Source organism: Streptomyces carpinensis, from assembly GCF_002154505.1.
GTDB lineage: Bacteria > Actinomycetota > Actinomycetes > Streptomycetales > Streptomycetaceae > Streptomyces > Streptomyces carpinensis.
The window spans coordinates 1-57671 of the sequence record NZ_MUBM01000102.1; the positions used below are offsets into that span (position 1 = coordinate 1).

The 57671-nt window shown below is 69.0% G+C and carries 50 protein-coding genes and 5 pseudogenes (1 of these 55 running past the window's edge); 31 read left to right on the top strand and 24 right to left on the bottom strand.

The features are described 5' to 3' along the window. Positions 1–160: 160 nt before the first annotated feature. Complete coding sequence (locus BZY54_RS15295; RefSeq protein WP_086725783.1) at positions 161–1399, top strand: IS701 family transposase; 1239 nt, start codon at positions 161–163, stop codon at positions 1397–1399. Between the two features lie 24 nt (positions 1400–1423). Next, positions 1424–1858 (top strand): annotated as a pseudogene (locus BZY54_RS15300) (CGNR zinc finger domain-containing protein); the annotation flags it as partial. Positions 1859–2190: 332 nt separating this feature from the next. Here the strand turns inward: BZY54_RS15300 and BZY54_RS15305 are convergent. Continuing rightward, entirely contained in the window at positions 2191–3783 is a 1593-nt protein-coding gene (locus BZY54_RS15305; protein WP_107419723.1) for an ISL3 family transposase, read from the bottom strand. A gap of 645 nt (positions 3784–4428) precedes the next feature. Between BZY54_RS15305 and BZY54_RS15310 the strand changes: the two genes are divergently transcribed. The 11 genes and pseudogenes from BZY54_RS15310 to BZY54_RS53225 form a co-directional block, all read left to right on the top strand. Next, entirely contained in the window at positions 4429–5142 is a 714-nt protein-coding gene (locus tag BZY54_RS15310) for a VIT1/CCC1 transporter family protein (RefSeq protein ID WP_086725745.1), read from the top strand. A 545-nt stretch (positions 5143–5687) separates the two neighbouring features. Then, positions 5688–6590 (top strand): ATP-grasp domain-containing protein, encoded by a 903-nt coding sequence (locus tag BZY54_RS15315; RefSeq protein WP_086725746.1) that lies wholly within the window; start codon positions 5688–5690, stop codon positions 6588–6590. After that, positions 6587–7402, top strand: a complete 816-nt coding sequence (locus BZY54_RS15320) for an ATP-grasp domain-containing protein (protein ID WP_086725747.1) — start codon at positions 6587–6589, stop codon at positions 7400–7402. Before BZY54_RS15315 ends, BZY54_RS15320 begins: the two co-directional genes overlap by 4 nt. A 211-nt stretch (positions 7403–7613) precedes the next feature. After that, on the top strand, positions 7614–8834 hold the full coding sequence (locus BZY54_RS15325; protein WP_086725785.1) for an RNA-guided endonuclease InsQ/TnpB family protein: 1221 nt from the start codon (positions 7614–7616) through the stop codon (positions 8832–8834). 493 nt (positions 8835–9327) lie between these two features. Beyond that, positions 9328–9690, top strand: coding sequence for a hypothetical protein (locus tag BZY54_RS15330; protein WP_208640660.1), 363 nt, complete (start codon positions 9328–9330; stop codon positions 9688–9690). Between the two features lie 366 nt (positions 9691–10056). Then, positions 10057–10317 (top strand): hypothetical protein, encoded by a 261-nt coding sequence (locus BZY54_RS15335; RefSeq protein ID WP_208640661.1) that lies wholly within the window; start codon positions 10057–10059, stop codon positions 10315–10317. A gap of 503 nt (positions 10318–10820) precedes the next feature. Beyond that, positions 10821–11141 (top strand): hypothetical protein, encoded by a 321-nt coding sequence (locus BZY54_RS15340; RefSeq protein ID WP_208640662.1) that lies wholly within the window; start codon positions 10821–10823, stop codon positions 11139–11141. 290 nt (positions 11142–11431) lie between these two features. After that, entirely contained in the window at positions 11432–12316 is an 885-nt protein-coding gene (locus BZY54_RS15345) for a fructosamine kinase family protein (RefSeq protein WP_086725748.1), read from the top strand. Between the two features lie 129 nt (positions 12317–12445). Further along, complete coding sequence (locus BZY54_RS15350; protein ID WP_086725749.1) at positions 12446–13150, top strand: Clp protease N-terminal domain-containing protein; 705 nt, start codon at positions 12446–12448, stop codon at positions 13148–13150. Positions 13151–13317: 167 nt separating this feature from the next. Beyond that, positions 13318–15111, top strand: a complete 1794-nt coding sequence (locus BZY54_RS15355) for a hydroxysqualene dehydroxylase (RefSeq protein ID WP_086725750.1) — start codon at positions 13318–13320, stop codon at positions 15109–15111. 39 nt (positions 15112–15150) lie between these two features. Further along, positions 15151–15419 (top strand): annotated as a pseudogene (locus tag BZY54_RS53225) (ATP-binding protein); the annotation flags it as partial. A 15-nt stretch (positions 15420–15434) separates the two neighbouring features. On the opposite strand, the gene BZY54_RS15365 reads toward BZY54_RS53225, so the two are convergent. Further along, the gene (locus BZY54_RS15365; RefSeq protein ID WP_086725751.1) at positions 15435–16463 is read right to left on the bottom strand and encodes a saccharopine dehydrogenase family protein; all 1029 of its coding nucleotides are present in this window, start codon (positions 16461–16463) and stop codon (positions 15435–15437) included. A gap of 112 nt (positions 16464–16575) precedes the next feature. On the opposite strand from BZY54_RS15365, the gene BZY54_RS15370 reads away from it, so the two are divergent. Then, positions 16576–17559, top strand: a complete 984-nt coding sequence (locus BZY54_RS15370; protein WP_086725752.1) for a helix-turn-helix domain-containing protein — start codon at positions 16576–16578, stop codon at positions 17557–17559. A 155-nt stretch (positions 17560–17714) separates the two neighbouring features. Here the strand turns inward: BZY54_RS15370 and BZY54_RS15375 are convergent, their stop codons facing one another. Beyond that, positions 17715–18656 carry a sugar phosphate isomerase/epimerase family protein gene (locus BZY54_RS15375; RefSeq protein WP_086725753.1) on the bottom strand — a complete coding sequence of 314 codons (942 nt, stop codon included), beginning with the start codon at positions 18654–18656 and terminating at the stop codon, positions 17715–17717. 315 nt (positions 18657–18971) lie between these two features. After that, the gene (locus BZY54_RS15380) at positions 18972–19622 is read right to left on the bottom strand and encodes an HAD family hydrolase (protein ID WP_086725754.1); all 651 of its coding nucleotides are present in this window, start codon (positions 19620–19622) and stop codon (positions 18972–18974) included. A 112-nt stretch (positions 19623–19734) separates the two neighbouring features. Between BZY54_RS15380 and BZY54_RS15385 the strand changes: the two genes are divergently transcribed. Next, positions 19735–20658 (top strand): cupin domain-containing protein, encoded by a 924-nt coding sequence (locus BZY54_RS15385; protein WP_086725755.1) that lies wholly within the window; start codon positions 19735–19737, stop codon positions 20656–20658. A gap of 628 nt (positions 20659–21286) precedes the next feature. Here BZY54_RS15385 and BZY54_RS15390 read toward each other — a convergent pair. From BZY54_RS15390 to BZY54_RS15410, 5 genes are all read right to left on the bottom strand, one after another. Continuing rightward, entirely contained in the window at positions 21287–22141 is an 855-nt protein-coding gene (locus BZY54_RS15390; protein WP_167413999.1) for an alpha/beta fold hydrolase, read from the bottom strand. Between the two features lie 453 nt (positions 22142–22594). Further along, positions 22595–23425: a 3-methyl-2-oxobutanoate hydroxymethyltransferase gene (locus BZY54_RS15395; protein WP_086725756.1), complete on the bottom strand. Its 831-nt coding sequence runs from the start codon at positions 23423–23425 to the stop codon at positions 22595–22597. Then, a complete protein-coding gene (locus BZY54_RS15400) occupies positions 23422–23901 on the bottom strand; it encodes a hypothetical protein (protein WP_086725757.1) in 480 nt (159 codons plus the stop codon). Before BZY54_RS15400 ends, BZY54_RS15395 begins: the two co-directional genes overlap by 4 nt. An 18-nt stretch (positions 23902–23919) precedes the next feature. Beyond that, positions 23920–25203, bottom strand: coding sequence for an aromatic ring-hydroxylating dioxygenase subunit alpha (locus BZY54_RS15405; RefSeq protein WP_086725758.1), 1284 nt, complete (start codon positions 25201–25203; stop codon positions 23920–23922). Positions 25204–25292: 89 nt separating this feature from the next. After that, positions 25293–25616: a 2Fe-2S iron-sulfur cluster-binding protein gene (locus BZY54_RS15410; RefSeq protein WP_086725759.1), complete on the bottom strand. Its 324-nt coding sequence runs from the start codon at positions 25614–25616 to the stop codon at positions 25293–25295. Between the two features lie 1035 nt (positions 25617–26651). Between BZY54_RS15410 and BZY54_RS15415 the strand changes: the two genes are divergently transcribed. The 5 genes from BZY54_RS15415 (at position 26652) to BZY54_RS50275 (ending at position 29313) form a co-directional block, all read left to right on the top strand. Then, positions 26652–27350, top strand: a complete 699-nt coding sequence (locus BZY54_RS15415) for a FadR/GntR family transcriptional regulator (protein WP_244217175.1) — start codon at positions 26652–26654, stop codon at positions 27348–27350. Positions 27351–27717: 367 nt separating this feature from the next. Further along, positions 27718–28017, top strand: coding sequence for a hypothetical protein (locus BZY54_RS15420; RefSeq protein ID WP_143668056.1), 300 nt, complete (start codon positions 27718–27720; stop codon positions 28015–28017). A 157-nt stretch (positions 28018–28174) separates the two neighbouring features. Further along, positions 28175–28501, top strand: coding sequence for a 2Fe-2S iron-sulfur cluster-binding protein (locus BZY54_RS15425; RefSeq protein ID WP_086725762.1), 327 nt, complete (start codon positions 28175–28177; stop codon positions 28499–28501). 96 nt (positions 28502–28597) lie between these two features. Further along, complete coding sequence (locus tag BZY54_RS50880) at positions 28598–28735, top strand: hypothetical protein (RefSeq protein WP_208640664.1); 138 nt, start codon at positions 28598–28600, stop codon at positions 28733–28735. Beyond that, positions 28732–29313, top strand: coding sequence for a 2,3-bisphosphoglycerate-dependent phosphoglycerate mutase (locus tag BZY54_RS50275; RefSeq protein WP_158103869.1), 582 nt, complete (start codon positions 28732–28734; stop codon positions 29311–29313). Before BZY54_RS50880 ends, BZY54_RS50275 begins: the two co-directional genes overlap by 4 nt. A gap of 27 nt (positions 29314–29340) precedes the next feature. On the opposite strand, the pseudogene BZY54_RS53230 reads toward BZY54_RS50275, so the two are convergent. The 3 genes and pseudogenes from BZY54_RS53230 to BZY54_RS15440 form a co-directional block, all read right to left on the bottom strand. Then, a pseudogene (locus BZY54_RS53230) lies at positions 29341–29769 on the bottom strand (zinc ribbon domain-containing protein); the annotation flags it as partial. 46 nt (positions 29770–29815) lie between these two features. Then, the gene (locus BZY54_RS55435; protein ID WP_425276282.1) at positions 29816–30181 is read right to left on the bottom strand and encodes an RpiB/LacA/LacB family sugar-phosphate isomerase; all 366 of its coding nucleotides are present in this window, start codon (positions 30179–30181) and stop codon (positions 29816–29818) included. A gap of 9 nt (positions 30182–30190) precedes the next feature. Beyond that, on the bottom strand, positions 30191–31132 hold the full coding sequence (locus BZY54_RS15440) for an ABC transporter substrate-binding protein (protein WP_244217176.1): 942 nt from the start codon (positions 31130–31132) through the stop codon (positions 30191–30193). Between the two features lie 106 nt (positions 31133–31238). Between BZY54_RS15440 and BZY54_RS15445 the strand changes: the two genes are divergently transcribed. The 4 genes from BZY54_RS15445 to BZY54_RS15460 are packed head-to-tail and all read left to right on the top strand — an operon-like array spanning position 31239 to position 35086. Then, positions 31239–32384, top strand: coding sequence for a zinc-dependent alcohol dehydrogenase (locus BZY54_RS15445; protein ID WP_086725764.1), 1146 nt, complete (start codon positions 31239–31241; stop codon positions 32382–32384). Beyond that, complete coding sequence (locus BZY54_RS15450) at positions 32381–33100, top strand: 4-carboxy-4-hydroxy-2-oxoadipate aldolase/oxaloacetate decarboxylase (RefSeq protein WP_086725765.1); 720 nt, start codon at positions 32381–32383, stop codon at positions 33098–33100. The genes BZY54_RS15445 and BZY54_RS15450 overlap by 4 nt, the downstream gene beginning before the upstream one ends. Beyond that, the gene (locus BZY54_RS15455) at positions 33097–34095 is read left to right on the top strand and encodes an amidohydrolase family protein (RefSeq protein ID WP_086725766.1); all 999 of its coding nucleotides are present in this window, start codon (positions 33097–33099) and stop codon (positions 34093–34095) included. The genes BZY54_RS15450 and BZY54_RS15455 overlap by 4 nt, the downstream gene beginning before the upstream one ends. Positions 34096–34099: 4 nt before the next feature. Next, entirely contained in the window at positions 34100–35086 is a 987-nt protein-coding gene (locus BZY54_RS15460; protein WP_086725767.1) for a substrate-binding domain-containing protein, read from the top strand. Here the strand turns inward: BZY54_RS15460 and BZY54_RS15465 are convergent. Next, positions 35079–35501: pseudogene (locus BZY54_RS15465) on the bottom strand (oxidoreductase C-terminal domain-containing protein); the annotation flags it as partial. The gene BZY54_RS15460 and the pseudogene BZY54_RS15465 sit on opposite strands and share 8 nt — an antisense overlap. A gap of 556 nt (positions 35502–36057) precedes the next feature. On the opposite strand from BZY54_RS15465, the gene BZY54_RS15470 reads away from it, so the two are divergent. The 4 genes and pseudogenes from BZY54_RS15470 to BZY54_RS53235 form a co-directional block, all read left to right on the top strand. Beyond that, complete coding sequence (locus BZY54_RS15470; protein ID WP_158103870.1) at positions 36058–36798, top strand: ABC transporter ATP-binding protein; 741 nt, start codon at positions 36058–36060, stop codon at positions 36796–36798. Beyond that, the gene (locus tag BZY54_RS15475) at positions 36795–37655 is read left to right on the top strand and encodes an ABC transporter permease (RefSeq protein ID WP_086725770.1); all 861 of its coding nucleotides are present in this window, start codon (positions 36795–36797) and stop codon (positions 37653–37655) included. The genes BZY54_RS15470 and BZY54_RS15475 overlap by 4 nt, the downstream gene beginning before the upstream one ends. Positions 37656–37751: 96 nt before the next feature. After that, positions 37752–38675 (top strand): ABC transporter substrate-binding protein, encoded by a 924-nt coding sequence (locus BZY54_RS15480; protein ID WP_158103871.1) that lies wholly within the window; start codon positions 37752–37754, stop codon positions 38673–38675. Positions 38676–39181: 506 nt separating this feature from the next. After that, positions 39182–39403 (top strand): annotated as a pseudogene (locus tag BZY54_RS53235) (helix-turn-helix domain-containing protein); the annotation flags it as partial. Between the two features lie 518 nt (positions 39404–39921). Here the strand turns inward: BZY54_RS53235 and BZY54_RS15495 are convergent. Together BZY54_RS15495 and BZY54_RS15500 are read right to left on the bottom strand one after the other, a co-directional pair. Continuing rightward, positions 39922–40806, bottom strand: coding sequence for an AAA family ATPase (locus tag BZY54_RS15495; RefSeq protein ID WP_244217177.1), 885 nt, complete (start codon positions 40804–40806; stop codon positions 39922–39924). Continuing rightward, a complete protein-coding gene (locus tag BZY54_RS15500; protein ID WP_086725773.1) occupies positions 40803–41873 on the bottom strand; it encodes a cupin domain-containing protein in 1071 nt (356 codons plus the stop codon). Before BZY54_RS15500 ends, BZY54_RS15495 begins: the two co-directional genes overlap by 4 nt. Before the next feature lie 524 nt (positions 41874–42397). On the opposite strand from BZY54_RS15500, the gene BZY54_RS15505 reads away from it, so the two are divergent. Further along, the gene (locus BZY54_RS15505; protein ID WP_086725774.1) at positions 42398–43654 is read left to right on the top strand and encodes an NAD(P)/FAD-dependent oxidoreductase; all 1257 of its coding nucleotides are present in this window, start codon (positions 42398–42400) and stop codon (positions 43652–43654) included. 1114 nt (positions 43655–44768) lie between these two features. Here the strand turns inward: BZY54_RS15505 and BZY54_RS15515 are convergent. The 7 genes from BZY54_RS15515 to BZY54_RS15545 all read right to left on the bottom strand — a co-directional run bounded on the left by BZY54_RS15515 (position 44769) and on the right by BZY54_RS15545 (position 52868). Then, positions 44769–46418, bottom strand: a complete 1650-nt coding sequence (locus BZY54_RS15515; protein WP_086725775.1) for an ABC transporter substrate-binding protein — start codon at positions 46416–46418, stop codon at positions 44769–44771. 14 nt (positions 46419–46432) lie between these two features. Next, entirely contained in the window at positions 46433–47239 is an 807-nt protein-coding gene (locus tag BZY54_RS15520; RefSeq protein WP_086725776.1) for an ABC transporter ATP-binding protein, read from the bottom strand. Further along, positions 47236–48258, bottom strand: coding sequence for an ABC transporter ATP-binding protein (locus BZY54_RS15525; RefSeq protein ID WP_086725777.1), 1023 nt, complete (start codon positions 48256–48258; stop codon positions 47236–47238). Before BZY54_RS15525 ends, BZY54_RS15520 begins: the two co-directional genes overlap by 4 nt. After that, the gene (locus tag BZY54_RS15530) at positions 48255–49049 is read right to left on the bottom strand and encodes an ABC transporter permease (RefSeq protein WP_244217178.1); all 795 of its coding nucleotides are present in this window, start codon (positions 49047–49049) and stop codon (positions 48255–48257) included. The genes BZY54_RS15525 and BZY54_RS15530 overlap by 4 nt, the downstream gene beginning before the upstream one ends. Positions 49050–49126: 77 nt before the next feature. Further along, positions 49127–50146 (bottom strand): ABC transporter permease, encoded by a 1020-nt coding sequence (locus BZY54_RS15535; protein ID WP_244217179.1) that lies wholly within the window; start codon positions 50144–50146, stop codon positions 49127–49129. Then, on the bottom strand, positions 50143–51789 hold the full coding sequence (locus tag BZY54_RS15540; RefSeq protein ID WP_208640666.1) for an amidohydrolase: 1647 nt from the start codon (positions 51787–51789) through the stop codon (positions 50143–50145). The genes BZY54_RS15535 and BZY54_RS15540 overlap by 4 nt, the downstream gene beginning before the upstream one ends. An 8-nt stretch (positions 51790–51797) precedes the next feature. Continuing rightward, complete coding sequence (locus BZY54_RS15545; protein ID WP_086725779.1) at positions 51798–52868, bottom strand: C45 family autoproteolytic acyltransferase/hydrolase; 1071 nt, start codon at positions 52866–52868, stop codon at positions 51798–51800. A gap of 192 nt (positions 52869–53060) precedes the next feature. Between BZY54_RS15545 and BZY54_RS15550 the strand changes: the two genes are divergently transcribed. Next, complete coding sequence (locus BZY54_RS15550; RefSeq protein WP_086725780.1) at positions 53061–54089, top strand: LacI family DNA-binding transcriptional regulator; 1029 nt, start codon at positions 53061–53063, stop codon at positions 54087–54089. A 265-nt stretch (positions 54090–54354) separates the two neighbouring features. Here BZY54_RS15550 and BZY54_RS15555 read toward each other — a convergent pair whose 3' ends face one another. Together BZY54_RS15555 and BZY54_RS15560 are read right to left on the bottom strand one after the other, a co-directional pair. After that, positions 54355–55581: an amidohydrolase gene (locus BZY54_RS15555; protein WP_086725781.1), complete on the bottom strand. Its 1227-nt coding sequence runs from the start codon at positions 55579–55581 to the stop codon at positions 54355–54357. Then, on the bottom strand, positions 55578–56999 hold the full coding sequence (locus tag BZY54_RS15560; protein ID WP_244217180.1) for an MFS transporter: 1422 nt from the start codon (positions 56997–56999) through the stop codon (positions 55578–55580). The genes BZY54_RS15555 and BZY54_RS15560 overlap by 4 nt, the downstream gene beginning before the upstream one ends. Before the next feature lie 110 nt (positions 57000–57109). On the opposite strand from BZY54_RS15560, the gene BZY54_RS15565 reads away from it, so the two are divergent. Then, a protein-coding gene (locus BZY54_RS15565) for an Lrp/AsnC family transcriptional regulator (RefSeq protein ID WP_086725782.1) crosses the window boundary here: on the top strand, positions 57110–57671 show its 5' portion. It continues 458 nt past the right edge of the window; 562 of the gene's 1020 nt are visible here — the first part of the coding sequence; it begins with the start codon at positions 57110–57112; the stop codon falls past the right edge of the window.

Sequence of the window (57671 nt, forward strand, 5' to 3'; positions counted from 1 at the left end):
TAGTACTCCAGCTGTAGATCGTGATCTTGCTGGTCGGGGCGGGTACGGAGACGGGTGCGGCCACCGTTGATCATCGTGAGTTGTGTGGACAAACGACGAGACGGTGGCCGCAGGCCACAGCATAGATCCCGTCCGCTGGCGGGAGGCGTTCGAGGCGGCCATGGGCCGGATCGCGGGCCGGTTCGCGCGGGTCGAACCCCGCCTGCGGGCCAAGCGGTTGGTGCTGGGACTGCTGTCGGACCTGCCGCGCAAGAACTGCTGGACCATCGCCGAGTGGGCCGGGGAATCGACCCCGCACGGCATGCAGCACCTGCTGTGCCGGGCCGCCTGGGACGCCGATGCGGTCCGGGACGACGTGCGTGAATACATCGTCGAGCACCTCCACGACGAGGCCGCGGTGCTGGTCGTCGACGAGACCGGTGATTTGAAGAAGGGCACCCACACCGTCGGCGTCCAGCGCCAATACACCGGCACAGCCGGGCGGATCGAGAACTCCCAGGTCGCCGTCTACCTCGTCTACGCCGGCGAGCGCGGGCACGCTGCGGTAGACCGGGAGCTGTACCTCCCGCGCTCCTGGACCTGCGACCCGGAACGCTGCCACGCGGCCGGGCTCGGCGAGGACACCGCCTTCGCGACCAAGCCGGAACTGGCCAAGATGATGATCGAACGGTTCCTGGACGCCGGACACCACGTCGGCTGGGTCACCGGGGACGAGGTCTACGGCGGCAACCCGAACCTACGGGCGGCCCTGGAAAAACGCGGCCTGGGCTATGTGCTCGCGGTGGCCTGCTCGACCGAACTGACCACCGGTGCAGGCACGTTCCACGCCGATGCCCTGGCGCGGAAGGTGCCCAAGCGGGCCTGGCAGAAGCTCTCGGCCGGACGCGGCGCGAAGGGACAGCGGTTCTACGACTGGGCCGTCATCGACCTGGCCGACCCGACGCCGGGCCACCGCCAACTGCTGATCCGCCGCAACCGCACCACCGGGGAACTCGCCTACTACCGCTGCTACTCACCCGAACCGGTTCCACTGACCACCTTGGTGAAGGTCGCCGGATCCAGATGGCGGGTGGAAGAAACCTTCCAGAGCGAAAAGGGTCTGGCCGGCCTCGATGAGCACCAGGTCCGCCGCTACCCCTCCTGGATCCGCTGGGTCACCCTCGTGATGCTCGCCCACGCCTTCCTCGCCGTGATCCGCGCCGAAGAACACGCCCGCCGACCCGCACCCGACGGCCTGGTCCCGCTGTCCTGCAACGAGATCCAGCGCCTGTTCATCACCCTCGTCGTCCAGCCTCTCCACGGCGCGGCCCACCGGCTCGGCTGGTCCGACTGGCGCCGCCGCCATCAGGAGCGATCACGCACCAGCCACTACCGGCGACAAGCCGCATCCCAGACATGAAGATCACGATCTACAGCTGGAGTACTAGCCGTGGAGTCCTGCACCACTGCCCAGCTCGACCTCGCTCGGGCACTGAGGGAGTCGATTCACGCCGCCGCAACGGCGGCCGCGATCCAGGACGCTCTCCCTGCGTCTGCTGTCCAAGTCATCAATGACTGCAGCATTCAGGGTCGGGCCGCGGCTGTCCTGACGCCCGAGGGAAATCGTGAATGGCGACTTAGCTCGGCTTCCTGCGTGGAAGATGCCCTCAGCGTGATCGCCGCCGACGCGATCAGCATCATTGCAGGCGAACGAGACGGAAAATTGGCCTTGTGTGCATCACCAACCTGCCAGGCCGCCTTCTTCGACACCAGCCAAAGTCGCACCCGCAAATGGTGTGAGATGAACACGTGCGGGAATCGTCAGAAGAAAGCGCGCTTCAATGCCAAGCAGCGCAAAAACCCCAGATCAGCAGAGTGATCGTTACCTCGGTACATCCAAGTGGGCCCCACGCCTGCGACGCATCTGTCGCGTTGGGCCCCCCAACGGCACCACTAAGAGCCATCCGTCGCCTTCGATCAACGTCCTCAATCAATACGTATACGTTTACTGTGTCGTCGACGGGTGAAATGAGGTTCTGGATCACTTTCCGTGCCAGAGCCACGGAGCGTCACCGGAACCGCGATCATGAACGGTCGTGGCTGACGATCTCCTCCAAGACCTCTGGCTTCACCGGACCGCCGATGTCGCGGTCAACACCGTGACCACCCACGCTGACCGCGTGACCGTCCACGCCGCCACGACCGGCCCCCTCATGCGGCGAGGAGGACGCGTTTGCGCAGGAGGTCGAAGCCGGCGCGGCCGAACATCTGGCGCTTGATCATCTTGATCTTGTTGTTGTGACCCTCGACGGCTCCGGAGCTGTAGCTCAGGGTCAGGCCGGCGACGACCGCATCGAGGTCCTGCAGGAGACCATTGGCGAAGCTGCGAAGGACCGGGACCTGGTCCTGCTGGACGCGTGTGATCCAGTCCTTGAGCTCTCGTCCGCGGCGGTCGTTCATCAGCTCGGCGAAGGCCCTGACGTGCTCGGCGGTGGTGGCCAGCACCGGGACTCGGGCGAGGACTTCCTTGAGCTGCTGGGCGTCTTCGTCGCGGAGGCGGTCGGGGCGGCGGGTGATCCAGCTGGTCACGTCCCTGACGGAGGGCTTGCGTCGGGGAGGGGCCTGATTGGGGAACGCCTCCCTCAGCCGGCGCACGTAAACACGCACGATCTGCTCCTGGCCCGGATAGCCGCGCTGTCGGATCTCCTCGAACAGGCGCCGGGCGATGGTGTGGCCCTCGGCGAACCGCTGGTGGATGTAGGGCTTGTAGGGGTCGAGGATGCTGCCACGTCCGGTCCAGCGGCCGACCAGCAGTTCGTCCGGGTCCTTCGCGCCGGCCAGTCGGCGGACTGTGTTGCGGGCCAGGCCCAGTCGTCGGCCGATGGCGCGCAGGCTGAACCCGTCCTCCATGAGCCCGTGGACGGCGGCGTGCTGTTCACGGACCCGGTCGGACAGCCGGCCGGTCCGGCGGGGCTCGGAGCTGATGGACGCCAAGGCGACAGCCGAAACCGGCTCGGCCGCAGGGGCCGGTTCGGGTAGCAGTGCACGGTGCTGGAGCACGGTCTTTTCCACCGCGTCGGCGAGGTTCTGCCACAGGTGGAACCGGTCGGCGACGTGGATCGCGTCCGGGGCGCCAAGCCGGACGGCTTCGGCGTAGGAGGCTGACCGGTCGCGGCAGACGACCTTCACCCCTGGGTGGTCGGCAAGCCAGGACCGCACGGTCTCGACTGTACGGTCCGGCAGCAGATCGACTGCGCGGCGGGTCTCGATGTCGACCAGGATCGTGGCGTAGACGTGGCCCTTGCGCAGGGCGAACTCGTCGATGCCCAGCACGCGCGGCACCGCGGGCGCTGGATCTGGCAGGGCGCGTATCAGCCTCAGGAGCGTGGAGCGGCTCACCGGGACCGCGAAGGTCTCAGCCAGGCGAGAGCCGGCCCGGCCGGCCAGGGCCAGGGCGAGCTGCTGGAGTGCGGTCTGCAGGCCCTGGCTCCGCCGTCCGTGGCGGAAGGTCAGCCCCGCCGCCTGCTCGACGAACGTGGCCCGGGGGCAAGCTCGTTCATGGCAGCGGAATCGGCGGACCCGTAACTCGATCACCACCCGGCGCCCACCCGCTGCGCTGTCGTCCAACCGCCGCACGTAGCTGCTGTGCACGCGGGTCGAGGCGGTTCCGCATGACGGACAGCCTGCCTCGTTGCCGGTCGTGGCGGCGTGGACGGTCACGCGGTCAGCGTGGGTGGTCACGGTGTTGACCGCGACATCGGCGGTCCGGTGAAGCCAGAGGTCTTGGAGGAGATCGTCAGCCACGACCGTTCATGATCGCGGTTCCGGTGACGCTCCGTGGCTCTGGCACGGAAAGTGATCCAGAACCCATATTGAGCCGTCGCCGACATACTGATCGGCGTTCATCGGCTCTTCGCAGTCGGGGGTGCTGGCGGGTAGGCGTGGAGGTCTCCAGGATGGAAGTTCGTCTGAAAGCCCGCAATGAACGAAGCCGCCGCAGCATCGACGCTGCGGCGGCCTCGCTCCATCTCAGAGCCGCCGAGACAGTCCGAGAACTGAACACAAGAACTTGACAGGGAGCACGACCGGGTGCCGGGTGGTGCCCGCCGGCACGTCCACCACGAGACCTGGCTCCGCCGTGGCGTACGCGTCGCCCGCCGACGTTCTCGCCCTGCCCGCCCCCGGGCGGCCTCCGGCAGCGGGCCGGCCTTTTGAGTACGGCGACGGACACCGGGGCCGCGAGGGGTTTAGTGATCGCGGACGTCCTTGTGCGGGCTCTGTGCGGGCCGCGCCGGGGGAGTGCGTGCCCGACGTGGTGCAGGTCGGCCTCGGCCTGCAGGATGGGACGAGGGGAGGCGTGCCGGCGCGTGCGGGAGCGGTCGGATGCGGCAACCGGCGGGCTTCCCGGCGACGTGGATGCTGACGCGGCCTGATAGAAACTCGGATCTGATGACTTTCTTCGGCATGCTCGACTCTCACCGGGAAAGCCACGCCGCCGGCCGGGCCGGGTGGCTGCGGGCGGCCGTGCTCGGTGCCAACGACGGCCTGGTGTCCGTTGCCAGCCTGATGGTGGGCCTGGCCGCGAGCGGAGTGAGCACCTCCACTGTCGTCACCGGCGGCCTGGCGGGTCTGTCCGCCGGTGCGATGTCGATGGCCGCCGGCGAGTATGTGTCCGTCAGCTCCCAGGTCGATGTCGAGAATGCCGACCGGGCGAAGGAGGCCCGCGAGCTCGCCGAAGCCCCGGAGGCCGAGCTCGCCGAGCTCACCGCCATCTACGAGGGCCGGGGAGTGCCGCGGGAACTCGCCCGGCGGGTCGCCGAGGCGCTGCACGAGGCCGACCCGCTCAAGGCTCATCTGCGCGACGAGCTGGGCCAGAGCGAGCACACCGCGGCCCATCCCCTCCAGGCCGCCCTCGCCTCCGCCGCAAGCTTCCTCGGCGGCGGAGGCGTGCCGTTCCTCGGGCTGCTCGCCGGGTCGGCCACCGCACGCCTGTGGCTGATCGTCGTGGTCACCCTCTGCGGTCTCGCCCTGGCAGGTGTTCTCGCCGCTCGCGCCGCCGGCACCGCCCTCGTGCGTCCGGCGCTGCGCGTGGTCCTCGGTGGCGGGCTCGCCATGGCCATCACGGCGGCCGTCGGACAACTCGCCCACGTCTCCGGTGTCTGAGCACGCCGCGGCCACCGTGGCGGGACTGCCGCCGGGCGCGGCACCTGCGCCGGTTTCCACTCCCGCTGCGGCGGTGACGTCGAGGACTTGAGGACGGTCGCCGGCGAGGGTGCCAGTCCTGCCCAGCAGCAGCGTGCGGGCCCGGCGGCCGTGGAGTGTTCTTCGAGGGTCGACCCGGCCCCAGGTCGAGTGCGAGTGGCCCATCGGTGCGGAGCAGCCATCGACGGCGAGAGGGCCCGGCGCACACGTCTGAACGCGGCCCCCGTCTATACGCCTGCCAGACGGTGAGGACCGGCCCGATCGAAGCTCGGCGCGCATCGGACACATCGCTGCCATAGGGCCGACGAGCACTCACTCACCGTGCGACGACCGCCGACGCCAGCCGTCACAAGAACATCCCAGAACACCGACCAACTGGATCAGATGCCCTCCAAGGGGGCCTGGTGAAGCGAGAAGCGGGCGCAGGAGATCATGACCTCTCATGTGTCAGGTCGTCGGGCCGTGTGCCCGGGCGCACCGGGTTGAGGGGTTATGGGGTAAGGCCGATGAAACTCTGCTTCTTGGTGGAGGAGCAATACCGTCATGACGGCATGCCCGTCGAGGTGATTCGCCAACTCACCTCCTGGGGACACAGCGTGGACGTTCTGCGCCCCGGCAGCTCGCTGGTGCCCGTGTCCGAGGCGGTACGCAAGGGCAGCCACGACGCGTGGGTGCTCAAGACGGTGTCGGGTGGCCCCGGACTCACACTGCTGGAGGCGGCCGCAGCCGTCGGGCTCACCACCGTCAACGACGCCCGCGCCATCAGAGGTGTCCGGGACAAGGCGCTGGCCGCTGCGATCGGCCGCAGCCACGGGCTGCCCGTTCCGCTGACCTACGCGGTGGCTCGCTGGGAGACTCTGGCCGACATACCGGAGGCGGACTATCCGTTGGTCGTCAAGCCGGCCGACGGCAGTTCGGGGCGCGGCGTACACCTCGTGTCGTCGCCGATCCGGCTGAAGGAGATGGGAGCGAAGCTGGCAGGCGAGGGAGTCCTGATCGCCCAGCCGTACGTGCCCAACTCCGGGGCTGACCTCAAGGTGTACTGCGTCGGTGGCGAGTTGTACGCGACCGAGCGCTGTTCGCCGCTCCACCCGGGCCGCACGATCACCGAACGGCGCATCGAACTCAGCACGGAGGTGGCGCGGATCGCGGCCGAGGTCGGCCAGGTCTACGGGCTCGACCTGTACGGCGTGGACGTGCTCCTGGGTCCTGACGGTCCGGTGGTCGTGGACGTCAACGACTTTCCGAGCTTCCGTCAGGTCCCCGACGCGCCAGCCCGGGTGGCGAGGGCGGTCCTGAAACTGGCACGCGACGGAGGCGCGGCGCCGCCACCGGCCGCCGTCGTGACGTCTGTGCACGCCGCCCGGACTCCGGCACAGATTCCGGCGGCCGTCGGAGAGACCATATGAGGGTTGGTCTCATCACACCGCGGCCCGACCATCCGCTGCTGGCCGCCACGGCCGCTCTTCTGACACCCCGCCACAGGGTCGACTGGATCGACCCTGCTGACGCGACGGGCCCGCGCATTCCCGACACACCGGCCGACGTCTACCTCCTCAAGGCACGTACGGCGCCCGCCCTCGCCCTGGCCAGAGCGCTGGAGGAGCGCGGCGCACCCGTCGTGAACTCCTCCTCTGCCACAGCGTTGTGCCAGGACAGGACCCTCATGGCGGAACTGGCGGTGTCCGCGGGACTGCCGTTCGTGGGCAACAGAACCGTCGCGAAGCTCCAACACCTCGCCACCGAGCCCGAACTCTGTTATCCGCTGGTGGTGAAGAGCCGCCACAGCAGACGTGGTGACCTGGTCGCACGGATCGACGACGCCGGGCGGCTCCATGACCTGTGCGGCCAGTGGGCCGACGAGCCGGTGGTCGTACAGCCCTACACCGCCAACGACGGCTGGGACCGCAAACTCTGGGTGATAGGCCGTCAGGTGTTCGCGGCGCTGCGACGCTCCGAGCTGGCCGGCGACCCCTCTGCCGGGCGTGAGACCGTGTCGCTGCCGCTCCATGAACTCCCTGAGGAATGGCTGGAGATGGCGAGAGGGATCGGCCCGCTGTTCGAGCTCGAGGTGTACGGGGTCGACCTGATCGATGCCGGCGGCAACACACCGCGGATCGTGGACGTCAACGCCTTTCCCGGGGTCCGCGGTCAGGCGGGTGCCCCCGAGGCACTGACGGCACTCGTGCTGCGCACCGCGGAGGAGCAGGGAGGAGGGTGAGCCGGGCCCCGGGGAGCCGGACCGCCGTTCACCGGGTTCCTCCGAGGATGCCCCGGTCTTCAGGCCGGGGAGGAATCGGGCTCCTGCGGAGCAGGGCAGGGATAGCCGGATCGCCGTCAGGGTGATCCGGTGTCCTCCCGGCATGGCGGTGATGTCGCCCGCGGTGATCGAGAATTCTCAACTGTCAGTCCTTCCGGGTAGGTTCGGATGCATGACGACAGAAGCGACCGCGAAGGAGGCCGGGCATGCCCGGTACACCTTCCGTGTGCGCCTGTCGAACACGGCCAGGCGCCGGCTCGAAGCCGAGTGGGATCGCTGCCGCTGGATCTGGAACGAATGCGTGGCCAAGTCCCAGCAGGTCCACGTACAGGGCACAGCGGGTGGCGAGAAGCTGACATGTGGTCCGGCTCAGCTCGACAAGATGCTGACCGAGGCCCGCAGGGTGACGCCCTGGCTCGCTGAGGGCGCGAGCGTGCCTCAGCAGCAGGTGATACGCGACTTCGCCACGTGTCGCGCGAAGGCCTTGAAGGACATCAAGGACCGGCTTCCGATGCACCGCCGGGCCGGGATGCCCAGGTGGAAGAGGAAGCGGGAGGCGCGGCCGAGCCTGAACTACACCCGGCGCGGTTTCCGGCTTGATGCCGGACGGCTGCACCTGGCAGCCGGGATCGTCCTGAGGGTGGTGTGGTCGCGCGAGCTGCCCGCGGACCCGTCCAGTGTGCGCGTGTACCAGGACAGCCTCGGCCACTGGCATGCGTCCTTCGTCGTCCCGGCTCAGGTCGAGCCGCTTTCTGGGACCGGCCGCGTCCTGGGCGTGGACTGGGGGGTGAAGGAGACCGCCACCACCACGGACGATGCCTACGACCTTGCGCATGGCGAGCACGGCAAGCGGGCCGCGCAGAGGCTCGCGAAGTACCAGCGGATGATGGCCCGGCGGCGGCGTCCGAAGGGACAGCCCGCATCCGCCGGCTATCGGCAGGCGCAAACCCAGGCAGCGAAGCTGCACAAGAAGGTGGCCCGGCAGCGGGAGGACACCGCCCGCAAGTGGGCCAAGCGGGTGATGCGCGGCCACGACGGGGTTGCGGTGGAGGACTTTAGGCCGAAATTCCTCGCGAAGACCACCATGGCCCGCAAGGCGGCCGATGCCGCTATCGCCGCGACGAAGCGTGCCCTGGTCGAGATGGGCCGCAAACACGCGCGAGACGTCCGTCTCGTGCACCCGGCGCACACCACGATGGACTGTGCGCAGTGCGGAGCGAGAACCAAGCACGCACTACCTCTCTCGATGAGAACGTATACCTGCACCGTGTGTGGAGCGGTGTCCCCCAGGGACAAGAACTCCGCCCGCGTGATGCTGGTCCGGGCAGGTTGGAACCCGGACGGTGCTGAGGGCGTAAGACCGCCGGGGCCGCCGGCCCAGGCGGCAGCCTGAGCCGTAAATCCCCGCTCAGCCCTGGAGGGTGGAGAATCCCCTCCCCTCAGGGAGGGGAGCCTTCAAGTGAGTCGCCCATTCGCCTTCAATCGCCTCGGACCACGAAAACCAGGTCAGCGCCGTAACTCTGCCGTTTCCGCGCCGGATCCCGACTGACGCCGCTGTCGCCCACCTCGGCGAGTGGTCCGGATGGCTGTTACTCACTTTCGGGTGCCGGACGGACGGTGGGACGAGGGCGGGGGAGCCGTGCTCGTGGCGATGGTGCTGCCTGACGGGCAACCAAAATGCGGATCTGAGCACATAAATGGAACATACAGGCAAGAGTCACAGAATTATGAGCGATCTGTAACGCAGCTCGTCCATTGCCCGTATTCGCCGTGGCTGCGGGAAAGGTGTGGTGCGGCGGCCGACCGGCTGCCACCGCACATTGCGCAAGCCCGGCTCACGGCCTGCGGCCGCGGGAGGTTGTGTCCACACCTTGCAGGGAGAGCCCGTGTCTGTATCCGCTTCCGTGCCCGCCCGCCGTCTGGCCGCTGCCGCGCTCGCGGCTGCTGCTCTGGTAGGAGCGGTGGCCCTGCTGGCGTCCGCCGCCGACCACGGCATCTACCGCAAGCGTGTGCAGATCACCGAGCCCCGCTACGACTTCCCGGGCCGGGAGGACAGAAGCCTGCAAGGCCTCGCACTCGGCCGCATCCCCACCGGCATCGGCGGCGACACCGACCTGTTCGAGGACCGCTGCCAGTACGCATGGAAACACCGCCACCGACACCGCCACCTTGCACAACGGCCGCGACCGCATCATCGACACGTACCGCGCTGGCCACCGTCCGGCGACGGGCGCCACGGCGGAGGGTGAGCACCACCGCTGACCGCCCGGAGGGCGTGCCGGTGAACGCTGAACGCGGCCACCGGCACGAAGCGGCGAGGCGCCCACGAGCCGGGTCCCCGGTCAGGGTGGACCACCGGGCGAACGCCGACCACTGGGATCGGCCGATGGTCACGGACCAGGCGACGAGCCCTCACCGGCGGACGCCTGCCGCCTCCATGGCGACCGACGCGAGGACCGGGCAGCAGCGGACTGGCCCTGGTACCGCTCACCGCAACGGGCCGAAGAAGTGCCTGCCGGCAGGCGGCGAACCGATCCACCCGCCGCGCCGGAAGGCCGAGGCCCGTGGAGGCCGAAGACCGTGACCAGGAAGCACACACGGAACGGAGCAAGATCATGCACACCTTCACCGCAGTAGCCGATCGAACCTGGGATCGAGCCCCGGCGTATGACTCCCCGCTACCGCCGCCCAATCCCGCAGACCGCATCGCCTGCCTCCTCGATCCGCGTGACCTGCGGCGCCTGGACCTGTACGCGGCACTGACCGCGGCCGGCATCGCCCCCTTTCCCGGAGACCGGGAGGCGATCGTAGAGCTCAGCACATTGTCCGACCGCGTGCACGAAGCCCTGCACCGCTGGCTCAGCTCCGGCAGGTGACGCGCGGAACGCCGGCACGGCGTGATCCTCGCCGCTCCCTGTGACCATCCCACGGCGTTGTCCGGTGCGTTGTCCGGCGTCGATCGTCGGCGGCACAATGCCCGCACGCAGGACGAGGGGGCGGCGTGGATCGAAATGTCGCGAGGGCGTGGTGGGCGGGACTCGCTGCCTGCCTGGTCATCGCCGTGCTGGCGTCGGCCGTTCTCTCACTTCTGATCTCGGTTTTTCTCTTCGGACTGCCTCACGGCTGGCAGACAGCGACATCGTGGGCTGACAACCGGCTCCGTTTTTCATGGATCGCCGGCGTCCTCGTCCCGGCCACCGTCGGCACGTACCTCATGGTCCTCCTCTGTCGCCGCGGCAGGACCCGAACGCGTCGTGGCGACCGGTCTCGGCCCTCCAAACGGGGCGGCAGCCATCGCTGATCCTGCCGGCCGTCAGGGCCGTCACGACGTCGGCGACCCCTGCGCGGGCGCTCCAGCCGGCGTGCGGCGCAGAGCGACGTGTCCGGAGCACGGCAGCCTGATCGGCGCGGCCGGCCCCGGCGCCGCCCGGACCTGCTGCCGGCCGACCGCGGCTACGACCACGACAAGTACCGCCATCCGGTGCGGGATCTCGGCGTGAAGCCGCTCATCGCCCGCCGGGGCACTGGACACGCCTCTGGGCGGGGCACCGAACGCCGGGCCCTGGAGCGCGCGTTCGCCCATCTGGACTTGTTCCGACGCCTGCTGCACTGGTTCCGACGTCTGGGGATCCGCTGGGAGATCCGCGACGACCTCCATGAGGCCTTCCTCGTCCTCGGATGTGCCCTCATCCGCCGGTGACGCCTGAACGTACCCCGCCCTGTCCCGGCCGAGGGGGCTGGTGCAGGATCTCGAGGTCGGACCCGGCTTCAGGGAGGCACCCCATCACCATCGTCACGCATGAGAACTCGATCGGCCAGGGCCCCGGCAACTACCAGTTCCCCGCCGGCCTTTCGGACCGGCGGGGCGGCTGGCGCGAGCACCTTCGGATCTGCCGGCTCGCGCCCGACCGTTCGAGGTGGCCTGCCTGAAGCCGCCGCGGGCTCGGCCCTGACTGCCATGATGCGTGACCATCACCGAGGAGCACACCCGTGACAGACCCGACGTCCTTCCTGCTCCAACGCCTGCACGTGGCCGGCCTGACCGACGTCGTCGCGGTCGAACCGGCCGCTGGAGGCCTCGCCGCGACTGCGGGGCTCGCGCGCCGCGGTGACGGCACGTCGGTGTTCGTCAAGGCGTTCGGCGAGCCGCCGTCGGGCGACGCCTTCGCCGCGGAGGCCGAAGGGCTCACCGTGCTGCGCGAGGCGGGCGGCGTGGCCACGCCCGAGATCATATTCGCGGACCGCGACCTGCTCGTGCTGTCCGTGCTGCGGCCCCGGTCGGGCACCGGCGCCTTCTGGGAGCAGCTCGCGCATGCGCTCGCCCACCTGCACACCACCACGCGGTACCCACGATTCGGGTGGCACCGGGACAACTGGCTGGGCCGCCGTCGGCAGGTCAACACCTGGGACGACGACGGGTTCGAGTTCTTCGCGCAGCACCGTCTGCTGCGCTGGCTGGGCGAGCCTCGCGTCGAGGAGGCGCTGGACGCCGCGGACCGGGCGGCGCTGGAGCGGCTGTGCGACCGGCTGCCCGAGCTGCTGCCGGTCAGGCCCGCGTGCCTGACGCACGGCGACCTGTGGGCGCTGAACGTCATGGCCACCCCCGACGGGCGGCCCGCGCTGATCGACCCGGCCGTGTCGTATACGTGGGCCGAGGTCGACCTGGCCCACCTGTGGACGACGGCGCCGCCCCCCGAGGCACACGTGTTCTTCGAGTTGTACGCCGAGCTGACCGGGCTCGACCGCGACTGGCGCGAACGCATGCCGATCCTCCAGCTACGCCAGCACCTGGCCGTGATCGCCCAGTTCGACCCCGACTGGGGCGCCGCCGACCTCGTCCGCGCCACGCTCGCGCCGTTCCGCCGGCGGCCCTGAGCCCAGCTGGGTCGAAGGCTCATCTCGATACGAGTCCCAACCAGACCATCGCACAGGAGTGCGGAAGTGCACCGGAACGAGCGTCAATTACAAGTTGACGATGAATGATCGTCAATTTAAAATTGACGCATGAGTCCACTCGACATCAGCCTCGCCGACCTGATCGCCCGGCTCGACGAGGAACTCCCCGACGCCAGCGAACTGGCCCGCATCAGCGAGGCGCGACTTCGCGCCCAGACACTGTCCGACCTCGGTGACCAGCTCATCGACCACTACGTCAGCAAGGCCAAGCAGACCGGCGCGTCATGGACCGAGATCGGTGACGCCATCGGAGTGTCCAAACAGGCCGCCCAGCAACGCCACGCGCCTGCCGCGTTCGAGCGGTTCACCGACCTGAACCGGCACAGCATCGTGCTGGCGCAGGAGGCCGCCCGAACGCACAAGCACGACTCCATCGGCACCGAACACATGCTCCTCGGCCTGCTCGGCGAACCGCGGGGCCTGGCGTACGAGGTGCTGGTGGCGAAAGCCGAGTCGGAGCAACGCATCCGCGACGCGATCGAGGAAGCGATGCCGCCGGCCGGGGAGAAGGCGCTGCGGGGTCACATCGCGTTCCGGCCGGAGAGCAAGGAGGCCATCGAGCAGGCACGCCGCGTGTCGGCCGACCTCGGCCACGACTGGGTCGGCACGGAGCACACGCTGCTCGGTCTGATCCGGGCCGAGGAGAGCCCGGCCGCGCAGATCCTGCGCGGCCTCGGCTTCACGTCGGAAGAGCTGCACGAGACGGTCAAGACCGAGATCGCCAAACGGCTCGCCGTGCCTGACGGGCAGTAACAAAAGATCAGTCGCCAAGACTTTGCAGTGCTGGTGGGGGAGGGGCGGCCGATACGTCGACTCATTCGTGCTTCGGTTCGGATGAATCCCGCACGTTGTGAGGATGCCGTGGGCGACCGAACGGCGACCTGTCGCCGCGTCCCCGCTCTGCCTACCCTCCCGTATCCATGACAACAGAACACCAGGGAACAACCCGCAGACGGTTCCTGACGGGTGCCGGCGGCGCGGTGGGCGCCCTCGCTTTACGGCCGGGCGCCGCCGCTGCCGCAGCCTCCACCGGTAAGTACGTCGCCGTCCTCGGCGGCGGCGTCTCCGGACTCAGCGCCGCCCAGGAACTCGCCGAACGCGGCTACACCGTCACCGTCTACGAGTACTACGACGTCCTCGGCGGCAAGGCCCGCTCGATGGACGTCCCCCACACCGGCACGGGCGGCCGCAGGCCCCTGCCCGGCGAACACGGCTTCCGCTTCTTCCCGGGCTTCTACCGGAACCTGCCGGACACCATGCGCCGCATCCCCTTCCCCGGTAACGCCAACGGCGTCCACGACAACCTCCGCAGCGGCACCGAGGCGCTCTTCGCCCGCGAGGCGGGCCGCCCGGACCTCCACTTCCCCCTCAGGCGGGTCACCACCCCGCCCGCGCCCGGCGACATCACCCCGTCCTGGATCCGCGACCAGATCCTCTCCGTTCTCGACCTGGGCAGCCGGCTGCCCGCGAACGAGGCCGCCTACTTCGCCGACCGCGTCCTCGTCCACCTCACCAGCTGCGACGCGCGCCGCGAGGACCAGTGGGAGAAGACCTCCTGGTGGGAGTTCATCCGCGCCGAGCGGATGAGCGAGGAGTACCGCACGCTCCTCGGCATCGGGCAGACCCGCAACCTCGTCGCCACCCGCGCCCAGATCGCCTCCACCCGCACCGTCGGCCGCGTCATCATCGAGGCGCTGCTGCTGTGGGGCCTGCTCGGCCGCGGCATGGACGGCGACGCGGACATCGACCGGGTGCTCAACGCACCCACGAGCGAGGCGTGGATCGACCCCTGGTCCGCACACCTGCGCTCGCTGGGCGTCCGGTTCGTGCTCGGCGCGCAAGTGCGGGAGGTGCTGTACGCGGGCGGGCGCGTCACCGGCGTGAGGGTCTCCGCCCGTGACGGGAGCGACGAACGCACCGTCACCGCCGACCACTACGTCTGCGCCATGCCCGTCGAGCACGCCCGGCGCACCTGGGGCGCCGCCCTGCGCGCGGCCGACCCGCAACTCGCCCGGTGCGACGCGTTGCAGACGGACTGGATGACCGGTGTGCAGTTCTACCTCGGCACGCCGACCCCCGTCGTCCACGGGCACATCAACTGCCTCGACTCACCCTGGTCGGTGACGGCCATCGGGCAGGCGCAGTTCTGGGACGTACGCAACTTCTCGAAGGACTACGGCGACGGACGCGCCCACGACTGCCTGTCCGCGATCGTCTCGGAGTGGGACCAGCCGGGGATCCTGTACGGCAAGACGGCCCGGGAGTGCACGCGTGAGGAGATCGTCGAGGAGTGCTGGGCGCAACTGAAGGACGCCCTGAACGACTCCGGCAAGACGACGCTCACGGACACCGACCGGCTCGGCTGGTTCATGGACCCGGCCGTGACAGGGCTCGGCGGCCCCGATCCGCAGAACCGCGAGCCGCTCCTGATCCACCCCACGGGCACGCTCTACAACCGCCCGTCGGCGAAGACCGCCGTACCGAACCTCTTCCTCGCCGGCGACTACGTCCGCACCGACGTGGACCTGGCGACGATGGAAGGCGCCAACGAGTCGGCGCGGCGGGCCGTCAACGCGCTGCTGGACCAGGACGGCTCAAACGCCGAACGGTGCCGGATCTGGGAGCTGTACCGCCCCCAGGAGCTGGAGCCCCTCAAACGCATCGACGAGGTGCGCTACCGGCTCGGCCTGCCCAACACCTTCGACCTGGGGTGAGGAGGAGGGCCGCTGCCGCCGAACGGCAGCGGCCCAGCCGGCGGCACACCCGAGCCGCTGACGACCGAGTGCGACGACCGGGCCCGCCGACGTTCCGGGCGTCACATCAAGGCCGCCTCCTTCCCCAAGGGACAGGAGCCTGCGCGCGTTCGACTTCGACGCCGACCTCGACCTCGCCACCGTCGACACCCGCGCCGTCTGCCGACGGATCGGGAAGGGAGAGCCGCTCTGCCGGATCGGCGACTCCGGCACCGGCACGTCACCTGCCGATTGCCCTGGGCACCGAGGCCGCGATGCACGGCTGCCGCGATGCACGGCGTCCGCTATGGACGCAGTTCCAAGGTGATGTCCGGGGACAGCGCGCGGAGGAACTCGGGCGCGTCGAAGATTTCTCCCGCGGAGGCGACACCGACCGCGTTGGTCCGTCCTGTGAGGACGCGGTCGACCGCTTCCACCACGAGTGGCGCGGTGACGGCGTAGATGTCCCGGCCGCGGGCCACGGCGCGGCGTTCGGCGTCGCCGGAGCGCACGACGACGTCTACGAGGAAGGTTTGAGCGGACCGGCCGCGCTCGTCGACCGCGGTCGGCGTCGGGGTGTCCGGGGCCGCGATGTCCCGGGCCGCCTGGACCGTCATGTAGGTGCGCACTTCGGGGATGGACAGGTGGCTGGGTACGGTCACGACGTCGGCCATGGTGAACTCCCCGATGACGGGCCGGGGACCTATCGGGTCGGGGAAGGGCCACTGAAGGGTCGGCGGGGCGTCGTGACGGTGCTCCAAGCGCCCGTTGCTGTAGACGATGCGCCGGCCGTCTCGCCGCTGCCGGGAGACCGCGCCCGCCGCGCGCGTCCCGGCGGTGGGGTGCCAGTCGCTCAGTCCGTACGCGATGTGCGCCTCGTCGGCCCCCGTCCAGTCGCCCATCGCGGCGGTGACCAGCAGGTCGCCGAAGCCGCCGAAGAACGCCATCGCCGGGACGATCACCGCTCCCGCGTCCCGTGCCCGGTCGGCGAAGTGCGCGAACGTATCGACGTTGGCCTCGATCTCGGCCGCCACGTCCAGATACGGAATCCCGGCCCGCAGGGCCGCCTCGATCACGGGGGCGGCCGTCGTGGCGAAGGGCCCGGCACAGTTGATCACGGCCGCCGAGCCTTCCAGCGCGCGGTCGAGCGAGGCCGGGTCGTCGACCGACGCGGGGCGGGCCTCCAGCTCGGTTCCGTACGCCAGCGCCTTCAGCCTGTCGGCAGCGCGGCCCGAGAGAACCGGCCGAAACCCACGCTCCCTCAGCTCCGCCACCACGAACCGCCCGGTGTGCCCGTACGCGCCGAACACCGCCACCGTCTGGCCCGATCCCATGAGTTCTTCCCCCGCACTGTGGTGATCCGCTGCGATCTGTCACGGGCATCCTGGCGAAGGCCGCCCCCTCACCGCGACTGTCTGGAACGCCGTGCCCCATACAATTCCGGACATGACTGCTGTCGCGCTGGCCGTCACCGACGGCATGCTGCATTTCGAGCTGGCCCTGGCGTGCGAGGTCTTCGGAGCCGACCCGGCCGGCGTGGCAGAGCCCTGGTACCAGCTCTCGGTCTGCGGACCGGAAAGCGCGCGGGCCGGCCGCTTCCGGCTGGAGCCCGACCACGGACTCGACCACCTGCCGATGGCCGACACCGTGATCGTCCCCGGCTGGGCCGACATCGACCAGGACCCGCCGGCCGAGCTGATCGACGCGGTGCGCGCGGCCCACGAGGCGGGCGCACGCGTGGCCTCCCTGTGCACGGGCGCCTTCGTGCTGGCCGCCGCCGGTCTGCTGGACGGCAAGCGTGCGACCACGCACTGGGCGCACACCCAGGAGCTGGCCGGGCGCCACCCCCGGGTGACGGTGGACCCGGACGTCCTGTACGTGGACAACGGCAGCGTGCTCACCTCCGCCGGCAAGGCCGCCGCCATGGACCTGTGCCTGCACCTCGTCCGCCTCGACCACGGCTCGTCCGTCGCCAACACGCTCGCACGCCGCCTGGTCGTTCCACCCCACCGGGACGGTGGCCAGGCCCAGTTCGTGACCACCCCGGTCCCCGCCCCGGGCAACCACCCGCTCGCCGAACTCCTCCCCTGGGCGATCCAACGGCTGGACCATCCGCTCACCGTGGAGGACCTCGCGCGCCAGGCACGGATGAGCTCGCGCAACCTGGGCCGCCACTTCAGATCAGTGACCGGCACCACCCCCTTGCAATGGCTCCTCACCCAACGGATCCGCCACGCCCAGGAGTTGCTGGAGACCACCGACGACACCGTCGACACCATCGCGGCGGCCACCGGTATGGGCACGGCCACAACACTGCGCCGACACTTCCAACGGACGGTCGGGGTGCCGCCGGACACCTACCGCCGCACCTTCCGCTCGCGAACCCGCCCCGGCTCGAACGACGGGCAACATCGCGAGCCCGAGCCGTAAGGAGCAGAAAGGGAGAGGAAACACCCGAAGCCGCTCACGCAACGCAGCCCGGCACCGGTCCTCGCACCCAGTGCCGGGCATGTCCTGGCGAAAAACCGGTGCCGGCGCGCTCAGCTCGCCAGACCGGCGCTCACTCGTCGACGGAAGCGCCTGTGTCAGGACCCCTGAGCGACCCCGCCGGGCCCATGGCCCTTGCCCGGAGGGCCTACGCGGATCGTGCGGAAATAGTCGTAGGACACATGGGCGGTGCGGACCGGGTCGGGCTGCTGGTCCCTCTCGATGATGTAGTGGTGGTGAGGCAGCTGCCGCAGGTTGGCGAAGATCCCCGCGAAGTCGATCTCACCCTCTCCCAGGTCCGTCTCGACGTTGTTCCACGGCGCGCCGTCCTTCACGTGGAGCATCGGGAACCGCTTCTCGTACGACCTGAGGTAGGGGGCCGGGTCCGCACCCGCCCGCAGGATCCAGTAGAGGTCCATCTCGAACCAGACCAGATCCGGGTCGGTCTCCTCCAGCCACACGTCGAAGAGGGTCTGCCCGGTCTGCGGATCCGCATGGAACTCGTTGTCGTGCAGGTGGGCATACCAGCGCAGCCCCCGGGCCCGGGCGGCCTCGCCCCACTGGTTCATCTCCCGCGCCATCGCACGGTAGCCCTGGGCGGTCTGGGCGCCGTCCATGTAGGAGACGCCGACATACTCCTGCCCGAGCGCCACCGCGTTGTCGAAGGTCTGCTGCGCCCGGGCACCCCGGAAGTCACCCGGGTTGTGGTGACTGCCGATCACCCGCAGCCCGTTCGCGTCCGCGATCCTGCGGAACTGCTCGGCGCTGCGCCCGCCGTAGGTGTAGGCAGGCTCGATCTCGGCGTAACCCGCGTCGGCGATCATCGCGAGGGTGCCCTCGGGATCGACGGCGAGCATGTCGCGCACCGAGTAGAGCTGGAAACCGATCCGTCCGGCCGGAACCCGTCTGCCCGCGCCGTCGGGCGCCGGGGCTGCCAGCGCAGGCCAGGCCTGCGATCCGGCCGCCAGAACGGCGGCGGAGACCGCTGCTCCACGGAGGAATTGACGGCGACCGTGCGACTTTCCTTGAGCGGAGTTCATCTTTGTCCCTCTCTCAGCGAAAGTTGAGAGGATGCTATGAACACATCAACCGCTCGCACAAGGTCTTCGACACCGCCCGCTCCTAAGTCGCCGACTCCTCTGATCGCGCAGCTGCCTGCGGAGCCTGAGCGACCACCACATCCCGGCCCGCCTCACGCTCCTCGAAACCGGGGGCGCCGGACCCGGGAGTCCCGGAAACCTCTGTCAGGACCTGCTGCTCTGTAAGATGAGGCCGCCGTCCGGGAGCGAGTGCGCATGCCTGCCTGTTCGGGAAACGGTCGAGCCTCCCCGAGGGGATATCGCAGGATCCGTACGTCACATCTCGTGCAGCAGGGCGGGCAGCTTGCGCATGTCGTGGAAGACGACGGTGCCGGGACCTTCCAGGTGCTCGGCCGGGGTGAGCCCGCCCGCGTAGCCGAGGGCGCGCATGCCGGCGGCGCGGGCGGCATGGACCCCGGGGCGGCTGTCCTCGACGACCACACACGCCGCCGGAGCCACCCCCATCCGCTCGGCGGCGTACAGGAACAAGTCGGGAGCGGGCTTGCCGCGCGCCACTTCCGTGGAGCTGTGAATACGGCCCTCGAAACGCTCGTACAGGCCGGTACGGCCCAGGGTGTGGCGCATCTTCTCGTGGGAGCCGCTGGAGGCCACACAGGTCGGCAGAGTGATCTCGTCCAGCGCTTCGGGCAGCCCCTCGACCGGAACCAGACCGGCATCCACGGCCTCACGGTGCAGCAGCTCGAACCGCTCCGCCCAGACCGTGGCCGTCTCCTGACCGAGCCGTTCGGCGACCTGCTCGCGGATGGCGGCGTGCGAGCGCCCGATGAACCGGGCGACGACCTCTTCTTCGGTGAGCCGCCAGCCCAGTTCGGCGCCGAGGGCCACCTGGACCTGGACGGCGATGCGCTCGCTGTCGACCAGAACCCCGTCGCAGTCGAATATCACCAGTTCAATCGGCTTGATCATCCGAGCAGCATAGAAGGATCCCTGGGCAGTCCGACGAAGGAACTGAGGTTCCGGCTTGCTGCGGAACGCGGGACGGTTGTCACTGACTTCGGCTCGTCAGGTTGACGTCGGGATGATCCCGGCGGGTGAGGTGCTGCCGCCGTACAGGATGGCCGTGGACGAGGTCGTCTATGTGGTCTCGGGCAACGGCACCACCAAGATCTGGGCTGAGAACGAACGCCAGGACGAGGGGCACACCTTTGAGTGGAACGACCGGGCGCTGTTCATGGTGCCGCCCAACCAGTACCGGCAGTTCGGCAACATGCGTGGCGACAGGCCCGTACGGCTGCTGCACTACGACTATCTGCCGCTGGCCATGTCCGTCGTCCCCGACCCGGACTTCTTCCTCGACGACGACTACGCGGCCCGTAGCGCCACCGCGGGACACCTCAAGTCGCTGTTCTCCGAGGCGCAGCAGATCGCGGGCGGCGAGGGGCTGCGCTGGATCACCGGCAAAGGCAAGGGCGTCGCATACTGGTACGGCAACCTCTTCCCGGACATGAGCGCCTGGGACAACCTGGACTCCAACGCCTACCGGGGCGCCGGAGGCCGCACGGTGCGCATCCAGTTCGCCGAGTCCGACATGAGCTGCCATATGTCGGTCTTCGACGCCAAGACGTACAAGAAGGCGCACCGGCACGGCCCGGGCCGGGTCATTGTCATCCCCAGCGGCGAGGGCTACTCGGTGATGTGGCTCGAGGGCGGGGAGCGGGTCGGGGTGCCCTGGCAGGAGGCGGCGCTGTTCGTGCCGCCGGATCGCTGGTTCCACCAGCACTTCAACCTGGGTGACAAGCCGGCGCGCTATCTGGCGTTGCATCCGCCGATCCAGTTCGCCGGGTACGCGGAGAAGGCGGAGGACCGGGCGCGCGACCAGATCGAGTACCCCCAGGAAGATCCGTGGATACGGAAGCACTTCGAGAGCGAACTCGCCAAGCGCGGCCTGACCAGCCTGATGCCGCCTGAGGCATACGAGAGCAAGGCGGACGCCTGGAAGTAAAGAAGAGTTCGACTCGTCTCGAGTGATGTGCTGTGGGGAAGACGTTGATTGGGATCTTGGGCAGGTCTTCCCCTGAGGGGAGGAGGCGATATCCGGTGGGGTCGTTGTTCGAAGCGATCGAGGCCGAGGAACTGGAGCAGGGTCAGGCTGCGAGTGGAGTCGACACCGTTGACATCGCGTGACCGACAATCAAGCTCCCGTTCTCACCGCCGAAGCAGTGGCGCCTCATACATCGCCCTACTGGTCCCCGGACAACTCGCAGAGAACAGGCGCCCACCCTGGCACTGCGATGTCGGAAGCAGGCCTCCACGTGTGGACTACCTGTGCATGCCGAGTTCATCGAAAGCAGCCCGCCGCTGCGCTACGCGCTCGCATCTTCGCTGCGTCGCAGGTCCTCGTGGCGGCCCCCGTCAGCAGGGGGGTACCTGGCGCGGCTTGTTGGTGACTACCGCGTGGGTGCCTGAGCTGACGGTATGTCCGTTCGAGCCCGGCTTCTGGTCGGTGCTCCGGTGTCGGGACACGGCATCGAAGCGCACGAGTGGCCGGCGGCGAGTCTTTACCGGCCGGGCTCTGCGGAAGCGTTCGTCACGAGCCCGGTGAACCGTCGAGATCGGCAAGGCCCTCGGCATCAACTGTCGTGGGACCGGAGGAACTCCAGGATGCGGGCCGGTGCCCTCTGCGCCGTCTGCTCGGCCACCGGGACGTCCCAGTACTCGTGGACGGGCAGGCATTCCTGGAGGTAGCGGGCGGCCGAGGGGGCGTGCGAGGCGTCCTGGCCGGGCACGATCAGCGCCGGTACGTCGAGTGTCATCAGATCCTCCGGCTCCACACCCGGGACGGTGTCGCGGTCGAAGAGCTCGCGCACGCTGCCCGTCACGATCAGGTCGTAGCGGGCCTGGTCGAGGGCGGCGTAGGCCGCGGCGAACGCCTCGTCGGTGCGCAGCAAAGCCGCCCAGGGACCCACGCGGGGGTCCTTGCTGAAGCCGGCCGTCGTGGAGCGGGCCAGGTCGACGACCGCCCCCAGGCCGTGCTCGGCGACGAACGCGAGGTGCTGCACGAAGCGGCGGTGCTGGGCCATCCGGTAGCGGGGCCCGCCGGCGGGGGAGAAGAGCACCAGGCTGCGGACCCGGGCGGGGGCCGCGACGGCGACCGCGGCCGCCGTCGAGCAGCCCACGCAGCCGCCCATGGCGTGGGCGGAGTCGATGCCGAGGTGGTCGAGCAGCCCGAGGGCCTGGTCGACGTACTTCTGCCAGGTGAGCCGTTCGACCCTGCCGCCCGATTGAGCGGCCTCCCGCCGGTCGAAGACAACGCAGGTGTAGTGCGGCGCGAACGCGTCGACGAAGCCCAGGTCCCGGTAGCGGCCGAAGGTGGTCCAGTTCTCCAGGCCTGAGTCGAAGCCGCCCGGGCTGAACATCAGCAGTGCCGGCCCCTCTCCCACCGTCTCGTAGCGGGTGCGGATGCCGTCGAGGTCGACGAAGGGCATGAAGACTCCTAGACGAGTGGTTGGGCAGTGGTCGTAGCCGATAGTGACCTGGTGATGGGGGTGCGCCGAGGTTGCGGTTGTGCCGGATCGCGCAGGTCGTGAACCAGGATCCGCAGAAGTGGGAGGGGCAGTAGCTGCAGTTGACCCCTCCGGACGGGTCACAGCGGTTGACGCGCTCGCGGGAGCGGGCGCGCTTCACGGGTGTGCAGTCCACGATCGACACCGGTTCCCACCACAGGTCGGTTGCCGGTGGCCGGAGCCCGGGCGACCTGCTCGCGGCTGCCCGGGTGAGTTCCGAGTCGGTCGGCCGGGGTGGCCGGCCGCCGGCGCGGGTCTTCAGGCGGTCGCCGATATGCACCTGCAGTGCGGTCAAGAGGGTGACCGACTCGGAACTCACCACCCGATGTCGAACACCCTCATGACGTCCGCGAACCCCGCATCGGAACTACTCGTCTAGATCTTGATGCCGCCGCGGATCTGCCGACCGGCGCGGATGTCGGCCGCGCACTGGCTGAGCGCGTCGTAGGCGAGCCGGGCGACGTTGAGGTAGGTGTCCGGCTCCTTGTCGAGGTTGGCGGCCGAGTATCCGAGCGCCGCGGTCGTCATCCGAATCCGGCCGTCGAGCCATGGCCCGCCGCCGAAGCCGCCCAGCACCGGGATCGACACCGCCTCCACCACGGCGGGCCCGACGACGGGACCGGAGTTGGTGAAGTTGAGCGCGACGGCGCCGGCCGACTCCAGACGCTTGGCCTCGCCGACCAGCTCCTCCAGCATCTCCTCGGGAACCTGGACGGAGCTGGCCGCCGAGTACTCGATGCCGTACTTGAGCGCGGTCTGCGGGGTGATCCCGAACTGCGCGAAGACGGGGATGCCGGCGCGGGTCACCGCCTCCACGGCCTCCGGGAAGTCCGAGGCGCCGTCGAGCTTGACCAGGTCGACGCCGGCCTCCTTGACCAGCCGGATGGCGGCGCGGACGGCGCTGGCCGGGCCCTCCTGGAGCGGGCCGAACGGGAAGTCGCAGCTGAGCAGGGCGCGGCTGACGCCTCGCCGTACCGCCTTCGCGACGACGAGGACCTCCTCCATCGTGATCTCCAGCGGATGCGGCTGACCCCAGAGGTTCACCCCCACGGTGTCGCCGACCGAGACGATCTCGACGCCGACCCGGTCGGCGATGCGCGCCATCTGGTAGTCCCAGGCGACGAGGCACACGCTCTTCTCGCCGGCGGCCTTCATCTCCTGCAGCGACGGAATGGTCACCTTGCCGGCAGCGGCCTGGGCGCTCATGAGCGGGTGGCCCGGAGCAGCTCGAAGAGGTCGTCCTCCTCGGCGGGGACCAGCAGGATGCGGGCGTGCGGCCGAAGCGCGAACAGCGCCTGGCTGGTCAACTGCCCCGGCGTGACGACCAGGCCCGCCGTCATGATGCCGCGGACCTTGCAGGCCGCGCCGATCGTCGCGGCCGCCTCTGCGTTCTGCCCATTGGTGGAGACGAGTACGAGGGTGTTGCTGTCCTCCAGCTCTCCGGCGAGGGGCACCGTCTCACCGGACATGGTGAGGAGGCTGTGCCCCGGGTCGACGGTCGAGTAGAACCTCGCCTGCGCCCACTGCGTCTGCGACACCCGGCGCACGATTTCCTCGGCCGCGGCGTCCAGCGCCACCACCCGGGTGTTCCGGGCGGCCGCCAGGGGATAGTCGATCCGGAAGGCCGCCTCCTCGGCGGTCGCCGCGCGAGCGCAGCTGCTGACCAGGCCGGACTGTGTCACGGCATACTCCTCGGGATATCAGACGGTGGTCTGCGGGACGCCGGGCTTGGCGATCATGGCCTCGCCGATGCCTTCGACGAACGGCTGGTCGGCCGGCAGGACGATGGCAACGGAGCGGACCTTCTGGTCCTGCGCGCGGTTGCCGACCGGCTCCACGCCCTCCTCCGCGAGCGCCAGCGCCGCCTTGCGGAGCTTCTGACGTGCCTTGATGATGCCGGCGTCTGTGGCGACCAGGCGCTCCTTGGTGCGGTCGACGATCGGGCCCATCGACTCCTGCAGCGAGGAGTCCTGCAGAGCGATGCCCTTGATTCCGGAGTACGTCTCGCCGCGGCGCTGGGCCTCGCGGTCCATCAGGTAGTCGTTGTCCTTGTGGGCGAGCGGACGGTAGTTCTCGTCGTTCGCGCTGTGGACACCCATGCCGGCGCGCATGGCCGCGACCTCGGTCTCGGTGAGCCGGCGGGTGGGGTGGTAGTCGAAGCTCCAGGCCCAGCAGTTCTCGTCGTCGATCGGCACCCAGAAGTGGCCGTGCACCGGGTGGTCGCTGCGCGGCGGAACCATCGTGAAGTTGGGCAGCACCCACGGCGTCACACGCCAGTAGTAGTGGCCCTCCTCGGCGTTGCGCCGGGCACCGATCAGCAGGCCGCCCTCGTGGTCGACGACCTCGAAGAACGGCTTGAGGTCGGCCCTGTTGTAGGCGTTGCCCTTCGACCCCTTGAACAGCGGGTCGCTGTCGAGGTTGCCGGAGTGCAGGAAGGTGACGTGGCTGGAGTCGATGCCGCCCTCGAGGGCCTGCAGCCAGTTGCACTCCTGCAACCGCTTGGAGGTGTATGCCTGCCCCTCCGGCACGGTGATGAACTCCCACTCCGGCAGCGGCGGCTGCTTCTCCGGGTCGCCGAGGTAGGCCCACAGTACGTCGCCGAGCTTGACCAGAGGATAGGACTTCAGCTTCACGTTGGCGCAGAAGTTGCTGGTCTCCGGCTCGCTGGGCACCTCGACCGCCTGCCCGGTGTAGTCGTACTTCCAGCCGTGGTAGGGGCAGCGCAGGCCCCCTTCCTCGTTGCGGCCGAACCAGAGGGAGACGCCGCGGTGGGCGCAGAACTCGTCCATCAGACCGTAGCGGCCTTCGGAGTCGCGGATGGCGATCAGCCGCTCCGAGAGGACTTTGACGCGAACCGGCGGGCAGTCGTTCTCCGGAAGCTCTTCCGCCAGCAACACCGGCTGCCAGTAGCGGCGGAACAGTTCGCCCATCGGGGTGCCCGGGCCGGTCTGGGTCAGCAGTTCGTTGATCTCGGTACGCAGCATCGCGCGGTCCTTTCGCCTTATAAAAAAAATAATTATCAGACCATTAGACCGACTGGCAATGGTCGGGGATGACGGAGGTGGCCGGACTGCTAGGCCTGAGTGGGGGGCACGTCGACGACCAGGCCGTTGAGGTCGTCGGTGATCTTGATCTGGCAGCCGAGCCTGCTGGTGGCGCGTCGGTCTTCGACGCCGAGGTCGAGCAGGTCGTCCTCGAGGTCGCCGGGACCTCCGACGCGATCGGCGAAGTCACCGCGCACCCAGACGTGACATGTGGCGCAGGAGTTGTTGCCCCCGCACTCGCCGACGATCCCCGGCACGCCGTTGCGGACCGCGGCGGACATCACCGTCTCTCCGACTGCGGCATCGACGACGCGCTCGTCGCCCTCTGCGTTGACGTAGACCACCTTCGGCACGTGCGACTCCTTCCGGTTATGGCCTAACCAATATACCAATGGCACGTCCACTGCGCCATGCACGGGAGTTGGCGTAGCGAGGTGGCGGCGTGCCGTCACCGCAGAGCTCAAGAAGGCGTGAGGCGGGAAGGACGGGCCGAGCCTCGGTACTGCACGCAGACGTCGCACTGCCGCGAGCGCCCTTCTGCGGGAGACGGCCGCCGCGGCTCGCGCCGCGGTGCAGAGACGGCCAGAGCGTCGATGGCAACGGCGCCGGGCTTTTGAGGGCGAACGCCGACACGGGCGTGGCGAGCGGCCGGTTGTGGAAGTGTGGCGTACCCGGTGCCGCCGACCACCCCGCGAGACCGCGGCGAGGCCGAGGGGGAGCGCTGAGGAGGTCCCCTGGGGCGCGCGCTTCGCGGACAGCGCCAAGCGGTGCCGGGGTCTCGATCTTGTCCCGGCGCAGCTGGTCGACGTGCAGGTTCCCGGCCTCGGCGAAGGCGCCGAGGCTCGACACCGCACCCGTCCTGCAGGACGCCGCGCGCCCGTGCGACGGTATATCCGCGATTGACGCCGGCCGCTCGGCCCCCGAGAGTCTTCGGGCCCCGGAACCCGGTCCCGGGGGCGCGCACGACGGCGCCGTCGTGGAGGCCGTGCGCCAGGAAGATCGGCAGTGCCGTGAACGGCGTGCCGTAGGACTCGGCGCATTCGCTGACGTCCGCCCGGCACGACCTAGATAAGGTAAGACCATTCCGTCGGGGGATTGGTCAGGCCGTTAGCGGGTGTCGTGTGACACTGGGGCTGCCGGAGCCGGGAGGCGGGATGCGGGCGCGGCCGGTATGTCAATGGGTCCGTCGGGCGGGATGCCGGGCGAGGGAGCCCTGTCGGCAAGGTGGTTACTGATCGATCATTTGTCATATCATTAGTCCTCTGGCGCGGGTGAGGCGTTCCGTGGAGTGAGTGGCAGTCGTCCGCACCACCGGCCACAAGTGCACGCACATACGAGGGATGGGGATCGCAGTGGCTGCAATGAAGACAGTTGCTGATGAACCGGCGATGTTCAGCCGAGTGAACGTCGACCGCGTCTCGCAGGCCATCGTCGACCAGATCAAGCTCCTCATTCGTGACGGGCGGCTCCAGCCGGGCGACCGCCTGCCGAGCGAGCGCGAGCTGCGCGAGCGGTTCGGCGTCAGCCGCGTGACGGTGCGCGAGGCGCTCCGGGTGCTCGAGGCCAGCGGACTCGTGACGGTCCGCGTCGGTGCGCACGGCGGCGCGTTCCTCACGACGCCGTCTCCCGAGCGGCTCGGGGAAGGGCTCGCAGACCTGCTGTCGCTCGCCCCGCTGACGGCCGCGAACGTCACCGAGGCCCGGATGATCGTCGAGCTGGGCATCCTGCCCCTCGTCGTGGACCGGGCAACGGAGGAGGACGTCGCCGCGCTGCTGGAGATGGTCGAGGAAGGCGCCCAGGCCCTCAGGGAGGACCGGTACGAGATGGGCATGTCCGCCGCCTTCCACATCCGCGTCGCGGCCTGCACCCACAACCCGGCGATCGAGATGCTCGTGCAGAGCTTCCACGGACCCATGCTGATGTCCCTGGAGCAGGCCCGTGCCGCGGCACCCCTGATGGGGCGCCGAGGCACGGACGAGCACCGCAAGCTCGCGCAGGCGATCGCCAAGCGCGACCTCGAGGCCGCGACGTCGGTGATGCGGACCCACATCAACCGGACGGCCAGGCGGGTCAAGAGCGTCGGCTAGTACGCGGCAGCCGGCCCTCCCGGAAGCCGGCTGCCGCGGGCGCGTCACGCCGTCCTGATGGATGGCGCTCATCCCGGTGACCGGCTGAGCGTGGACGAGGCATTCCCACGTCGCGAGGAGGTGTCACGAGCGCTGCTCGTGCTCCTCGACGACCTGTCACTCCGACAACGGGTGCCCTACGTACTCCACGATCTCATCACTGTCCGTTTGACCAGGTCGCTGCCGTACTGGGCATACATGATGCGTCAGCGGAGAAACCGGCCGGCCGTGCGCAGGCACGGCTCCGAACCGCACGGCCGGCAAAAGCCGGCCCCGGCGGCGAACACTTCGAGCTCATCGAGGCATTCCTCCGCCTCGCGGTGGTTGCATGAGACGTCCGGTCACCTTGACGGTTCCCGACGTTGTCAGCGTGGCCGGCCGCCGGCTGCTTCCCTCCGAGCGCAAACCGAGGTCCGCGGCCCCACCGCGGTCGCCGAAGGAAACGCCCTTCGCCGACCGGATCGCCGCCGCTGCCTCCGTGCTCATCGCCGGTCACCCCGGCGCGGTCGTCGCGCCCGGCGGGCACGCGTACGCCCTCATCGGGTTCCGCGCCGGCGGCGGGCATATCACCAAGATCGAGACCACTCCCTGCGCCCCGAGAACGGTCTCCCTCGCCGGCGCGGCCTGACCGGCCCGACCCGCCAGGGGCGACCTTCTGCGGTCATGTCCCACCGCTCGTCCCGGTTCTGGCCTTGACCCACGTCCCGACGACCGAGGCGGTTGCCCTCCCGTCCAAGATTGGTATATTGGTAAGTCCATTAGGTTGATATCGAAGGATGGGAACCATGCCGAAGGTCGTGTATGTCGACACTGCCGGCGAGGGGCGTGTCATCGACGCGTCCGTCGGGGAGAGTGTCATGAGTGCCGCCGTGCGCAGTGGCGTCCCCGGGATCATCGGCGAGTGCGGCGGCTGCCTCTCGTGCGGTACCTGCCACGTGTGGGTACGCGACGAGTACCTCGACCAGGTCGGCGAGGTCGGCGACATGGAGGACGACCTTCTCGATCTGGCGGTCGGTGACCGACGTGCCGGCAGTCGCCTTTCGTGCCAGATCCGGATGACTTCGGAGCTGGACGGGCTCACTGTTGACGTACCCGACGAGCAGGTCGTCTGACCTTCGAGCGGATGACTGGGCATTACCAGCGGCTTGACGACCTGGTATTCAATCCTCTGGGCGATTGGAGATCGCCCGTGCGAAAGGACTTGCGAGTTGCTCGGAACAGAGTCGGCCGCGCGCTGTCTCCAAGAGCGCCCGCCGGTGCACGAGTACGGGGACGTCCCGGTCGCCGAGCAGACGGCCGGCACCGCGCCGGCGCGGATCCTCGAGTTCCTGGGCAGCGACGGGTGACGCCGCTGGTACTGCTCCGCCACGGCGAGAGCACCGCCAACGCCGGCGACGTCTTCGCCGGTCACCTCGATGTCCCGCTCACGCCGGCCGGTGTCGTAGAGGCGCGTGCCGCCGCGGCCGGGCTCGCCGGCTGGCGCCCGGATGCCGTGCACTCCTCGCCCCTCGCTCGTGCGGCCGGCACGGCGGCGATCGCCGGGAGCCTGCTCGTGCCGGGGCTTGCGGTGGAGCACTACTCAGCGCTCGTCGAGCGTCATTACGGCGCCCTCCAAGGGCTGCGGCGCGACGACGCGCGTGAGCGGTACGGCCACGAAGCGGTCGCGTGCTGGCGGCGGTCGCCGGGCGGGGTGCCTCCTGGGGGAGAGAGCCTGGAGATGCTGCACGAGCGGCTGAGGCCCTACTGGCACCAGGTGCTCGGGCCGCTGCTGGCGTCGGGCAGCTCGGTGCTGGTGGTCGCCCACGGCAACTCGCTGCGCATGCTCCTCGCCCACGTGAGCGGACTGGAGGTGAGCGAGGCGGCCGCCGTCGAGATACCGACGGCCACCCCGCTCCGGCCGGAGGTCAGGCTTCCAGCGCGTTGACTGCGCCCCTCTCTGAGGGTTCCTGGCTCAGGCCGCCTCCTGGAGCGGCGCTCCAGGAGGTCTTGCGCCCTCGTCGCCGGCCGGGGCCAGACCAGCCCGGAGGAGCATCACACGTGCGGAGTTCTTGTCTCCGGGAGAGACCGTTCTGCACGTGGTGCAGGTGTAGGTGCGTTCCGACAGCGGCAGTGCGTGCCTTGGTTCTCGCTCCGCACTGTGCGCAGTCCATGGCGGTGTGTACGGGATGGACCAGGCGGACGTCCTGCCCGTGTTTGGCGGCCCATCTCGATCAGGCCCTTCTTGGTGGCGCCGATCGCCGCGTCCGCCGCCTTGCGTGCCATGGCGGTATGTGCTGAGGAACTTGGGCCGGAAATCCTCCACCGCGATGGCGTCGTGGTCGCGTACGACCTTCTTCGCCCACGTGCGGGCGGTCTCCTGCCGCTGCCGGGCGACCTTCTCAAGGACACACGCGTTCGCGGTCGTTTCCGGCTGTGCCGGACAGGCCTTACGGGCGCTCCGCGCCCGTAAGGCGGATACGGCGACGCTCCGCGTCGCCGTCACATGACGCGATCCCTCCCCGGTGTGAACGCCGGGGCCTGCCCGCAAGAGACTCGGCGACCGAGAGCTGCGCGGGCGCCGCGGATCTTGTTGCAGGCGATGGCCTCGCCCTGTCTCTTCCGCCGAGCACGACCCCGATGTCCACGCGGCCGTCGGCGACTCGCCGGCTCAGGTCGGCGCAGAGCGGCGGGCAGTCGACGACCTCGACCCAGCTGTGCGAGCCGCGGCCGTCGACCTTGCGTCCCTGCGCGGTGAGCCACGCGGAGTGGCGCTCCCTGGGGCGGACGCCGTTGTGGTCTGCGGCGATCGCGATGGGCCTCGCTCAGCCGACCAGGTCGCGGGTGGCGGGCGCGAAGATCGACTCGACGTCCACCGGCTTTGTCAGGATGTGCTGCGCGGCGGCCTGCTCGACGAGCAGCTCGAGGACCGCACGGTTGGGTTCGATGCCGTAGGGGAGCGGGTCGGTGAGCCCGGTCTCGGCCATCACCCGGGCGTACATCCGGTCATCGGCGGTCTCGACGAACCCGGCGCGCAGCCGCTCGACGTACCGTCGCTTGGACTCGGCGAACGCGTCGAAGACGGCCTTCGCGACGTCCGGGTGCGCCTCGAGGGCCTCGTCCTTGACCACGACGAGGTGGTTGATGGGGTAGAGACCGCGGTCGCGCAGGGCGGCGAAGGCGGCCTCCTCCGGATTCGCGATCAGGGAGACGACGTCGGGGTGGTCGACCTTGGCGTTGACGACTGCGTCCAGCTCGCCGGCGAGCAGCATGTCCGCGAGCTTCTTGCCGGGCTCGGCCGGGACGACGTTCGCCGGCGGGCGGTAGGACTCGACGTGCTCGTCGCCGGAGAGGACCCAGGTGACCGAGTCCAGGTCGAGACCGTGCTCGAGCGCCATGATCGCGCGCGCCCAGACGCCGGTGGTGACCGTGTATCCGCGGTTGACGCCGACTCGCTTGCCGGCGAGGTCGCCGGGCTCGGTGATTCCCGAGCCCTTCCGTACGAGGATCGCGCCGTGGTGGAACCCGCGGACCAGGAAGACGGGGAGCGCGGTGAACCGCACGCCGTGCTCGCGCGCGGTGAGATAGGTCGTCAGAGCCATCTCGCAGACGTCGTACGCGAGTTCGCGGACCATCCGCCGGAAGCCGTCGACGAGGACCGGTACCTCCTCGAAGGTCAGGGGGTAGCCGGCAGGGACGACCTCGCCGTCCTTCAGCGCGCGGTTGTTGTCCTGGGTGCGGGTCACAGTCAGCAGGTGCTTGGCCATCGGTCCTCGCCTCGTCCTTCGTGGCATCCGTGCGGGCGGGCTCTATGGCCCGGGTCACAAGGTCGATGGTATATTGGCCTTACCATTCGGCCAACCAGGAGAGCCCATGACCCAGAAGGTGCAGGCGGCGGTACGCATCGCGCCCGGCACGACGGAGATGCAGGAGTTCGAGCTCCCGCCGATCGACGACGACTCCGCCTTGTTGCGGGTAGAGGTCGCCGGCATCTGCGGGACCGACGTGAAGATGTACGCCAACCCGCCGGCCATGATCCACGGCCGGGTGATCATGGGGCACGAGAACGTCGGTGTCATCGCGCAGGCAGGACGCCGGTTCAAGGAGCGTCAAGGGCTCGTGGAGGGCGATCGGGTCTTCGTCGAGCACTACGTCGGCTGCTTCAACTGCGAGTGGTGCCGCATCGGCGAGTACCGCCACTGCGAGGCGACCGACTGGCGGACCAACCCCGATGGCCGACGCTTCGGCTACACCTCTGCGGAGAACCCCGGCACGCTCTGGGGCGGGTTCAGCGAGTACATGTATCTCCCGTGGAACGCCGTCCTCCACAAGGTCCCCGACACGGTCACCCCCGAACTCGCCGGCCTCGTGATGCCGCTCTCGAACGGCATCGAGTGGGCGCTGCTCACCGCCGGTGTCGGATACGCCGACACCGTCCTGATCCAGGGACCGGGCCAGCAGGGCCTCTCGCAGCTGGTCGCGGCCAAGACGGCCGGCGCCTCGAAGATCTTCGTCTCCGGCACGACGCGCGACAAGCACCGCTTCGAGCTCGCCAAGGAACTCGGCGCCGACGAGGTCATCGACGTCCTCACCGAGGACCCTCGCGAGAAGATCATGGACCTCACAGGCGGTCGCGGCGTCGACTTCGTGCTCGACTGCACCTCGCGCGCCGGCACCGCGCCGGTCCTCCTCGGGGTCGACGTCCTCAAGCGCCGTGAGGGCACGCTCCTCATCCAGGGCGAGCTGGCCGCATTCCCTGACTTCCCGGTCAAGAAGGTCACCGAGAAGGCGATCACGATCAAGTCCGCTCGCGGTCACTCGTACAAGGCCTGCGAGCTTGCCGTCGAGCAACTCGCATCGGGCCGCTTCCCGTTGGAGAAGCTCGCGACCCACCGCTACGGCATCGACCAGGTCGACCACGCCATCCGCGTGCTCGCCGGCGAGACAGAGGAGGACGCGATCCACATCTCGCTGATGCCCGAGCTGATCGGGCGCGCCGGTGGGGCGGTCGTCCGATGAGCGGCACGAGTGGGATCGTCGTCACGAACCCGCCCCGCACCGCCGCGGAGACCCGCGACCGTCTGGGCCGGTTCGCCGTCGCCACCATCCACGAGGCCCAGGGGCGCAGCGGACTGATGGCCTCCGCGCTCAACCCGATCTACCCCGGTGCCCACATCTCGGGCACTGCCGTGACGGTGAGCGTGGCGCCGTGCGACAACTGGATGATCCACGTCGCCGTGGAGCAGTGCCGGCCCGGCGACATACTCGTCGTCGCGCCGACCTCGCCGTCGGACGCGGGCTACTTCGGGGAGCTGCTTGCGACCTCCCTCAGGGCACGCGGCGTCCGCGGCCTGGTCATCGACGCGGGCTGCCGCGACGTCGCCGAGCTGCACGCGATGGACTTCCCCGTCTGGTCTCGGGCCGTGTCGGCCGAGGGAACGGTCAAGGAGACCCTCGGCTCGGTGAACACCCCCGTCGTCTGCGGCGGACGGCTCGTCGAGCCGGGTGACGTCATCGTCGCCGACGACGACGGGGTGGTCGTCATACGCCGCGCCGACGCGGACGAGGTTCTCGCCGCCTCCCTGGCGCGGGAGGACAAGGAGGCGCGCCTTCGGGCCCGTTACGCCGAGGGCGAGCTCGGTCTCGACGTCAACTCGATGCGCGAGCGGCTCGCCCGCAAGGGCCTGCGGTATGTGGACTACGACGAGTACGCCAAGGAGGTCCGCGACCGGTGATCATCGACATCCACGGCCACTACACGACGGCTCCGGCGGCGCTGCAAGAGTTCCGCGACGCGCAGCTGGCCGGAGGCCGGGCTGCCCTGGCGCCGGTCTCGGACGAGGAGCTACGCGAGAGCGTCGAGGGCAACCAGCTGCGCATTCTGCGAGAACGCGGCGGTGACCTGATGCTCTTCTCGCCCAAGGCCTCCGGCATGGAGCACCACGTCCCCGACCCCGACATGGCGAACGCCTGGGCGCGGGCCTCCAACGACCTCGTCCACCGGGTGAGCGAGCTGTTTCCCGATCACTTCGCCCCGGTCGCGCAGCTTCCACAGACACCCGAGGGCAACCTCAGCGGCGTCATCGCCGAGCTCCGACGCGCGGTAGAGGAGCTCGGCTTCGTGGGCGCCAACCTCAACCCGGACCCGTCCGGCACCTGGGCCGGAAAGCCGATGACCGACGAGTCGTGGTTCCCGGTCTACGAGGTCCTTCAGGAGCTCGACGTGCCCGCCATGGTGCATGTCTCGACGGCGTGCAACCCGAACTTCCACACCCTCGGGGCGCACTACCTCAACGCCGACACCAGCGTCTTCACACAGCTGCTCCAGTCGCAGCTCTTCCAGCGGTTCCCCGGCGTGCGCTTTGTGATCCCACATGGCGGGGGCGCGGTGCCCTACCACTGGGGCCGCTACCGAGGCCTGGCGATGCGCAACGGCTGGCAGGACCCGGCCGAGCTGCTGTCGAACGTCTACTTCGACACCTGCGTCTACCACCAGCCCGGCATCGACCTGCTGCTCGAGGCGCTTCCGGCCACGAACGTACTCTTCGCCTCCGAGATGCTCGGCGCTGTCCGCGGAGCGGACCCGGACACCGGCATCGCCTGGGACGACACGAAGCAGTACGTCGACCGCGCCGGTCTCGCCGACAAGGACCTGGCGGCGGTGTACGAGGGCAACGCCCGGCGGGTCTACCGGCGGCTCGACCGGCGGCTCGCCGCGATGGGACGGTGACCTTGTGGGCCGACTCCACCTCACCTTCGCCTGCGGCGACTACGACCGCACCCGCGCGCTCGAGGACGGGTCGATCCGACCCGACGGCATCGACCTGACCTTCCTCCGGCTCCCGGTCGAGGAGACGTTCTTCCGCATGCTCCGCCACGGCGAGTTCGACGCCTCGGAGATGTCGCTGTCGACCTACGTCGCCTCGCTCGACCGCGACCCGGCGCCGTTCGTGGCACTGCCGGTGTTCACCTCGCGGATGTTCCGCCACGGCGGCATCTTCATCAACACCTCAGCCGGCATCGAGAAGCCGTCCGACCTGAGGGGAAAACGGATCGGGACGCCGGAGTACCAGCTCACCGCGTGTGTCTGGATCCGCGGCATCCTCGCCGACCGGTACGACGTCCCGCTCGACTCGGTCACCTACCTCACCGGTGGCCAGGAGACGCCCGGCAGGATAGAGAAGGGCGCCGTGGCGACACGCTTCGACATCCAGCCGATCCCGCCCGGCAGGACGCTCTCGCAGATGCTGGCCACCGGCGAGATCGACGCCCTGCACAGTCCGCGGATCCCCAGCTCGTACGTCGCCGACGACGGTCGCGTCGCCCGGCTGTTCCCCGACACCGTCGCGGCGGAGAAGGAGTACTACGCGGCCACCGGAATCTTCCCGATCATGCACGTGGTCGTGCTGCGCCGGGAGGTCTACGAGCGCCACCCGTGGGTCGCCCAGTCCCTGACCAAGGCCCTCACGGCCGCGAAGGACGAGGCGTACGCGCGGATCTACGACGCCTCGGCACTGCGGTTCATGGAGCCGTGGCTCAACCAGCACCTCGAGGACACCCGCCGGCTGCTCGGCCCCGACTACTGGTCCTACGGGCTGGACGCCAACCGGCACGTGCTCGACGTGTTCCTCCGCTACCACCACGAGCAGGGTCTCTCGTCCCGGCTGCGCACCGCCGAGGAACTGTTCGCGGCCGAGTCGACCGAGTCCTTCGTCATCTGAGGGAGGACCTCAGCTGGTGGCGGATCTCGACGAGCTTCGCCGGCAGGTGGCGCTCGGCTGCCGCGTCCTCGCGGCAACCGGCACCACCACGCCACTCCTCGGCCACGTCAGCGTCCAGCTGGTCGACGGCCGCCTGCTCGTACGCTGTCGTGGACCCTTGGAGAGAGGGGCGGGCCGGCTCGACGAGGCCTCGTGGACGCCGACCGAGCCGCTGCGCGCCCGCGCGGAGGAACTCTTTCAGGGCCACGTCGGGGTCGGCGGCGATGCGCGGCGGGATGGTGCGGCCGACTTCGAGGATCTTCCGCACCGCCATGCAGTCACGCGGCGCGTTGACGGCGTCGACCGCGATGAGGCGCCCGCTGCGGTAGTAGGGGAGCGAGAACCGCTCGCTGTCGGGGGCGCCCCTGAGCACGGTCTCGTCTGGTGCGCGCGGACTCGCCGATCACGATCCCGCCCGGTCGAGCCCGATCTCATCGGCCGGCTCGGCGTGGGGGATGAGGCCGATGCGACGTCGGCCGGGACGATCCCGCCGGCGGAGAACTCGACACCCTTCACCCGGGCGGTGCCCAGGAGCTCGGTGACACCGGTCTCCACCACGACCTGGGTGCGGCGTTGGTGCGCGGCGAGGAGCGCCACTTTGGATGCAGCCATGTCGCCCGCCTGGTCATTGCCTGAGACCAGCACCACACCGTAATGTGACAGCAAATGGTCTGACCTCACCCCAATTTGTCCGAGTCGGAGGCGGAGCCTGCGCCCGCGTGGGTGGCGGTGACCATCAAAAAACTCTGTAGAACCATTGCATTGGACTGACAATTAGACCTAGCATCACGTCCATGCTGAGGCGAGAGATGCGGACACTGTCAAGTACGGCGGGCCATGATGCTGCACACATCGGCGCGGGGGCCGCGGGCGAGGCACACCTCGAGGCCCGAGATGTCGTGATCGAGTACCCCAAGCCCGGGTCGAAAGAGATGACGACGGCAGTCGAGCGGTGTGACCTGACCCTGGATCGTGGGGACTTCGTCTGCCTGGTCGGCCCCTCCGGCTGCGGCAAGACCACATTCCTCAACGCGGTCGCCGGGTTCGTCAAGATCGCCGAGGGCGCTCTCGAGCTCGACGGACGCCCGATCCCCGGCCCAGGGCCGGACCGGGCGATGGTGTTCCAGCAGGCCAACCTGCTGCCGTGGAGGACCGTCCAGGCGAACGTCAGCTACGGCCTCGAGCTCTCTCGCAAGGCCAAGAAGCCGGCGGCCAGGCAGCGCGCTGACGAACTGCTGGACCTGGTCGGCCTCGCCGGTGTCGGGCAGCAGTATCCGGCGCAGCTCTCCGGCGGCATGCAGGCCCGTGTCAACCTCGCCCGCGCACTGGCGGTCGATCCGGAGATCCTCCTCCTCGACGAGCCCTTCGCCGCGATCGATGCCCAGACTCGCGAGGTCCTTCAGGTCGAACTCCTCCGGGTCTGCGCCGCGCGCGAGGTGACGGCTCTGTTCGTCACCCATGACATCGCCGAGGCCGCGTTCCTCGCGGACCGGGTCTGCGTCTTCAGCCCGCGGCCCGGCCGCATCGTCAAGGAGATCACGGTGCCGTGGGACCGCCCGCGCTCGCACGAGATCCGCCGGACACCCGAGTTCGCGCAGCTGTGTGACGAGATCGCAGATGTTCTCTACGGCGTCAAGGCAGGCGTCGGCGACGAGAAGGAAGGATCCCGATGAGCGCCACCTCTTCCCAGATGCAGGCCCCGCGGACCGAGTCCCGTCCGGGGGCCCCGAGCCCCCGAGCTCAGCGGGTCTCCCGCCGCCGGCTGCCGTCGTGGCTCAGCGAGCAGCGCCTGATCGGCGTCGGCGCCGTCGTCCTCGCACTGGTCGTGTGGGAGGTTGCTGCACTGCTCCGCCTCAAGCCGAAGTTGACCCTCCCCGGCCCGTTCGATGTCATCGATGCCTTCAAGTCCCTGTTCGAAGCCGGAGACATCTGGGTCGACCTGTGGACCAGCGCCCAGGAGCTCCTCATCGGCCTCGGGCTGGCGGTGGTGATCGGTCTGCCGCTTGGCCTGCTGATCGGCTGGTACAAGCGGGCCGCCTGGGCGCTCAATCCATTCATCAACTTTCTCTACGCCACCCCCCGCATCGCACTCACGCCCCTGTTGATCATCTGGCTTGGCATCGGGAGCTCCTCGAAGATCGCGATCGTCTTCCTGATGGCCTTCTTCCCAGTGATCATCAACACCGCGCAGGGCGTTCAGTCCCTCGAACAAGGAGCCGTTCGCGTGGCGCGGTGTTTCGGTGCGAGCGACCTGCAGCTCTTCCGCACCGTTGCCCTGCCCGGCACCGTCCCCTTCGTCGCCAGCGGCATTCGGCTCGCGGTCGGCCAGGCCCTCATCGGCGTCTTCGTGGCCGAGCTCAGCGGCGCACAGCACGGCGTCGGCCTGATGATGAGCACCGCCGGCCAGCAGTTCCAGACCGCGACGGTCTTCGCAGGCCTGTTCATCTTCGCCGCGGCCGGCATCGGTCTGACCTCACTACTGCGCCGGGTCGAGAACCATTTCGCGGCATGGCGTCCGAGCCACGACTGAATTTCTGTCCCAACCCATCCGAAGAAAGACAGCCCCATGAAGCTCAAGCCTGGCGCCACCGGTGCCGCCGGAGTGGCACTCGCCACTGTGCTTGCCATGTCCCTCACCGCCTGCGGCAGTTCCGACACCTCGTCCGATGGAGTCATCACCGTCAGCTACAGCGAAGAGGTCGCTGACGAACTGCCGCTGTGGATCGCCTCGGAGGCCGGCTACTTCAAGGAAGAGGGACTCAACGTCAAGCTCGTCAGCCTCGCCAGTGACCAGGGTTACCCCGCGCTCATCTCAGGACAGACGCAGATCGCCTCGATGGGCGGCTCGCAGATCGTGAGCGGCGCGGCCGCAGGCGGTGACGTCAAGGTGCTGGCCACGATGACACCGGTGTTCCCGTACCAGCTGTACGCGAACGTCGACAGCGCGGCCAAGCTGAAGGGCAAGAAGATCGGCTATACCTCGAAGAGCGGATCCCAATACATCGGAACCCTGGCGGCCCTGAAGAAGATCGGGCTGAGCCCCAGTGACGTGAACCTGGTTCCCCTCGGCTCGGTGACGAACGTCAACAACGCGCTTCTCTCCAAGACCATCGACGCCGCCGCCACGCACCCGCCGGCGAGCCTTCAGTTCGAAGATGCCGGGCTGCACATGGTGCTCGACATCGCTCAGCAGAAGATTCCCAACATCAACGTGGGGATCTCCAGCAAGGGTTCCTACATCAAGGCTCACCCCGACGTCATCGAGAAGTTCATGGCCGGCCTCAAGAAGGGCTTCGATCGCGAGCGCAGCGACCAGAAGTACGCAACCAAGGTACTGGGCGCGCACATCGGTCTCGACAAGCAGCGTGCGCTCGATGAGACGTGGAAGTACTACTCCACCGAGGTCTTCCCTGCCGTCCCCGAGGCGACCAAGGCTCAGCTCGTGTCGGCTCAGGAGTCGCTGGGGGGCTCGGTTCACGGAGTCGACAAGCTCGATCTTTCGAAGCTCATCGATTCGTCCTTCGTCGACAAGGCGTTCAAGGGCAAGTAGCCCGGCCGCGACGTCGGGTTGCCTGAATCGACTCCTCGTACACCATGGCGCTGCGTTCAGATCCTGCCGCGGTACCACGGCCCACGTCGAGGTTCTCGGCGTCGACCTCGCTCGTACGCCTCCTTCCAAGCCGGAATCGCGAAACATGTGTGGCTCCGAGGCGGGATCTGCGCTGATCGGTGCCGGGTAGAGGTGTCAGCGCTCGGTGCGGGCGTGGTGGTCCCGGTAGTCCTCGAAGTCGCCGTTGTCGGGTGGTCACGCCGAGGACGAGGATGGCTTCGGCGCCGTAGACACTTCCTCTCGAGCCTGTGATCGGCGGGATCATCGAAGGAGCAGCCGGACGCCTGATCGCCGACCGCCTGGATCCTTCAGGGAAACCCCCGCTATCAGGCGGGGAGATCGAAGCTTTTTGTGGAGCAGGGCAGAGAAGGCCGGTTCGCTGTCAGGGCGGGCCGGCTTCCGCCGCCAACCGCCGCAGGGGCACGAAGCGGGTTAGTTTGTGAGCTGTGAGCACTGGCGTGAAGCGGGTGTTCAAGTACCGCTTCTGTCCACCGTTGCGCAGGAGGCTGAGCTGCCGCGGACGTTCGGTTGTGTGGCGGAAGGTCTACAACCTGGCTTTGGCGGCGCGCACGCAGGCGTGGATGCTGCGGCGGGAGCAGGTGAACTGCGACGCGATGTCTGTGGTGTTGACGGTGTGGAAGAAGACCGGGGGACTGGCGCATTTGACCAGATGGTTAACCGTTCAATAGGGCCTGTTGGATCTACCTTTTAGCTACCCTGCCCAGCTTGGGTGTAGATCCGAAGAGCCTTTCCCGGTAACCGGTCGTCGTTCGCTGTGATCGCTGTGCTGGGCTGCGTTGCGTCCCTGCCGCCTCCAGGTCCATGCGGCCGTAAGGCCCCTGGTAGGAACGATCTTGCGACAGAACGATCCGACCGAGGGGCCTTATGTGGGGAATGGTGCCCTATGCGCCACTGTGTCCGATATTTGCCGGACCACCGCCGAGTACCTGGCCGGGCTGCTGCGTGACCACCGCGCAGCGATCGTCACCGTCCGGGGGCGGCGCGCGCTGGGCTGCTTCCGGCAGGCCGTGCACAAGACTTGCTGTCCGCTGTTGGTCAGCAGCGCGATCATTGATTGCGAGGCCGCGACAAGTTCGCGGGAGAGGTGGCAGCCCGCCGAAACACGCGTTGCCGAGCCGGTGTAGAAAGACACCGGCTCGGCAACGCGTGTTGGCTCGGGCCTCGGTCAGCCGTCCTGCGCGAACTGTGTTGCGCAGCGCAGATCGTCGGCCGTGAGTTGGGTCGGGTCGAGGGCGACCTCGGTGCGCACCGTGAGCGCCGCGAGGACCGTCTTCCGGACCCGTCGCCCGTCGAGGCCCCGCAGGCCCTTGGCAAGCTCGGCGTGAAGATCGGCATCCTGCGCGAGCGGCATCAGGTCGGTCCATTGCCCGGCCAACTCGTTGAGTGATGACGCGACGATCTTCTCGATGGTCTCCTCGTCAGGCAGCTTCGTGGTCATGACCAGGTCGGCCCGAGAGAGCACGGCCTCGTCGACTGCGCTGAGGAAGTTGGTCGTGACCACTAGCACCAGGTTGGGGCACTGCGTCCGCAGCTGGTCGAGACCGGCCAGGACGGCGTCCGTCGCGCGGTGCACGTCGACCGGGTTGGTCTCGAACGACGCCGAGCTTCGGCTTACGGCGAGCGCCTCGACCTCGTCGATCAACACTATGGTGTGCGGTCGCCGCGCGGCGATCTCCGGCAGCGTGTCGAGGAACAGCCGCGACACCGCCCGCTGGCTTTCACCGAGCATGTCGCTGGGGAAGGCGTGCGGGTTGACCTCCACCAGCGTCGTGGCGCCGCGTTTCGCCATCTTCAGGGCGGCTGCCTGGGCGAGGCCCTGGGCGAGTGTGGTCTTGCCCGTGCCCGGAGGTCCGGCCAGCACGATCAGACCGTGGGGCGCGCCGGAGAGTCCACTCAGCAGCCGGCCCTGACGCAGTACGAGCAGGGCGGTGCCGAGCAGCCTTTCCTTGGTGCCTGGCGGCACGATCATCGAGTCCCACGGGCCGTCGTGGTGGTCCGAGGGAAGTGTGTGCAGCCCGATGACCCCGGGCGGGAGGGTCTGCTGGCTCACGGCCAGCTCGGCCGGTCGAGTTCGGGCCAGACGACGGTGGTCACGTCGCCGGCCTGGGCGTCGCGGATGTGCTCCGGCGGCTCCTCGAACAGGACCTGCGGATCCATGAGCGCACGCATCGTCTCGAGCAGGCTGTCGAACATGTGGATGCGGACGACTCGCGCGGTGTTCTCCTTGGAGTCGTTGAAGTGCTGGTGCCACAGGAAGTGGTCGACCACGATGAGGTCGCCCTTCTTCCACGGGTGGTTCTCTCCGCCCTCCGGCTCGGTGCCGAGATAGGAGTGGCCCTCGCCGTCCACCACGTACAGCCAAGCCTCGCCGGCGTGACGGTGCATCGACTGCTGGCGGCCCTGGCCGATCTCGAACATCGCCATCGTGATGCCGGAGGCCTGGTAACCGATGGCGCGGTCGAGGAGGAAGGTGGTCCGCGTGCCGCGCGGGGTGTTGAGCATCTCGAGCTCGTCCCAGTCGGTGTGCAGTCGGCCGCTGCGGCGGGCCTGCTGCTCCTTGCCGAGGCGCCTCAGGCGACGGGCGTAGGCGTCCTCCCCCTCGACATCGGGAGCGCTGAACTCGGGGCGACCCGGGAGGTTCTCGAACGGCTCGTTGCCGCGGTCATCGAGGATCGACATGCCCATCGTGGCGAGCAGCGGCTCGCTCGAGAACGTGATGTAGCGGAATGTATCGTCATTGTCGTTGCCCGAGCGGTGCCAGGCCCACGACGGAATGTGGGCGGAGTCGCCGGGGGCGACCTTCACACGCTCGCCGTCGATCTCTATCCAGCCCTCGCCGCCGACGCCGAAGACCATGACGTCCCACGAATGACGGTGGATCGTGGTGACCTTCCCCCTGTCGACCTCGTGCACAAGGGCGTCGATGGAACGCGTCGGGTTGTCGCCGTCCTCGCCCATGTAGACGCCCGTGCGCATGCCCCGTGCCGTCTCCTTCAGGGCGACGTCCTCGCTGCGGATGACTGTGCGGTGGTTCGCACGCCAGTCCTCGAGGAACTTGGCCCGCCGGGCCTTCTGCACGTGGTAATGACTCGTCTTGGTAGTCGTCTTGGTCGACACCGAGCCTCCTTATTGGCAAGACCATTGGACCTTTCTATTGTGACGCGCTCCACGCCCGAGTGCAACATGCGGGCTCTGACCTGCGCTGTGATCCACACCATGCGCGTCCTTGGCCGATACAAGGACCCGGCCACCCAAGCTCCTCGGTGATCAGTGCATCCAACGAGGATGCGGTCTCGTCTCCGTGCTCCACGCGGCGAGAGGTGGAGCCGGCGTCGCCGGATTCGAGTGGGGCGGAGTTCCTCGTTGTTCGTTGCGCCGAGCAACACCGTTCGCGAGTTGAGCGACCCGACTGACGACTCCTTGTGAAGCGCGATGTCCTGGTCGTCGAGGGTGAAGAGCCGCCCTCTGACGCTGAACGCGAGCGTCAGAGGTCACCGTTCAGCACTCCGCGACGGCCGGCTTCGTCGTACCGCCCCCGATGTCGACGCAGCGTGTTCCGGTGCGCCGGGGGGCCCTTGTCTCCCGTGGGCGTCATGGCATAATCTAAATATTAGTCCATTAGTCCATTGAGGAGGCGCAGGGTGAGTGATCGCGAACCGGAGCCGGTCGGAACGTTGATTGTCGGTGCCAGCCAGGCCGGCCTCCAACTCGCCACCAGCCTCCGTGAGTTCGGTGCGTCACAGCGGATCACGCTCCTCGGGGGCGAGTTCCGGGCGCCGTACCAACGGCCCCCGTTGTCGAAGGCATATCTCCAGGGCAAGATGCCCGAGGACGGGCTCGCGCTGCGGGGACCGGAGTTCTACCGCGAGTACGACATCGACCTCGTCTGCGGTGAGTGGGTGGACACGATCCGCCTCACCGACGCCGTGACGGGTGCCGGCGAGGCGGCCACACGAAGCGGTCGGACTCTCGGCTTCGACCGGGTCGCTCTCACCGTCGGCGGCACGCCGCGACGGGTAAACGTGCCCGGATCCACGCTCGGCGGCATCCACTACCTGCGCGATGTCGACGACGCCGCGGCCCTGCGCTTCGAGCTCGAGTCCGCCGACCGTGTGGTGGTGGTCGGCGGCGGGTTCATCGGGCTGGAGGCCGCGGCCGCCGCGACGGCGGCCGGCAAGGACGTCACGGTCGTCGAAGCCGCAGACCGGCTGATGGCACGCGCCGTCGCTCCGATTACCTCCGAGTTCTACGCCGCTGCCCACCGGCGCCGCGGCACCCACATCCTGGTCGGTACCGCCGTCTCGGGCTTCACGGGCGAAGGCGGACGCGTGTGCGCGGTCGAGCTCTCCGACGGCCGGTCGCTTCCCGCCGACGTCGTCGTCGTAGGGATCGGCCTCGTGGCGAGCACCGGGCTCGCCGAGTCGATGGGCCTGGAGTGCGCCGGCGGCATCCTTGTCGACGAGCGGTCCCGCACCAGCATCCCGAGCGTCGTCGCTGCAGGTGACTGCACGGTGGTTGCCCACGCCGAGCACGGCTTGCAGCGTCTGGAGTCGGTACAGAACGCGATCATGCAGGCGAAGGTGGCGGCCGCAATGCTGCTCGACGTCGAGCAGCCGAGCACGGCGGTGCCGTGGTTCTGGTCCGACCAGGCCGACCTCAAGCTGCAGATGGCCGGCATCAGCACCGGCTTCGACCAGGCCGTCCTGCGCGGCGCACCGGACACCGAGCAGTTCTCGCTCCTCTACTACCGCGACGAGCAGCTGATCGCCATCGAAGCGATCAACTCACCTCGCGACTACATGGCGGTCCGCAGGATCCTCGAGCGCGGTGGCACCGTTCCGCCACGTGCGGGCGCTGACCTGACACTGCCGCTCAAGGAGTTCCTCCGGATCGCCTAGTGCTGGATTCCTCTTTCACCCGTATCTAGCCAGGAGGTCCGGCCTGCGGGCCGGGGAGGAGTGGTTTTCCCCCGGCCGTGCGGGGCGGAGCGCCGCGGCATCGCTGCGCAGCACAACCCCCCAAGACGACCCGGAGTGGACCTGCTCTGTTCGGGTTTTGGGGTCATCTGGGTGAAGATTGTTGCGCGGGTGAAGTTGCGGCCCCGGTCGGCTCATGACGCCGACGCGCCGACCGCGTCCCTGCAACCGGGGCGCCAACTGGGCGTCCACACCGTGGTCTTCGCCGACCCGCGCAACACCTCCCGCCAGTGCTCCGAGTGCCGGCACACCCGCAGCCAGGTTCGCCGGATCCTGCTGGCCGAGGGCGTGCGCTGCCGCCGCACCCGGTCCTGGATCCGTTCGAAGGATGCGGACTTCGAGGGAAAGGGACGAGGATCAGCGAGCTCTGCACCTGCCCGCTTGAGGGTGCGACGGCCGTCTGTGCCGACGAGCTCGGGCCAGCCGCTGCCCGGCGAGCAGACGTCAGCCGCTACAGCACAGCCACCGGCCCACAACAATGGAACTTTTCGTCCCTACGTCGGGCGCGTTGGGACTGCGCACGGTGTACTCCTCGGGACGGGAGGTGTTCCTGCTGTGCCCGACCACTGCCGGGTCACGTACTCGAGCTCGACGGCCGTACGGCCCGTCAGCCCCAGGCAGAGCAGGTTCAAGCACTCCGACGCGTCGCCCCCGGCGCACCGTGACTTCTGGACGGCACCTGACCTCCCGCGCGACCTCGCCCGGATTGGATACAGCGGATCGGCCTCCACGCCAAGGCACTCCAGGACGAACGGCCGGGCGTCTACGCTCCACTCGCCGACCGCCGACGGGGAGGTCGCCCCAGCCGGCCGCGCACGCGGTCCGCGCGAGTACCGCGACCAGAGCGTGCCGTGCACCGCGCGGATCTCGCGGGTCCGGCGCTTCGGTCAGCCGGTCCTGGAAGCCCGGGATCCCGGGATCTCCTCGGACACGGCCTCAGGTCGCCCGCCGAGTCGGCCAAAGGGTCAGGCGGGACCGGCGCGACGAACCGGACGTCCGGCAACTACACCGAAGCCCCGCCCCGTTCCCGCGAGGACTACTTGCCCGTTCCGCTGAGGTAGGCCGCCCACGGATAGTAGACGTAGTCGAACGCCGCCGGCGCCCCGGTGATCTTGCTTCCGAGCCACACGTCGTTCGTCAGCTGGATGCCGGAGAACATCGGATTCATCTCGTCGTGCAGCTTCCGCTCCATCTGCACGACCAGCCTGGAACGGGCGCTGTCGTCCTTCGTGCCGATCGCCTTGGCGTAGAGGCCGTCTATACCGCTGTAGCCGGACTGGTTGAAGGTGCCGCCGGTCACCGCGGTGAGGCCCAGCCAGTCGAGCGGGTTGGGGATGTTCGGCCAGAACTGCGTGTACAGCAGGTCGGTGTTGCCACGCGTCCCCGGGTCGTACAGGTAGTTCGAGTAGCCGGTCGCGGGTACGACGTTGAGCTTGAAGTTCAAGCCGATCTTGTCGGCCGCGGCCTTGATCGCCAGGCCCAGCTGCTGCGTCTCCGCCTGCTGCGGAACCACGAGGCTGATCTGCTTGGACTTCACGTCAGCCGGAACGCCGGCGAGCAGTTTCTTCGCCTCGTCCGTCTTCGCGGAGCCATCGGTCTTGACCGAGTCGGCGTACGAGGTCAGGTCGTCCTTCGCGAAGCCGTACACGGCCGGCACGGTCTGCAGCGAAGCAGGGGTCCCTTCACCGGCGTACACATGGTCGCCGATGCCCTTCCAGTCGATGGCCACCTGGAGCGCCTTGCGCACGTCGGCGTTGCCCATCGCGCCCTTGTGGTTCGCGACCACGAGCGTGACGGCCAGCGGCGCGGGACCCGAGTAGAGCTTGCCCGCCGACGACGCCTTCAGCTGTGCCAGCCCGGCCATCGGCGGACCGTACGTCCCGTCGATCTGGCCCGAGAGCAGGCCGGAGGTGATCGCGGAGTCGTCGGTCAGGAAAGTGAAGTCGATGTTCTTCACCTTCCGCGGCAGCGACTTGTTCCAGTAGCCGTCGTGGCGGCTCACGCTGATCGACTGACCCCGCGTCCACTTGTCGAACTTGTAGGGGCCGGTGCACATGACACCGACGCCCGGCGTACCGACCTTCTTGCCGTGTTGCTCGTAGAACTTCTTCTCCACGACGACACCGGCGAAGCTCGCCAACTCGTCGTTGAAGAGGTAGTCGGGCTTCTTCAGCCGGACGGTCACTTCGCCGGCGTCCGTCTTAGCGATCGACGCGACGTTGGAGTACAGGTAGCCGTAGAAGCTCGACTTGTCCGTCAGGTTGTGCCGCATGCTCCATACGACGTCGTCGGCGGTCATCGGCGAGCCGTCCCAGAAGGTGACGCCGCTGCGCAGCTTGTAGACCCAGGTCGTCGGGTCGGGGTTCGAGTACGACGTCGCCAGATTGGGCTTGATCTGGAAGTCGGGCGTCTGGGCGAGCAGCGTCTCGCACATGTTCGAGTTGATCATGTTCGGCGTGTAGTCGGCCGACTGGAAGGGGTCGATGGTCTGCGGCTCTCCCTGGAAGACGTTCCAGGTGATCCTGTCGACCGCGCCCGAGCCCTTGGGCGTGAAGGTCGTCAGCGCGTCGGACGACCCGGTCGATTCCTTGCCGGATGTGCCTCCGGAGCAACCGGCCAACGCGAAGGTGGCTGTGGCGGCGACGGCGAGTGCCGTTGCCCGTCTGCGCGGGCGGGGTGAGCACATTGCACAACTCCTGGTCAGTGTCGGGCTGTGAGGGCTTCGGGGTCCCACCCGCTGCGAGGGACGCTGTCGCGCAACAAGCGGGTGTAGGGGTCCTGAGGGTTGTCGAGCACGGCGGCGGTGGGCCCTTGCTCGACGACGGCGCCGTGACGCATGACGATCGTGTCGTCGGTCACCTGGCGGATGACGGCGAGATCGTGGCTGATGAACAGGTAACTCACGCCCCTTTTCTGCCGGATGTCCGAGAGCAGATTGAGGATCTGTGCCTGGATCGAGACGTCCAGGGCCGACACGGCCTCGTCGAGGATGAGGATGTCCGGATCGGCGGCGAGCGCGCGAGCGATGGCGACGCGTTGGCGCTGCCCTCCGGAGAGCGACCTCGGCAGTGCCGCGAGCTGCCGGTCGTCGAGTCCGACGAGCTCGGCGAGTTCGCGCACGCGCTTGCTGGTCTCGTCACGGCCGAGCCGGGAGTGAACGCCGACGACTTCCGCGAGGCAGTCGCCGATGCGCTGTCGGCGGTCGAGCGAGGTGTACGGGTCCTGGAAGACGATCTGGATGTCCCGGCCCCGCTCACGGCGGCTGCGCGCGGAACGCGCCGGGTGTGTGCGGTCCTCGCCCCGGAACATGATGCGGCCACCGGAGGGACGCTCCAGGCCGATGATCATCCGCGCCGTGGTCGTCTTGCCGGAGCCGGATTCGCCGACGATGCCGAGGGCTCCGCCCGGGGCCAGGGCGAAACTCACGTCGGCGACCGCGGTCGCCTCGGCTCGCCCACGGCCGAACGTCTTGGTCAGGTGCTCGACCACGAGCAGCGGTTCGGTCATCGCTGGACCTCCTCGTTCGAAGCGGAGCCGGCGTGCTGCCGCGGCGCCATGTGGCCGCGCAGGCCGGGCATCTGGACGCACCGGGTCTGCGACGGGCCGATCTGCAGCAGGGGCGGCACTCCCGCCCGGCACTCCTCCTGTGCGAAGTGACAGCGCGGTGCGAAAGCGCAGCCGTCCGGCGCCTCGTAGGCGGTGGTCGGATGACCGCTGATCGCGGGCAGCCGATCGACACGCCGGTCGATCTCGGGCCGTGCCTGCACCAGTGCGGCGGTGTAGGGGTGGAGCGGGTCCTCGTGCAACCGCACCGACGCCTGGCGCTCCACGACCTGGCCGGCGTACAGCACGATCGTCTCGTCGCACACGGCACCGGCGAGCTCCAGGTCGTGCGTGATGAAGAGCATCGCCATGCCGTACTCGCGCTGCATACGCCCGAGAATCGCCATCACCTCCGCCTGGGTGGTGACATCGAGCGCGGTCGTCGGCTCGTCGGCGAGAATGAGCCGCGGTCGCGCGGCGACCGCGGCAGCGATCATCACCCGTTGCAGCAGGCCGCCGGAGAGCTCGTGGGGGAACTGCCGCAGCCGGCGCTCCGGGTCGCCGATCCCGACCTCGGCGAGCAGTTCCTGTGCGCGCTTGCGAGCAGCGGACTTCGGCATCCGGTCGTTGGTGCGCATCGCCTCGGTGAGGAAGTCGCCGATCGTGCGTACGGGGTTCGTGTAGGCCCGTGCGTCCTGGAAGATCATCGCGACATCCTTCGCCCGGTAGGACCGCAGGGCTTCGGTGCGAAGGTCGAACACCTCGGCGCCGTCGAAGCGGACACCGCCCCGGACGTCGGCGCCGTCGGGGAGCAGGCGGGCGATGGTGCGAACCGTCATCGACTTGCCCGAACCGGACTCGCCGACCAGACCGAGAGTGCTTCCACGGTCGAGTGAGAACGCGACATCGCGCAGCACGGTGCGCAACTGGCCCGCGACCGGCAACCGAACCCTCAGGCCGTCGACTTCGAGAAGTGCGTTCACGAGCGTGCCTCCCAGCGCTCCGTGAGCCGGTCGCCGAGGATGTTCACGGCACCGACGGTGATGACGATGAGTACGCTGGCGAACAGAGCCTCCTGCGGGTGCTGCTGCAGCACACCGGCCATACCGGTGCCGACCATCGCGCCCCAGTCCGAGGCCGGTGGCTGCACCCCGAGGCCGATGAACGACAGGCCGGCGAGGTCCATCACGGCGAACCCGAAGGCGAGCGTGGCGTTGGCGACGATCAGCCCACCCACGTTGGGCAGGATGTGCCGCAACGCGATCCGCAACCCGTGCACGCCCTGAACCTGCAGTGCCGCGATGTAGGGCAGCGAGCGCTCGCGCAGCGCCGCGCTCCGCACGATTCGCGCGATGTAGGGGACGTAGGCGATGGACAGCGCCACAACGGCAGCGTTCAGGCCGGACCCGAACAGGGCGGTCGCCAGGATCGCCAGCAGCAGACCGGGGAAGGCGAACACGGCGTCGACGACGCGCACCACCATCTGGTCGAACCAGCCGCCGAACCACACGGCCGCGAGCGCGAGGACTGTCCCCAGGAGCGTCGAGATCACCACGACGAGGAACGGTCCGATCAGTGCGGTTCGTGAGCCGTGGACGAGACGCGAGAGAAGGTCTCGCCCGCTCGCGTCGGTTCCCAGCAGGTGCGCGCCGCTCGAACTCTGGTACGCACCGGAGAGGTTGACGGCGTTCGGATCGTGCGGTGAAAGCAGGGGGGCGAGGACGGCGAAGCAGACGACGAGTGCGAGGAGGGCGATCGCCACCCGACCGGACATGCCGATGCCTCTCGCACGACGCGTCGTCCGCCGGCCGGCCCTTCGGGCTCCGATACGCCGTACCGTTGCTGTCGTGCTCATGAATCCTTCTTCCCGATCGACACGCGCGGGTCGAGCAGTGTGTAGGCGATGTCGATGAGGGTGTTCAGCACGATGAAGGCGGCGACGTACATCAGGCAGATCGCCTGTACGACGGGGAAGTCCTTCTGCTGCACCGAACTGACGAGGAACTGACCGAGCCCGCCGAGCTGGAAGACCTGTTCCACCACGACACTTCCCGCGATCAGGCCCGCGATCGTGAGGCCCGCGACGGTGAGCACCGGCATCGCGGCGTTGCGCATCACGTGTCTGCGTACGACCGCTCCGCGGGGCAGTCCGCGGCTGATCGCCGTCTGCACGTGATCGGCCGACAGCTCCTGCCGGATCGCGGTCTGGGCGAGTCGCGCGACGAACGCGACGGACGCGAGCGCGAGCGCGATCGACGGAAGAACCAGGTGGTAGACCTCGTCGAGGCCCGCACGGCCGGCCCCGAACACCGGGAACCACTCCAGGTCGACGGCGAACACGATGATCAGCACGACCGCTCCGACGAAGGTCGGCACCGCCATGACGCCCGTCGCGCCGGCCATGGCGGACCGCGACAACCAGCCGGGCTTGAGACCGGCGAGGGTGCCGATGGCCAACCCGAGCACCAGGACGATCGCCGCGGCCATGAGGACGAGAAGCGTGGTCGTAAAGGCACGACTTCCGACCAGCGACGACACCGGCTGGTTGTAGATGATCGACGTTCCGAAGTCGCCGTGCACCACGCCACCCAGCCACCTCAGGTACTGCTGCCAGATGGAGTCGTCGAGGTGATACTCGGCCTTGATCGCGGCGATCGCGTCGGGGCTCATGGTGCGACCGTGCGTGAGATAGGTGAGCGGGCTTCCCGGCGCGGCGTACAGCGCTCCGAAGACGACCAGGCTCGCGAGGAACAGGGTCACCACCAGCCCCGCGATGCGAGTGGCGATGAACCGCAGCATCACCCCGGTGGGCCGCTGCTTCGCCTTCACCTGCCCCGATGGCACGGGTGCCGGCATGGTTGCGTGGCTCATCGGTCCATTCCCGGCTGTGCGTGATGGACGACGCGGCCACCCACGACTGTCCGCAGCACTCGCGTGTCGAGCAGTTCCTCCAACGGCCGGGCGAAGATGTCCCGGTCGAGAACGATGAAGTCGGCGTACAGCCCCTCGGCGAGACGGCCGTGAAGGTGCTCGGAGCGGCTCGCCCAGGCGGCGTCACGGGTGGCGTGCACGATCGCGTCCGCCAGCGGCAGGGCGTAGTGCGCGATGTTGGCGGGCAGCGACGGATCCAGTGCCGAACGCCGTGTCGCCGCGATGAACATGTTGGGCAGCGGCGCATGCGGCGACGTGGGGGAGTCGGTGCCGAGCACGAGCGTGGCTCCGGCCTCGGTCATCTCGGGCCATGGGAAGCCGCGGTCGACCCGCTCGTCGCCGAGGACGCGTCGCCAGTTCTCCTGGATGGCCGGATCGGCGTGCACGGGCTGCATGCTCGCCGTGATGCCGAGTGCTGCCAGTCGGTCGATGTCCGCGGGGTCGACGACTTCGAGATGTTCGATGCGGTGGCGGCGCTCCTTGGGACCGTTGAGAGCGACGGCGTGCTCGACGGCGCCGATCGCGACCCGGATCGCCTCGTCACCGATGGCGTGCATGGCGACCTGCAGGCCGGCCGCGTCCGCGGCGGCCACCACCGGCGCGAGTTCGGCAAGACCCCAGATCGGGTCGGCACTCGTGCCGTTCACGTAGGGCTTTCCGAGCGATGCGGTGCACCCGTCGACGGTTCCGTCGACCATGACCTTGATGCCGGTCACGCGCAGGAACGGGGTCGACCGGTGGGTGGCGAGTTCGACGGCGCGTTCGACCTGGGCGAGGTTCGCGCCCTCGTCGCCGGTGGGCTGGACGCGCCAGAACGCGGCGATGCGAGTGGTCAGGATGCCCGTCGCATCGGCACGACGCATCGCCTCGTAGTCGCCTTCGCCCAGCGCCATCTCGGTCGAACCGACGATCCCGGACTCGGCGTACGCCGCCAGGGCGACCGCCAGGGCCTTGTCACGGTCGGAGTCACTGGCGAAGCTGTCGAGCACCGGCCATACGAGGTGGTGCATCGCGGTCTCGTCGACCAGGCCGGTGGCCGCGCCCCGCTCGTCCCGGTGGACGGTTCCTCCGGGTGGTGACGCCGTGGTGTCGTCGATGCCGGCTTCGGCGAGGGCGGCCGAGTTCAGCCAGATCGAGTGGAAGTCGTAGGCCTGCGCATAGACAGGCCGGTCGGCGACGACGGCGTCGAGCATGCCCCGATCGGGCAGGCCGCCCGGGATGTCACCGTGCTTCCACCCGGTGGCGAGCACGCGAGGTGCGTCGGGGTTCTCCTGCGCCCACGTCCGGATGCGCCGCTGGATCTCCTCTACCGTGTTGGCGCCCCAGAGATCGACCTGGGTCGCCGCCTCGCCGGTGCCGACCACGTGCGCGTGGCCGTCGACGAATCCGGGGAGGACGGTCGCGCCGTCGAGGTCGTGGATCAGCGCATCCGGTCCTGCCACGCGCGCCGCGGTGGCCTCGTCGCCGACGTAGGCGAGCCGGTCGCCGACCACCACGAGCGACTCGGCCCAGGGGCGTTGGTCGGAGGTGAAAATCCGGGCGTTGCGGTAGAGATGAGCGGGCATGGTCGTGTCCTTGTCCATCGGGTTCCTCAGAACCGGTCGAGGCCCTCGCGGGCCGCAGTGTCGGGGTTGCCTGCCCGGTACTCGAGGGCAAAGCCGGGAAGGTCGAGAGACGCCGTGAACAACGTGCTCCACCGCTCGTGGCCCGGCTGGGAATCGTCGGCATGGACGCACACCACGGCGGCGGCACCGTCGCCGCCACAGAAGGCGGCCGCGCGCTCCGGCGCGGTGCGGCCGGCCATGCTGCCGCGCACCGCCCGCGTGTGCTGGTGCCGCTCGACCGACACCGATGCCGGAATGCTGGTGTCACCGTCGGCGAGGCCGGAATCGAGAAAGTGGTTCGTGTGGATGACCCAGCCGTCGGTGTCGGGTTGCACCACGGCGGATCCGGAGGGCGACATCTCGATGGACGCCGCCGCGGCGTGGCCCTCCCGGTAGGTCGCGACGGTCAGCACGGTGGACGCGCTCACGGTCGCGGAGGCGACGATGTCGCGGGCCTCCGTCACCGTGGTCGCCTCCTCCAGGACGCGACGCGCGACAGCATGGACGGGCACGCCGCCGGTGGCGTTGTCGGAGCGATGGTTCAGGATGTTGAAATGCAGGCCGAGGCCGGCGTCGTTCAGCCCGATCTTCGCGGCCGTGCCGAACTCGGTGAAGAGCTTCACCCGGCGTCGGGTTCCGGTCACGAGCGACAGCAGAAGACCGTCCGGCGTGAGCGAGTCCTGCCAGTCCCACGTCTGGATCGTCTCGGGTGGGCCGCCAAAGGGCGGTGCGTGCACGGCGGTTGTGCACTCGCCTTTCCCGGGCGTGGCGGCGAGTACTTCGGTCCGTGCGCCGACCGCTGCCACCTGCCACGGCTCGATTCCTGACGCCTCGGCGATTCCGTCGGACTCCTCGACGAGGGCCGGGTACCAGTCGCGCAAGGCGTCGTGGCTGTGGGCGACGATGTCGCGGACGGTCGTTTCCGAGATGCCCAGAACCTTGAAATGCGCCAGGTAGCGGGCGCTGACATCACGCACCTGGTCCGCGAATCGCGTGCCGATCTCGCGTCCACGGTCGCGGGAGCCGGTGGTGGTCGTGCGCAGGGTGTGCAGCTTCATGGTGGTGCTGTCCGACCTTTGCCTGTGAGGCCCGTCACCGTGAGGGGCGGGCGACACGCTAGGTAGGTAAAACGTTTAATACAATGGTGTTGTCGACGTCACTGTCTGTAGTCGCTGCCGCCCGGCCTGCGTCGGCGACCACGGTCCGGCGATGTGAGGCAACAGCGGACGGTACGAACCAAGGAGGTCGCCGTGGCCCGATCGAAGGGCGTCACCATTCGCGACGTCGCCCAGCGCGCCGGCGTCTCGGTCGCGGCGGTCTCGATGGCGCTCAACGGCACCGGGACGCTGAGCGCGGCCACGCGACTGCGCGTGCGGGCCATCGCCGAGGAGATGGAGTACGAGGCCGACGCCCTCGCGCGCGGCCTGCGACGCTCGTCGGTCGGGGCGATCGGACTCGTCATGCGGTCGTTGGACGCGCTGGGTGAGTACGCGCCCCGGGGTGTTGACGTGTTCAGCCGTTACATCGGTGCTGTCTCGGCGCAGGCGATGGACCGCGGGCTGAGCCTGATGCTGGTGCCCGACCCGACGAGGCGGCCGACGCCGCCACTGGCGTTGTCGCTGGACGGGTACATCGTGACGATGCCGCATGTGGACGATCCGGTGATCGGTCTCCTCGAACGGCGTGGAATCCCGTACGTGACGCTGGGACGCGATCCCAGCCGCCCGGATTTCACCGACTGGGCCACCGAGGACGACAGCTTGAGCTTCCGGCGCATCTACGAACACTTCGCCGCATCCGGTGCCCGATCGATCGTGCTGTTGCGCGGAACCGACCCCAACGCGTGGAACATCGACAGCGAGGCGATGTACCGCGCATGGTGCGAGAGAGCCGGGATCACACCACGCGTCTACGCGTCGGCCGAGCGCGCCGGCGAGCACGGCGGCGAGAACATCGCGCACGCGATCGTGGACGAGGGGATCCCCGATGCGATCCTGTGCCACACCGGTCGTCAGGCGGCCGGGGTGCTCGCGGGCCTCACGTCTCGCGGCGTCGCCGTGCCCGACCGGACGATGCTTGCCGCGGCTTCCGACTCCGAGCACACCCGACACAGCCGACCCGCCATCTCGGCAGTCGAACTCCACGCCGCGGAAACGACGTTGGCCCTGCTCGACCTCCTCCAGGCACGCATCGCGGGCGAGCCGAGCCCGGGGCCGGTCCTGACGACGGCCCGGTTCCGGGTCCGGGCATCGTCGCGACGCACGGACACGAACACGTGATGCTTTGCGGTGTTCACCGTCAAATGGCGGTGGAGCAAGTCGGGCGGCAGGTGAACCCCGTCCTGCTCCGAGCCGGTGGGCTGCCCCGTACCTCCTGATCAGTGACGAGACGATCAAGAATTGGCGTCTCGTCGACTCCTGCCGCCGGAACGAGACCACTACTCGATACGGGCCAGCCCTTGGCCAACTTGCAGCACAACGACAAGTCGCACTGACGGTTATGCGGCTGTTTTGAACACTTCCCACACCCACCGAGGAGAGGCGGTCAAGTGCCCATCGAACCGCCGCGGGGGCGGCGGTCGGCCACACCGGCCAGGAGCCGGCGTCGCTGCACGATATCGGTGGCCAGTTCCACCCCCACGTGTGCCAAGGCCGTCGCCCCGTCGATGACGGCCCGGTCGGCACCTTGGCTCTTGCCGTACCGGGCGAACTCGGCCGTGTGCTGTTTCGCGCCCCCGGTGTCGTATCCGATGGTCGGGTGGATCGTCGGCACCACGTGGGAGATGTTGCCCATGTCGGTCGAGGCCATCAGCTCCCCGTGCTGCGGCACCGGTGTGCGGCCCAGCTGCCTGAGCGCGCGCACGTAGGACTCCGTCATGAAGGCGTCCTGTCGTAGATCGGCGAAATCGCTGCCGTGCGGGACGAGTTCGAGTTCTGCGCCCGTTGCGAGGGCGCCCGCCTCGAAGCAGGACCGGACCCGGCGCCGGGCGTACGCGAGCTGCTCGGATGTGGGGGCCCGCAGCTCGTAGCGGGCCCGGGCGAGTGCCGGGATCACGTTCACGGCCTGCCCGGCCTCGGAGACGACGCCGTGCACCAGGGTGCCGGGCTGGAGTTGCTGGCGCAGCAGGCCGATCGCCGTGTGCGCGAGCGTCATCGCGTCGAGCGCGTTGACTCCCTCCCAGGGGGCCAGAGCGGCGTGGGAGGGCCTCCCCCGGTAGGTGACGTCCCAGGCGCTGACGGCCAGCGACGAGGCGCCGACGGTGTCCTGCGCCGCCGCATGCACCATCATGGCCGCCGCCACGTCGTCGAAGACTCCTGCTTCGAGGAGCAGTACCTTGCCGCCGATGTCCTCCTCCGCCGGCGTACCGACGAGCTTCACCCTGATGCCGAGCCGGTCCGCGACGGCCGCGAGGCCGAGTGCGGCGCCGACCGCTGTGGCCCCGTTTACGTTGTGACCGCAGGCGTGTCCGATGCCCGGCAGCGCGTCGTACTCCGCGCACAGGGCCACGACCAGGTCGCCGTCTCCATGGGTGGCGACCACCGCGGTGGGCAGGTTCGCGACGCCTTGGGTGACGGTGAAGCCGGCTTCGGCGAGGAGACCGGCGATCTTGGCGGCCGACCTGTGCTCCTGCAGAGCCGTCTCCGGCTCGTCGTGCAGGCTGTGACTGAGGGCGACGAGGCATTCCTGGCGGCCGCGGACGGCTTCGGCCGCCTCGGCCAGCGCCCGGTCCCGTATCTCCTGCCGGCGCGTTCCCTGCTGCGCTCGCCTCATGCCCGTTCTCCGCTCTGTTCGAGGGGCTGACGTACTCGCACGCTCCCGGGGGCGGGCACACCACGGAAGGCCATGCCCAGCACCGCGCCCAGCAGGGCGACACCGGCGCACACCCCCCAGGACCACAGGTAGCCCGTGAGCGCGATGTGGCCGTCGGCCAGCTGGTGGCCGGTGAACAGCGCGCCGATCACGGCCGCTCCGATGGCCGCGCCCAGGGAGAGCGCCAGTTCGTTCAGGCCGACGGAGAGCGCGGTCTCGGTCTCGGCGACGACCTCAGCCGACAGGGTGCGCGTGATCGACTCGAACATGCCGGTGGCCAGACCCACGACAAGGACGCCGACGAGGTACTGGGGCAAGGAACTATGGAAGGCGATCAAGGAGAGAAAGCCAGCTGCACCGATGACGCCCACCGCACCGAGCACCGCGCGGTCGCCGATACGCCGTGCCAGTCGCGGGGTCGCCGTGGATCCGAGGCATCCGGCGACGACCATGGCGAGGGAGACGAATGCGATGGCCTGGGATCCAAGGCCCATGCCATAACCCGTCCCGTCCCGGTCGGTCCCGAGGAACACGGCGTTCGCGGCCAGGAACCCGATGGTGCCGAAGGCGGCGCAGAAGGTGTGGGCGCTGACCACCGCCAGACGTGGATCGCGCAGGAGCCGCACGTTGACCAGAGGATGCGTGGACCGTCGTTCGACCATCACCCAGACCACCAGCAGGAGCACCGCGAGGACGGCGGTGCCCAGGGATGCGGACGACCTCCAGCCCCAGGTGCCGCCCTCGGCCAGAACGAGGACGAGTGCCACCAGACCCAGAGTGAGCAGCGTCGCCGCCCGCAGGTTGAAGTCCCCGCCGCGCGGAGCGGCGCTGTCCGGCAGGATCAGGACTGCGGTCACCGCGAGCGCACCGAGGGGCACGGCCGTCCACAGGCCGGCGACGGCGTGTCCCTCGCTGAGCGCCCCCGCGACGAGGCCGCCGACGCCGATCGACATGAGCAGCGCACCGACCAGGACCGACATTCCGACCCGTCCGTGCTCCGGTGCGCGGGACCGCAGAATTCCGGCGAGCAGCGGAAAGAAGCCGACTACGGCTCCTTGCAGGGCCATGCCGACGGCCAGGGTCGCGGTCGTCGGCCACACCGCTATCAGCAGGGAACCGCCGGCCACCATGCCCACACAGGCGCGCAGGAGCTTGCGGTGCCCATGGATGTCTCCCAGTCGCGACAGCAGCGGCGTCATCACCGCGAACGCGACCTGGGACAGCAGGTAGAGGTTGTTCTGACCGACACTGCCGATGCCGACGTGATGGCCGACTTTCGGCAGGAGCGGGGTCAGGTACCCCTGCACAACGCCACTGCACACCACGATCACCGTCATGGTCGCGAGCAGTCCGCGGCCGGAGTCGATGCCTCTGGTCACCCGTTCTCTCACCTCTTCTGGTGGCTGGAACCCGACGTGGGGGCTACTGTGCGGGCGCCGGTCGAACCGACCCGGAACTTCGTGGAAATCGTGCTAGGAGGGCACGCCCGATGCGGGAAACGAGCATTCCGAGCGAGCTGGACCTCGCTCTCGTCCACGCGCTGCAGTTGCGGCCACGGGCATCCTGGTCGGAACTGGCACCCCTGCTCGGGGTGACGGCGAGCACGCTCGCGCGGCGTTGGGAGCGGCTGACCGCGGAGGGGCTCGCCTGGGTGTACGCGGCGCCGGGCCGTGCGTTCTCCCGCACCCGGTGCACCGCGTTCGTACTGCTGCGCTGCCCTCCAAGCGCACGGCAACGACTCGCCGAACAGGTGTCCGCTTTCGAGGAGGTCGTCACCGTCGAACTCACCGCACCCGGCACCGCGGATCTCCTGCTGGATGTGCTGCTCCCGGACGTGGCCTCGCTGACACACTCCCTCACGGAGCGCCTCGCCGGACTCCCCGAGGTGAGCGCGGTGGAATGCCTCTTCGCCACCTCGCTCTACACGGAAGGCAGCCGCTGGCGGCTGCACTCCCTCGACACCGCGCAACTGAGCGCGCTCGGCCTTCCCGGTGCCGGCGTCCGCGAGGCAGGCTCCTCCCCCGAACTGGACGGCCTCGACCGTGCTCTCC

What these genes read in the sequence shown, in the direction of transcription:
- BZY54_RS15415 (WP_244217175.1), top strand. Translation starts at nt 26,652, where the DNA reads ATGTTCAGCCGAGTGAACGTCGACCGCGTCTCGCAGGCCATCGTCGAC.
- BZY54_RS15425 (WP_086725762.1), top strand. Translation starts at nt 28,175, where the DNA reads ATGCCGAAGGTCGTGTATGTCGACACTGCCGGCGAGGGGCGTGTCATC.
- BZY54_RS15310 (WP_086725745.1), top strand. Translation starts at nt 4,429, where the DNA reads ATGACTTTCTTCGGCATGCTCGACTCTCACCGGGAAAGCCACGCCGCC.
- BZY54_RS15440 (WP_244217176.1), bottom strand. Translation starts at nt 31,132, where the DNA reads ATGGCCAAGCACCTGCTGACTGTGACCCGCACCCAGGACAACAACCGC.
- BZY54_RS15375 (WP_086725753.1), bottom strand. Translation starts at nt 18,656, where the DNA reads ATGAACTCCGCTCAAGGAAAGTCGCACGGTCGCCGTCAATTCCTCCGT.
- BZY54_RS15470 (WP_158103870.1), top strand. Translation starts at nt 36,058, where the DNA reads ATGACGACGGCAGTCGAGCGGTGTGACCTGACCCTGGATCGTGGGGAC.
- BZY54_RS15520 (WP_086725776.1), bottom strand. Translation starts at nt 47,239, where the DNA reads ATGACCGAACCGCTGCTCGTGGTCGAGCACCTGACCAAGACGTTCGGC.
- BZY54_RS15335 (WP_208640661.1), top strand. Translation starts at nt 10,057, where the DNA reads ATGCACACCTTCACCGCAGTAGCCGATCGAACCTGGGATCGAGCCCCG.
- BZY54_RS15530 (WP_244217178.1), bottom strand. Translation starts at nt 49,049, where the DNA reads ATGTCCGGTCGGGTGGCGATCGCCCTCCTCGCACTCGTCGTCTGCTTC.
- BZY54_RS15515 (WP_086725775.1), bottom strand. Translation starts at nt 46,418, where the DNA reads ATGTGCTCACCCCGCCCGCGCAGACGGGCAACGGCACTCGCCGTCGCC.
- BZY54_RS15385 (WP_086725755.1), top strand. Translation starts at nt 19,735, where the DNA reads ATGATCCCGGCGGGTGAGGTGCTGCCGCCGTACAGGATGGCCGTGGAC.
- BZY54_RS15350 (WP_086725749.1), top strand. Translation starts at nt 12,446, where the DNA reads ATGAGTCCACTCGACATCAGCCTCGCCGACCTGATCGCCCGGCTCGAC.
- BZY54_RS15395 (WP_086725756.1), bottom strand. Translation starts at nt 23,425, where the DNA reads ATGAGCGCCCAGGCCGCTGCCGGCAAGGTGACCATTCCGTCGCTGCAG.
- BZY54_RS15380 (WP_086725754.1), bottom strand. Translation starts at nt 19,622, where the DNA reads ATGATCAAGCCGATTGAACTGGTGATATTCGACTGCGACGGGGTTCTG.
- BZY54_RS15365 (WP_086725751.1), bottom strand. Translation starts at nt 16,463, where the DNA reads ATGGGATCGGGCCAGACGGTGGCGGTGTTCGGCGCGTACGGGCACACC.
- BZY54_RS15475 (WP_086725770.1), top strand. Translation starts at nt 36,795, where the DNA reads ATGAGCGCCACCTCTTCCCAGATGCAGGCCCCGCGGACCGAGTCCCGT.
- BZY54_RS15355 (WP_086725750.1), top strand. Translation starts at nt 13,318, where the DNA reads ATGACAACAGAACACCAGGGAACAACCCGCAGACGGTTCCTGACGGGT.
- BZY54_RS15420 (WP_143668056.1), top strand. Translation starts at nt 27,718, where the DNA reads ATGAGACGTCCGGTCACCTTGACGGTTCCCGACGTTGTCAGCGTGGCC.
- BZY54_RS15480 (WP_158103871.1), top strand. Translation starts at nt 37,752, where the DNA reads ATGTCCCTCACCGCCTGCGGCAGTTCCGACACCTCGTCCGATGGAGTC.
- BZY54_RS15370 (WP_086725752.1), top strand. Translation starts at nt 16,576, where the DNA reads ATGACTGCTGTCGCGCTGGCCGTCACCGACGGCATGCTGCATTTCGAG.
- BZY54_RS15295 (WP_086725783.1), top strand. Translation starts at nt 161, where the DNA reads ATGGGCCGGATCGCGGGCCGGTTCGCGCGGGTCGAACCCCGCCTGCGG.
- BZY54_RS15535 (WP_244217179.1), bottom strand. Translation starts at nt 50,146, where the DNA reads ATGAGCCACGCAACCATGCCGGCACCCGTGCCATCGGGGCAGGTGAAG.
- BZY54_RS15545 (WP_086725779.1), bottom strand. Translation starts at nt 52,868, where the DNA reads ATGAAGCTGCACACCCTGCGCACGACCACCACCGGCTCCCGCGACCGT.
- BZY54_RS15390 (WP_167413999.1), bottom strand. Translation starts at nt 22,141, where the DNA reads ATGCCCTTCGTCGACCTCGACGGCATCCGCACCCGCTACGAGACGGTG.
- BZY54_RS15315 (WP_086725746.1), top strand. Translation starts at nt 5,688, where the DNA reads ATGAAACTCTGCTTCTTGGTGGAGGAGCAATACCGTCATGACGGCATG.
- BZY54_RS15450 (WP_086725765.1), top strand. Translation starts at nt 32,381, where the DNA reads ATGAGCGGCACGAGTGGGATCGTCGTCACGAACCCGCCCCGCACCGCC.
- BZY54_RS15555 (WP_086725781.1), bottom strand. Translation starts at nt 55,581, where the DNA reads ATGAGGCGAGCGCAGCAGGGAACGCGCCGGCAGGAGATACGGGACCGG.
- BZY54_RS15445 (WP_086725764.1), top strand. Translation starts at nt 31,239, where the DNA reads ATGACCCAGAAGGTGCAGGCGGCGGTACGCATCGCGCCCGGCACGACG.
- BZY54_RS15540 (WP_208640666.1), bottom strand. Translation starts at nt 51,789, where the DNA reads ATGGACAAGGACACGACCATGCCCGCTCATCTCTACCGCAACGCCCGG.
- BZY54_RS15325 (WP_086725785.1), top strand. Translation starts at nt 7,614, where the DNA reads ATGACGACAGAAGCGACCGCGAAGGAGGCCGGGCATGCCCGGTACACC.
- BZY54_RS15405 (WP_086725758.1), bottom strand. Translation starts at nt 25,203, where the DNA reads ATGCTGCGTACCGAGATCAACGAACTGCTGACCCAGACCGGCCCGGGC.
- BZY54_RS15320 (WP_086725747.1), top strand. Translation starts at nt 6,587, where the DNA reads ATGAGGGTTGGTCTCATCACACCGCGGCCCGACCATCCGCTGCTGGCC.